46 protein-coding genes and 3 pseudogenes (1 of these 49 only partly in view) are annotated in these 57,671 nt (G+C 60.2%); 14 read left to right on the top strand and 35 right to left on the bottom strand.

The genetic code is table 11. The annotated features are described in order from the left end of the window. Window positions 1-180, bottom strand: partial view of an aminotransferase class V-fold PLP-dependent enzyme gene (locus ACWGKN_RS02470; protein WP_452094606.1) — the 5' end (the start) only. It extends 990 nt beyond the left edge of the window; the window shows 180 of its 1,170 coding nt (coding positions 1-180); it begins with the start codon at window positions 178-180; its stop codon lies beyond the left edge, outside the window. A gap of 188 nt (window positions 181-368) precedes the next feature. On the opposite strand from ACWGKN_RS02470, the gene ACWGKN_RS02465 reads away from it, so the two are divergent. Together ACWGKN_RS02465 and rocF are read left to right on the top strand one after the other, a co-directional pair. After that, on the top strand, window positions 369-1,463 hold the full coding sequence (locus tag ACWGKN_RS02465) for an ornithine cyclodeaminase family domain (protein ID WP_035227753.1): 1,095 nt from the start codon (window positions 369-371) through the stop codon (window positions 1,461-1,463). Then, window positions 1,460-2,359, top strand: a complete 900-nt coding sequence (gene rocF / locus ACWGKN_RS02460; RefSeq protein WP_035227755.1) for an arginase — start codon at window positions 1,460-1,462, stop codon at window positions 2,357-2,359. The genes ACWGKN_RS02465 and rocF overlap by 4 nt, the downstream gene beginning before the upstream one ends. A gap of 170 nt (window positions 2,360-2,529) precedes the next feature. On the opposite strand, the gene ACWGKN_RS02455 is transcribed toward rocF, so the two are convergent. Continuing rightward, complete coding sequence (locus ACWGKN_RS02455; protein WP_424254262.1) at window positions 2,530-3,231, bottom strand: FadR/GntR family transcriptional regulator; 702 nt, start codon at window positions 3,229-3,231, stop codon at window positions 2,530-2,532. 421 nt (window positions 3,232-3,652) lie between these two features. Here ACWGKN_RS02455 and ACWGKN_RS02450 point away from each other — a divergent pair, with 421 nt between their 5' ends. From ACWGKN_RS02450 to cimA, 3 genes are all read left to right on the top strand, one after another. Next, the gene (locus ACWGKN_RS02450) at window positions 3,653-5,764 is read left to right on the top strand and encodes an acetate--CoA ligase family protein (protein ID WP_452094605.1); all 2,112 of its coding nucleotides are present in this window, start codon (window positions 3,653-3,655) and stop codon (window positions 5,762-5,764) included. Window positions 5,765-5,817: 53 nt separating this feature from the next. Continuing rightward, window positions 5,818-7,698 (top strand): bifunctional acetyl-CoA hydrolase/transferase family protein/GNAT family N-acetyltransferase, encoded by a 1,881-nt coding sequence (locus ACWGKN_RS02445; protein WP_035227760.1) that lies wholly within the window; start codon window positions 5,818-5,820, stop codon window positions 7,696-7,698. A gap of 260 nt (window positions 7,699-7,958) precedes the next feature. Beyond that, window positions 7,959-9,551, top strand: a complete 1,593-nt coding sequence (gene cimA, locus ACWGKN_RS02440; protein ID WP_452094604.1) for a citramalate synthase — start codon at window positions 7,959-7,961, stop codon at window positions 9,549-9,551. A gap of 77 nt (window positions 9,552-9,628) precedes the next feature. Here the strand turns inward: cimA and ACWGKN_RS02435 are convergent, their stop codons facing one another. The 5 genes from ACWGKN_RS02435 to ACWGKN_RS02415 all read right to left on the bottom strand — a co-directional run bounded on the left by ACWGKN_RS02435 (window position 9,629) and on the right by ACWGKN_RS02415 (window position 14,784). Continuing rightward, window positions 9,629-10,588 carry a response regulator gene (locus ACWGKN_RS02435; protein ID WP_452094603.1) on the bottom strand — a complete coding sequence of 320 codons (960 nt, stop codon included), beginning with the start codon at window positions 10,586-10,588 and terminating at the stop codon, window positions 9,629-9,631. Then, the gene (locus tag ACWGKN_RS02430) at window positions 10,563-12,011 is read right to left on the bottom strand and encodes a histidine kinase dimerization/phospho-acceptor domain-containing protein (protein WP_424254268.1); all 1,449 of its coding nucleotides are present in this window, start codon (window positions 12,009-12,011) and stop codon (window positions 10,563-10,565) included. The genes ACWGKN_RS02435 and ACWGKN_RS02430 overlap by 26 nt, the downstream gene beginning before the upstream one ends. Continuing rightward, entirely contained in the window at window positions 11,918-13,069 is a 1,152-nt protein-coding gene (locus ACWGKN_RS02425) for a hypothetical protein (RefSeq protein ID WP_052159759.1), read from the bottom strand. Before ACWGKN_RS02425 ends, ACWGKN_RS02430 begins: the two co-directional genes overlap by 94 nt. Window positions 13,070-13,376: 307 nt before the next feature. Beyond that, on the bottom strand, window positions 13,377-14,408 hold the full coding sequence (locus tag ACWGKN_RS02420) for an FAD:protein FMN transferase (RefSeq protein WP_052159760.1): 1,032 nt from the start codon (window positions 14,406-14,408) through the stop codon (window positions 13,377-13,379). 43 nt (window positions 14,409-14,451) lie between these two features. Continuing rightward, window positions 14,452-14,784, bottom strand: coding sequence for a hypothetical protein (locus ACWGKN_RS02415; RefSeq protein ID WP_035227766.1), 333 nt, complete (start codon window positions 14,782-14,784; stop codon window positions 14,452-14,454). Window positions 14,785-15,098: 314 nt separating this feature from the next. Here ACWGKN_RS02415 and ACWGKN_RS02410 point away from each other — a divergent pair, with 314 nt between their 5' ends. Further along, on the top strand, window positions 15,099-16,076 hold the full coding sequence (locus ACWGKN_RS02410; RefSeq protein WP_035227768.1) for a malate dehydrogenase: 978 nt from the start codon (window positions 15,099-15,101) through the stop codon (window positions 16,074-16,076). A gap of 108 nt (window positions 16,077-16,184) precedes the next feature. On the opposite strand, the gene ACWGKN_RS02405 is transcribed toward ACWGKN_RS02410, so the two are convergent. Then, window positions 16,185-17,966, bottom strand: coding sequence for an aldehyde ferredoxin oxidoreductase N-terminal domain-containing protein (locus ACWGKN_RS02405; protein ID WP_035227770.1), 1,782 nt, complete (start codon window positions 17,964-17,966; stop codon window positions 16,185-16,187). Next, on the bottom strand, window positions 17,963-18,385 hold the full coding sequence (locus tag ACWGKN_RS02400; RefSeq protein ID WP_035227774.1) for a 4Fe-4S binding protein: 423 nt from the start codon (window positions 18,383-18,385) through the stop codon (window positions 17,963-17,965). The genes ACWGKN_RS02405 and ACWGKN_RS02400 overlap by 4 nt, the downstream gene beginning before the upstream one ends. 271 nt (window positions 18,386-18,656) lie before the next feature. On the opposite strand from ACWGKN_RS02400, the gene ACWGKN_RS02395 reads away from it, so the two are divergent. Continuing rightward, window positions 18,657-20,612 (top strand): lytic transglycosylase domain-containing protein, encoded by a 1,956-nt coding sequence (locus ACWGKN_RS02395; protein ID WP_424254274.1) that lies wholly within the window; start codon window positions 18,657-18,659, stop codon window positions 20,610-20,612. 40 nt (window positions 20,613-20,652) lie between these two features. Here the strand turns inward: ACWGKN_RS02395 and ACWGKN_RS02390 are convergent, their stop codons facing one another. The 4 genes and pseudogenes from ACWGKN_RS02390 to ACWGKN_RS02375 all read right to left on the bottom strand — a co-directional run bounded on the left by ACWGKN_RS02390 (window position 20,653) and on the right by ACWGKN_RS02375 (window position 23,928). Further along, complete coding sequence (locus ACWGKN_RS02390) at window positions 20,653-22,149, bottom strand: ABC transporter ATP-binding protein (RefSeq protein WP_035227781.1); 1,497 nt, start codon at window positions 22,147-22,149, stop codon at window positions 20,653-20,655. Continuing rightward, window positions 22,146-22,640 carry a xanthine phosphoribosyltransferase gene (gene gpt / locus ACWGKN_RS02385; protein ID WP_035227784.1) on the bottom strand — a complete coding sequence of 165 codons (495 nt, stop codon included), beginning with the start codon at window positions 22,638-22,640 and terminating at the stop codon, window positions 22,146-22,148. Before gpt ends, ACWGKN_RS02390 begins: the two co-directional genes overlap by 4 nt. Window positions 22,641-22,718: 78 nt before the next feature. Beyond that, a pseudogene (locus ACWGKN_RS02380) lies at window positions 22,719-23,420 on the bottom strand (IS630 family transposase); the annotation flags it as partial. A 184-nt stretch (window positions 23,421-23,604) separates the two neighbouring features. Further along, window positions 23,605-23,928 (bottom strand): group II intron maturase-specific domain-containing protein, encoded by a 324-nt coding sequence (locus ACWGKN_RS02375; protein ID WP_052159763.1) that lies wholly within the window; start codon window positions 23,926-23,928, stop codon window positions 23,605-23,607. Window positions 23,929-23,964: 36 nt separating this feature from the next. On the opposite strand from ACWGKN_RS02375, the gene tnpC reads away from it, so the two are divergent. Further along, window positions 23,965-24,822, top strand: coding sequence for an IS66 family transposase (tnpC, locus tag ACWGKN_RS02370; RefSeq protein ID WP_452094602.1), 858 nt, complete (start codon window positions 23,965-23,967; stop codon window positions 24,820-24,822). Window positions 24,823-24,835: 13 nt separating this feature from the next. Here tnpC and ACWGKN_RS02365 read toward each other — a convergent pair whose 3' ends face one another. The 19 genes and pseudogenes from ACWGKN_RS02365 to ACWGKN_RS02275 all read right to left on the bottom strand — a co-directional run bounded on the left by ACWGKN_RS02365 (window position 24,836) and on the right by ACWGKN_RS02275 (window position 47,717). Next, window positions 24,836-26,005, bottom strand: coding sequence for an ABC transporter permease (locus ACWGKN_RS02365; protein WP_035227793.1), 1,170 nt, complete (start codon window positions 26,003-26,005; stop codon window positions 24,836-24,838). Further along, window positions 26,002-27,156 carry an ABC transporter permease gene (locus tag ACWGKN_RS02360; protein ID WP_035227796.1) on the bottom strand — a complete coding sequence of 385 codons (1,155 nt, stop codon included), beginning with the start codon at window positions 27,154-27,156 and terminating at the stop codon, window positions 26,002-26,004. Before ACWGKN_RS02360 ends, ACWGKN_RS02365 begins: the two co-directional genes overlap by 4 nt. After that, window positions 27,153-29,126, bottom strand: coding sequence for an ATP-binding cassette domain-containing protein (locus ACWGKN_RS02355; protein ID WP_424252627.1), 1,974 nt, complete (start codon window positions 29,124-29,126; stop codon window positions 27,153-27,155). The genes ACWGKN_RS02360 and ACWGKN_RS02355 overlap by 4 nt, the downstream gene beginning before the upstream one ends. Then, on the bottom strand, window positions 29,105-30,214 hold the full coding sequence (locus ACWGKN_RS02350) for an HlyD family secretion protein (protein WP_424252626.1): 1,110 nt from the start codon (window positions 30,212-30,214) through the stop codon (window positions 29,105-29,107). Before ACWGKN_RS02350 ends, ACWGKN_RS02355 begins: the two co-directional genes overlap by 22 nt. Window positions 30,215-30,234: 20 nt before the next feature. Further along, complete coding sequence (locus ACWGKN_RS02345) at window positions 30,235-31,920, bottom strand: ABC1 kinase family protein (RefSeq protein WP_452094614.1); 1,686 nt, start codon at window positions 31,918-31,920, stop codon at window positions 30,235-30,237. Window positions 31,921-31,928: 8 nt separating this feature from the next. Beyond that, window positions 31,929-32,600: a DUF6781 family protein gene (locus ACWGKN_RS02340; RefSeq protein ID WP_424252625.1), complete on the bottom strand. Its 672-nt coding sequence runs from the start codon at window positions 32,598-32,600 to the stop codon at window positions 31,929-31,931. Window positions 32,601-32,794: 194 nt separating this feature from the next. Next, complete coding sequence (locus ACWGKN_RS02335; protein WP_452094601.1) at window positions 32,795-37,249, bottom strand: acyl-CoA dehydratase activase-related protein; 4,455 nt, start codon at window positions 37,247-37,249, stop codon at window positions 32,795-32,797. Continuing rightward, the gene (locus ACWGKN_RS02330; protein ID WP_052159762.1) at window positions 37,246-38,274 is read right to left on the bottom strand and encodes a putative ABC transporter permease; all 1,029 of its coding nucleotides are present in this window, start codon (window positions 38,272-38,274) and stop codon (window positions 37,246-37,248) included. The genes ACWGKN_RS02335 and ACWGKN_RS02330 overlap by 4 nt, the downstream gene beginning before the upstream one ends. Before the next feature lie 18 nt (window positions 38,275-38,292). Further along, entirely contained in the window at window positions 38,293-39,285 is a 993-nt protein-coding gene (locus tag ACWGKN_RS02325) for a patatin-like phospholipase family protein (RefSeq protein WP_052159765.1), read from the bottom strand. A 248-nt stretch (window positions 39,286-39,533) separates the two neighbouring features. Then, on the bottom strand, window positions 39,534-39,797 hold the full coding sequence (locus tag ACWGKN_RS02320; protein WP_424252622.1) for a hypothetical protein: 264 nt from the start codon (window positions 39,795-39,797) through the stop codon (window positions 39,534-39,536). 61 nt (window positions 39,798-39,858) lie between these two features. Further along, window positions 39,859-41,075 (bottom strand): annotated as a pseudogene (locus tag ACWGKN_RS02315) (ISNCY family transposase). Window positions 41,076-41,299: 224 nt separating this feature from the next. Beyond that, a pseudogene (locus ACWGKN_RS02310) lies at window positions 41,300-41,743 on the bottom strand (helix-turn-helix domain-containing protein); the annotation flags it as partial. Between the two features lie 62 nt (window positions 41,744-41,805). Next, window positions 41,806-42,726: an ABC transporter permease gene (locus ACWGKN_RS02305; protein ID WP_035226558.1), complete on the bottom strand. Its 921-nt coding sequence runs from the start codon at window positions 42,724-42,726 to the stop codon at window positions 41,806-41,808. Continuing rightward, on the bottom strand, window positions 42,726-43,787 hold the full coding sequence (locus tag ACWGKN_RS02300; RefSeq protein ID WP_035226556.1) for an ABC transporter permease: 1,062 nt from the start codon (window positions 43,785-43,787) through the stop codon (window positions 42,726-42,728). The genes ACWGKN_RS02305 and ACWGKN_RS02300 overlap by 1 nt, the downstream gene beginning before the upstream one ends. A gap of 35 nt (window positions 43,788-43,822) precedes the next feature. Beyond that, entirely contained in the window at window positions 43,823-44,854 is a 1,032-nt protein-coding gene (locus tag ACWGKN_RS02295) for a BMP family ABC transporter substrate-binding protein (protein ID WP_452094613.1), read from the bottom strand. A 128-nt stretch (window positions 44,855-44,982) separates the two neighbouring features. Next, window positions 44,983-45,717 carry an amino acid ABC transporter ATP-binding protein gene (locus tag ACWGKN_RS02290; RefSeq protein ID WP_035226553.1) on the bottom strand — a complete coding sequence of 245 codons (735 nt, stop codon included), beginning with the start codon at window positions 45,715-45,717 and terminating at the stop codon, window positions 44,983-44,985. After that, the gene (locus ACWGKN_RS02285) at window positions 45,710-46,672 is read right to left on the bottom strand and encodes an amino acid ABC transporter permease (RefSeq protein WP_052159644.1); all 963 of its coding nucleotides are present in this window, start codon (window positions 46,670-46,672) and stop codon (window positions 45,710-45,712) included. The genes ACWGKN_RS02290 and ACWGKN_RS02285 overlap by 8 nt, the downstream gene beginning before the upstream one ends. Before the next feature lie 12 nt (window positions 46,673-46,684). Then, the gene (locus tag ACWGKN_RS02280; protein WP_035226616.1) at window positions 46,685-47,479 is read right to left on the bottom strand and encodes a transporter substrate-binding domain-containing protein; all 795 of its coding nucleotides are present in this window, start codon (window positions 47,477-47,479) and stop codon (window positions 46,685-46,687) included. 70 nt (window positions 47,480-47,549) lie between these two features. Then, a complete protein-coding gene (locus tag ACWGKN_RS02275) occupies window positions 47,550-47,717 on the bottom strand; it encodes a hypothetical protein (RefSeq protein ID WP_424256193.1) in 168 nt (55 codons plus the stop codon). Between the two features lie 485 nt (window positions 47,718-48,202). Between ACWGKN_RS02275 and pdhA the strand changes: the two genes are divergently transcribed. The 6 genes from pdhA (at window position 48,203) to ACWGKN_RS02245 (ending at window position 55,085) form a co-directional block, all read left to right on the top strand. After that, complete coding sequence (gene pdhA / locus ACWGKN_RS02270) at window positions 48,203-49,309, top strand: pyruvate dehydrogenase (acetyl-transferring) E1 component subunit alpha (RefSeq protein ID WP_035226613.1); 1,107 nt, start codon at window positions 48,203-48,205, stop codon at window positions 49,307-49,309. Beyond that, window positions 49,302-50,282, top strand: coding sequence for an alpha-ketoacid dehydrogenase subunit beta (locus tag ACWGKN_RS02265; protein ID WP_035226547.1), 981 nt, complete (start codon window positions 49,302-49,304; stop codon window positions 50,280-50,282). Before pdhA ends, ACWGKN_RS02265 begins: the two co-directional genes overlap by 8 nt. Window positions 50,283-50,294: 12 nt before the next feature. Further along, window positions 50,295-51,656, top strand: coding sequence for a dihydrolipoamide acetyltransferase family protein (locus ACWGKN_RS02260; RefSeq protein WP_452094600.1), 1,362 nt, complete (start codon window positions 50,295-50,297; stop codon window positions 51,654-51,656). A gap of 20 nt (window positions 51,657-51,676) precedes the next feature. After that, on the top strand, window positions 51,677-53,113 hold the full coding sequence (gene lpdA / locus ACWGKN_RS02255) for a dihydrolipoyl dehydrogenase (RefSeq protein WP_052159643.1): 1,437 nt from the start codon (window positions 51,677-51,679) through the stop codon (window positions 53,111-53,113). A 368-nt stretch (window positions 53,114-53,481) separates the two neighbouring features. Then, window positions 53,482-54,015 carry a helix-turn-helix domain-containing protein gene (locus ACWGKN_RS02250; protein WP_452094599.1) on the top strand — a complete coding sequence of 178 codons (534 nt, stop codon included), beginning with the start codon at window positions 53,482-53,484 and terminating at the stop codon, window positions 54,013-54,015. A 143-nt stretch (window positions 54,016-54,158) separates the two neighbouring features. Then, on the top strand, window positions 54,159-55,085 hold the full coding sequence (locus ACWGKN_RS02245; protein ID WP_452094598.1) for a DMT family transporter: 927 nt from the start codon (window positions 54,159-54,161) through the stop codon (window positions 55,083-55,085). A 42-nt stretch (window positions 55,086-55,127) separates the two neighbouring features. Here ACWGKN_RS02245 and ACWGKN_RS02240 read toward each other — a convergent pair whose 3' ends face one another. From ACWGKN_RS02240 to ACWGKN_RS02230, 3 genes are all read right to left on the bottom strand, one after another. Beyond that, complete coding sequence (locus tag ACWGKN_RS02240) at window positions 55,128-56,207, bottom strand: SLC13 family permease (protein ID WP_452094597.1); 1,080 nt, start codon at window positions 56,205-56,207, stop codon at window positions 55,128-55,130. Beyond that, the gene (locus ACWGKN_RS02235; RefSeq protein ID WP_452094596.1) at window positions 56,198-56,788 is read right to left on the bottom strand and encodes an SLC13 family permease; all 591 of its coding nucleotides are present in this window, start codon (window positions 56,786-56,788) and stop codon (window positions 56,198-56,200) included. The genes ACWGKN_RS02240 and ACWGKN_RS02235 overlap by 10 nt, the downstream gene beginning before the upstream one ends. A 195-nt stretch (window positions 56,789-56,983) precedes the next feature. After that, on the bottom strand, window positions 56,984-57,610 hold the full coding sequence (locus tag ACWGKN_RS02230) for a LysE family translocator (protein ID WP_035226540.1): 627 nt from the start codon (window positions 57,608-57,610) through the stop codon (window positions 56,984-56,986). Window positions 57,611-57,671: the final 61 nt, after the last annotated feature.

Below are 57,671 nucleotides of genomic sequence, written 5' to 3'. Positions count from 1 at the left end.
GTGCAGGCGCGGCAGGATGTCGAAATGGTTCTTCAGGCCGCCCACCCCGCGGGCGGCGATATCGTCGGTAAAATCGCGGATGGCCCGGGCCGCCGTGCGATACAGGGGGGAGACGGAACAGTGGCCGAGAAATATCGGCCCGTCCGCATCGGGGAACAGATCTGTCGTACCGGGCAACATGGGCACCTCCCCCGCGGCGTGCTTGGGAACCTTGAGTACTGCTTCAGAATTGCAGCGATTTTCGACGATATCTGCACTATAGAATTGGCATCCCGGTTGGTCAAGCCCTCTTTCGACTGCCCCCGGTTTGCCTTTCGAGGTCTTCTCCCCTATAGTTGAGGATATCCCGCCGCACAAGGAGGCCGCCGATGGAGCCGACATTGACCTACACCCCTCCCGATTTCACCCAGCCGCAATTGCGCAACAGTCCGCCGGCCACGACCTCGGCGGCCCCGGCCGACGGCATCGCCCCGGACGGCTTCCACGCCACCTCGAACTTCCCGGAGTATATCCGTCTCGCCGACGGCACCTGGGTGCTGGTCCCCGAAAACCGGATGGATGCAGTGCTGGTGGTGCGGGGCAAGGCGATCGAGGCCGTCGAGGCCCGCCGGCTGCGCCGGGGTGAAATGGTGGTGCTCGGCCGCAGCGAAAACGGCGAGGAAGGGATCCTGGTCCATGCGGAGGGTTTTACCACTCCCGAAGAACGACAAGCCGACAAATTTTCCTTCCGCTCGCGCGGTACCCGCGAGACCCCTTTCTCCCGCTCTTACGATGAACTCTACCGGATACTGGCGCATGACCGCCGCCGGGGTTACATCGTCTGGGTCCTCGGACCGGCCGTGGCCTTCGACAAGGACAGCCGGCAGGCGATGGAGGGCCTGATCCGGGCCGGCTTCTGCCACGCCCTGATGGCCGGCAACGCCCTGGCCACCCACGACCTCGAGGCCGCCCGGTTCGGCACCGGCCTCGGCCAGGACATCTACAGCCAGGAACACCAGCCGTCCGGCCACTACAACCATCTCGACATCCTCAACACCGTCCGCCGCGCCGGGTCCATCCCGGCGGCCCTGCGGGAAATGGGGGCCACAGGCGGCATCATCCACGCCTGCGAGGAATGCCGGATCCCCTATGTCCTGGCCGGCTCGATCCGCGACGATGGACCGCTGCCGGAGGTCATCGCCGACGTCTACGCGTCCCAGGACCGGATGCGGCGGCACGCCCGCCGCGCCACCACGGTGATCGCCATGGCGACCCAGCTTCACGCCATCGCCTTCGGCAATATGACCCCGAGCTACCGCATCATGGAGGACGGCACGGTGCGGCCGGTCTTTTTCTATATCGTCGACATGTCCGAGTTCGGCGCCGACAAGCTGGCCAATCGCGGCTCGGCCCAGGCCCGGGCAATCCTGACCAACGTCCAGGACTTCATCGTCAACCTGTGGAACCACCTGTCGAAGCCATGAGCTGCCGATCGCAGAAAATCCGAATCATCGGGGTGCCGATGGATCTCGGCCAGAGCCGCCGGGGGGTGGACATGGGGCCGAGCGCCCTCCGCTATGCCGGGCTGACCGAGAAGCTGCAGCAGCTCGGCTACGCCACCGTCGACAGCGGCAATCTCGACATCCCCGGTCACTTCACCCTGGCCGGCACCAGCCTGGCGGAGCGCCTGGTGCCGATCCGCGAAGGTCTCGAAAGAACCTATGCCATGGCCAGGCAAGCGGTCAACCGGGGCGAGATCCCGATCTTCCTCGGCGGCGATCACTCGATCGCCATCGGTACGGTCGGCGGTATCACCCACGACAGGGAGGTCGGTCTGTTGTGGATTGACGCCCACGGCGACTTCAATACCCCTGCCAGTTCGCCGAGCCAGAATGTCCACGGCATGGCCCTGGCAACCCTGCTCGGCTACGGTGCCGGGGAGCTGATCGACATCGGCCGGCCGGGGCGCAAAATCCGGCCCGAGAATGTGGTGCTGATCGGCACCCGTGATCTCGATCGGCAGGAACGGGAGATGCTGAGAATCTCCGGTTGTGCGGTCTACACGATGCGGGAGATCGACGAGATCGGCATCGGCGCCGTGCTGGGACGGGCCCTCGCTGTGCTCGAGCGCTTCGACACGATCCACGTCAGTCTCGATCTCGATGTCATGGACCCGATCGAGGCCCCCGGCGTCGGCACCCCGTCGACCGGCGGCCTGACCTATCGCGAGGGACAGCTGATCATGGAGGTGCTTGCCGACACCAAAACGCTGGGGTCCGTCGATATCGTCGAGATCAACCCGATCCTCGACATCCACAACCGTACCGCCCAAGTGGCGGTCGACCTGGCGGCTTCCCTCTTCGGCAAGAAGATCCTCTGACCGCTCCAGGCGAGATGCCGCCTGAACCTTTCCGAAACCGGGGCAACAAGAAGTTCCTGGCTGAGGCAGCCCGACGCGGCCGTCAGACCTGGGTTCTTCAGGTAACAAGGAACAGGATTGAGAATTGCCGGAGAGACGCCGCGGAAACGCGGCAATCGGCGCCAGGCAGGTCAGCGGCTGTGAAAATATTCCTTCACATAGATGATGTGTTCGCGCATGGCCTCAAAGGCCTTTTCCGGTTCCCGGTTGCGGATACACTCGAAGACCGACCGATGATGATTGAGGATATCGTTCAGGGTCCCGGGGTCGTCATACATATGGGTCAGGTTTTTTTTGATACCAACAAAGAGAAAATCATAAAAATTGCGCATCAGGTGGATGAGGACGGGATTCTTGGTGGCGAAGGTCACCGCCATGTGGAAGGCGGTATCCGAACCGATGCCGATCCTCTCGGTCTCCTGCAGATCCGTCTCCATCTCGATAAGACACTTCTCCATCGCCAGCAGATCGGTCTGGCCGGCCCGTTTCGCCGCCAGAAAGGCGGAATTGCATTCAAGCCCCATGCGGACCTCGAGGAGGTCGTCGATGCTCGCCTCCTCGATCGCCATCGAGATCCCGAGAGAGCCGCTGCGCTGGCCGTCCGGCAGGCTGACGAAGGTCCCCTGTCCCTGCCGGTGTTCGAGCAGGCCCATCCCCACCATCTTTTCTATGGCGTTCCTGACGGACGTCCGACTGACCGACATCGAATCGGCCAGCTCCCGTTCCGGCGGGATCTGCTGGCCCGGTTTGAACTCTCCCTTATAGATGAGTTCCCGTATCTGTTCGAAGACCTGGTCGGATATCCGTTTGGGTTTGATCGGTTTGAGCATCATAGACAGAGGAGGTGGAGGATGCCGTCCGGCCTCGGGAGGAAGAACGGTTTGACAGGGTTTCCCGGATTTGAACCGGTGTTTTTACCATAATGATACGGAAAATTGATATTCAAACTGCTTAATGGTACGGAAATTTGGTAAAAGGTGCAATAAAAAACCATCAGTATTCAACACGATTTCTCACCTGGTCGCGTTCGGGCGGCAATTCGGGCCTAACCATTCCTCTTCGTGCAGAGCATGCCGATAAAAAACCGCCTGGAACCGCGAACGGCAATGACGCGTCGGCTTTTCTCGGGAGCCGGTCTTGCCAGGCCGCGGGACATGCTATAGACTGTTTTTGTGCTCGTCCACACCAAAAAACCGGGGTATTCCGCATCCCTGCTGAACTTTATCCGCACGTCACGAGAGGACCGACTCCGTCATGCTAGAACATCTCTTTTTCCCTGAAAGCGTCGCCGTCATCGGTGCCTCCAGGCAACCGGGCAAGGTAGGCCACGACATTCTCGCCAATCTGGTCAAGGGCGGCTTTGCCGGCGAAATCATTCCCGTCAACCCCTCCGGCGGCACCCTCTTCGACCTCAAGGTCTACCCGAGCCTCAGGGAATACCCCGGCACCGTCGACCAGGCGATCGTCGCGGTCCCCAAGCCGCACGTGCTGGCGACGGTCAGGGACGCCCTGGCCAAGGGTGCCGGGAACATCATCATGATCACCGCCGGCTTCAAGGAGACCGGCAGCGAAGGAGCCGAACTCGAGGCCGAGCTGACCGATCTCTGCCGCCGCAACGGCGCCCGGCTGGTCGGGCCGAACTGCCTGGGCCTGCTCAACACCAAAAACCACCTCAACAGTTCCTTCGCCGGCTCCCTGCCCAGGCCGGGACGGATCGGCGTGTTCTCGCAGTCCGGGGCCCTCTGCACCTCGATCCTCGACCTCGCCGAAGGCCGCAACCTCGGGCTGTCGAAGCTGATCAGCATCGGCAACAAGGCCGATATCAACGAGGATCACATGCTGGAATATTTCGCGGCCGATCCCGACACCGACGTCATCGTCGGCTACCTCGAGAACATCGTCGCCGGCGACTCCTTCATCAAGACCGCCACCGACACCTGTTCGGTCAAACCGGTGGTCATCCTCAAGTCGGGCACCAGCCAGGCCGGGCAGAAGGCGGCCGCCAGCCACACCGGCGTCCTGGCCGGGGCCGACACCGCCTATGGCGCCGCCTTCAAGCGCTCCGGGGTCATCCGCGCCGACACCTTCGAGTCCCTGTTCGACTACGCCACCGCCCTGTCGATGCAGCCCCTGCCCAAGGGCGACCGGGTGCTGATCATCACCAATGCCGGCGGTCCGGGGACCATGGCGGCGGATGCGGTCGAACATGCCGGCATGACCGTCGCCGAACTGGAGACCAACACCGCCACCTCGCTCAGGGAAAAGCTGCCGGCCGCCGCCTCCGTCGGCAACCCGGTCGACGTGCTCGGCGACGCCCCGCCCGAGCGCTACGCCGATGCGCTGCTGGCGGCCCAGAGCGACGATTCGGTCGACGCCATCATCGTCATCCTCACCCCCCAGGCGATGACCGACCCCCGGGAGACGGCCCGGCGCATCGCCCGTTCGATCGACGGCAGCAAGCCGGTCCTCGCCTCGTTCATGGGCGGCAAGGAGGTCCTGCCGGGCCGCCAGGAACTGACCGCCGCCAGCCTCCCCGATTACGAGTCGCCGGAGCGGGCGGTGGCCGCCTTGAAGGTCATGTACCAGTACGCCACCTGGAAGAACCGGCCGCCCCGCGTCGTCACCCGTTTCCGGGTCAACCGCCGCCGCGCCTCCCGGATCGTCAGCCGCAACATCAGCAACGGCATCTTCCAGCTCAACGAGAGCAAGGCCAAGAAGATCCTCGACGCCTACGGCTTCAACATCCTGCCGGGCCGGCTCATCACCTCGGCCGAGGAGGCGATGGAATACGCCCGGGGCATCGGCTTCCCGGTGGCGATGAAGATCGTGTCCCAGGACATCATCCACAAGAGCGACATGGGCGGGGTCAAGCTCCACCTCGCGACGGTGCAGCAGGTGCGCGACGCCTTCGACCTGATGATGATGCGCATCCTCCAGCAGGTGCCGAACGCCAGGATCGAAGGGGTCTATCTCGAAAAGATGGCCGACCCCGGCCTGGAGATCATCCTCGGCATGAGCCGCGATCCCCAGTTCGGACCGATGCTGATGTTCGGCCTGGGCGGGATCTTCGTGGAGGTGATGAAGGACGTCACCTTCCACCTGGCCCCGATCACCCAGGAAGAGGCGATCCAGATGCTCAAATCGACCCGTTCCTACGGCATCCTCGAGGGCAAGCGGGGGCAGAAGGGAGTCGACATCCCGGCGATCGCCACCGGCCTGCAGCGGATCAGCCAGCTGACCACCGATTTTCCCCAGATCATGGAACTCGACATCAACCCCTTCATCGTCGGCGATATCGGTACCGATCCAATCGTCGCCGACGCCAGGATCACCCTGGCCCGACCGATTGAAGGCAAGCGCAACTGAGCCGCGACAACGGGATCGAACGGCAGAAAAATCATCTATCAAGGTGCAAGAATATGGAGTTTGACAGCAACTGGCAGGAACAGTACGCAGGGATGGTGCGCAGTCCGGAGAAGGCCCTCAAGGAGGTCCGCTCCGGACAGCGGGTCTTCATCGGCACCGGCTGCGGCGAGCCGACCGAGCTGGTCAAGGCGCTGACCGCCAGGGCGGGCGAGCTCTCCGACGTCGAGATCATCCAGCTCTTCACCAAGGGCGACGCCTCCTATGCCCAGAGGAAATACGCCGACTGTTTCCGGCTCAATTCCTTCTTCATCGGCCAGAACGTCCGCAACATGATCCAGGAGGGCCTGGGCAGCTATACCCCCATCCTCCTGTCGAATATCCCCCACCTGTTCAACACCGGCCTGCTGCCGATCGACGTGGCCCTGATCCAGACCACCCCGCCGAACAGGCACGGCAAGGTCAGTCTCGGCATCTCCGTCGATATCGTCAAGAGCGCCACCGAGAACGCCTCGCTGATCATCGCCCAGGTCAACCCGCAGATGCCCTGGACCCAGGGCGACAGCGTCATCGACATCTACGATATCGACATCCTGGTGCCGGCCGATGTGCCGCTGATCGAGAGGGAGGATGAATCGACGCATGAGATCAGCCGGATGATCGGCCGCAATATCGCCACCCTCGTCCCCGACGGGGCGACGATCCAGTTCGGTCTCGGCCGGATGCAGGGTCTCGGCCGCCTCCCCCACGCGACGATGGAATTCCTCGCGGACAAGAAGGACCTCGGCATCCACAGCGAGATGATCACCAACTCGATCCTCGCCCTGATCCGCTCCGGCGCCGTCAACGGCTCCCGCAAGTCGAGCGACCGCGGCCGGATCGTCACCAGTTTCTGCATGGGGACCAAGGAGCTGTACGATGCCGTCAACGACAACCCCCTGTTCTGCTTCCGCCCGACCGAATACGTCAACGACTTCCGGGTGATCAGCCAGCAGACGCGGATGGTGGCGATCAACATGGCCCAGGAGATCGACCTCACCGGCCAGATCTGCTCCGATTCCCAGGCCGGCATGCTCTACTCGGGCATCGGCGGCCTGGTCGATTTCAACCGCGGCGCCACCGTCAGCAAGGAAGGCAAGAGCATCGTCGCCCTGCCCTCGACCAACCTCGAAGGCACCCGCTCCAACATCATGACCCAGCTCAGTCCCGGCTCCGGCGTCTCGATCACCCGCGGCGCCGTCTCCTACGTCGTCACCGAATACGGCGTGGCCTATCTCTACGGCAAGAGCGTGCAGGAGCGAGTCATGGCCCTGATCGCCATCGCCCACCCGAATTTCCGCGAACAGCTGTTCCGCGAGGCCATCGAGGCCCATTATATCCGTCCGGATATGGCCAGGGTCGGTGACAAGATCGTCCTGCCGACCGACGAGACGATGCGCACCGTCCTCCTGCTCGAGGACGGCACCCAGATGACCATCCGCTCGATCCAGCCGACCGACGAGCCGCTGATGCGCGACCTGGTCTATACCCTGTCGCGGGAGACCATCTACTACCGCTTCATGAGCAGCCAGGTGGCCTTCAGCCATCGCCAGATCCAGGATTTCGTCTACGTCGACCACCGCAAGGACGTGGCCATCGTCGGCACCGTCCCCGAGGCCCACGGCGAGGATATCATCGCCGTCGGCCGCTATTACCTCGACGAGAAGACCAACCGGGCCGAGGTCGCCTTCGTCGTCCGCGACGACTGGCAGGGCAAGCGCATCGGCACCTTCCTGTTCAAGCACCTGACCGACCTGGCCAAGCGCAACGGCATCGCCGGCTTCACCGCCGAGGTCCTGCGCGACAATATCCGCATGCAGACGATCTTCAACCACTCCGGCCACAGGGTCCAGACCCGGCTGCAGGAAGGCGTCTACAGCTTCGTCATCGATTTCTGACCGCCCGATGCCGCATCTCCGCACCTCGCCGGGGATGCGGCACTCCACCCCGGGCGCCATCGTCCCGGACCTTCCCCTCGGGCCGGGCAGCACCGCAGCCCCGGGGCTGACAGCAGGGAATTGACGGGGAGAAAAGAGAACTGTTTGCTTTTCCGCAAATCCTTCTTACTATTGTTGGCTTCACCGGCGATGAGACGGGGAGCGGCCGGATTGCGCCCTGCGCTCAGGTTTTGAGACGAGCACCGAACAACGAGGAAGCCATGGGCAGAACGATAGAAATCTACGACACAACGCTGCGGGACGGCACCCAGGCCGAAAATTTCAACATCTCGGTCGAGGACAAGATCCGGATCGCCCAGGCCCTCGACCGCCTGGGCATCGATTTCATCGAGGGGGGATGGCCGGGGGCAAATCCCGTCTCGGTCGATTATTTCCAGAAGATCAAAGGGGTAAGCCTGAAGCACGCCAAGGTCGCAGCCTTTGGTTCGACCCGCCATTTCCGCCACAAGGCCGACAAGGACCCCAATCTCCTCGCCCTGCTCGACGCCCGCACCCCGGTGATCACGATCTTCGGCAAGAGCTGGGATGTCCACGTCCGCGATGCGCTCCATATCGGCCTCGAGGACAACCTCCAGATCATCGAAGACTCGCTGGCATTCCTCCGCCCCAGGGTCGAGCACCTGTTCTACGATGCCGAGCACTTCTTCGACGGCTTCAAAGACAATCCCGACTACGCCCTGGCGACCCTCGGCAAGGCGATCGACGGCGGTGCCGAAACCATCATCCTCTGCGACACCAACGGCGGCACCCTGCCGCAGGAGCTGCCGCCGATCATCGACCGGGTCAAACAGCATCTCGACGGCTGCAGCCGCAAGGTCAGGCTCGGCATCCACTCCCACAACGATTCGGAAACCGCCGTCGCCAACTCCCTGCTCGCCGTATCCCTGGGCATCGATCAGATCCAGGGCACGATCAACGGCTTCGGCGAGCGCTGCGGCAACGCCAATCTGACCTCGATCATCCCCGCCATCGTCTTCAAGATGGGCCTGGCCTGCGAGGTGCGCAAACACATCGACCGGCTCTACACCACCTCGCGCCTGGTCAACGAACTGGCCAACCTGCCGAACAACCGCTACCAGCCCTACGTCGGCGAATCGGCCTTTGCCCACAAGGGCGGCATCCATGTCAGCGCCGTCAAGCGCAACCCGCTGACCTATGAGCACATCGAACCCGACAAGGTCGGCAATATCCGCCGCATCCTGATCTCCGACCAGGCGGGCAGCGCCAACGTCCTCCACAAGGCCAAAAAGTGGGGGCTGAAGCTGAGCCCCGCCGACCCGCTTCTGGCTACCATCACCAGCGAACTGAAGGAACTGGAGAACCAGGGCTACCAGTACGAGGGCGCCGAGGCCAGCTTCGAACTGCTGATGCGGCGGGCCCTCGGCCTGCAGCGCAACTACTTCAAGTTCGAGAGCTGGCGGGTGATCATCCACAAGGTCGACGTGGAGCGGGCGCCAATCACCGAGGCCACCATCCGGCTGTTCGTCGGCGGCGACGAGGTCCATACCGCCTCGATGGGCGACGGCCCGGTCAACGCCCTCGACTGTGCGATGCGCAAGGCCCTGACCCGGTTCTACCCCTGCCTCGAGGAAATGGTGCTGACCGACTACAAGGTCCGGGTCCTGTCCGGGGAACACGGTACCGAGGCCAAGGTCCGGGTCCTGATCGAAAGCCGGGACCATACCTGCAGCTGGAGCACCGTTGGGGTCTCGGTCAATATCCTCGAGGCGAGCTGGCAGGCCCTGGTGGACAGCATCAATTACAAACTGATGAAGGAAGACAACAGGAAGTAGCGTCATGGACGCGGGAACAACGGATCGGCGATCCTTCCTGCCGACGGGTCAGGAAGAAATCAGGCAGCAGGCCCGGTTCAGGTATCTATCAGGTCACTGAGATCGCGACGCAAACGTTCCAGTCCCAGCATGCTCGCCTTGCCGTTGCCGTCGCGGCAGCACTGTTCGATTTTCCTCGCCTGTCCGGCGAGTTCACCCAATCCGAGATTGAGCAACGAGCCTTTCATCGAGTGCGCGGCATTTCCCGCCGACTTCAGGTCTGCCGCCGCCAGGGCATCTGCTCCCCTGGCCAGATCCTGACACAGGGTCGTCGCGGAGGTGGTCAGCAGGGCCTCCGCCTTGTCCTCATCAAGGCTGTACGTCCGCATCACATGGCTGACGACCTCCTGTCGCAACCCTTTTCTCCCCTCGTCGCAGCCGACCGGCCCCTTCCCCTCGACACAGACTCCGTTTCCTTCACCGTCGACTGCCCCGGCAAGGGCAGCGGCCACCTGCTCCGGGTTGAAGGGTTTGGTCAGGTAGTCGTCCATACCGGCATCGAGACATCTTTCCCGGTCGCCACTCATGGCATGGGCCGTCAGGGCGATGATCTGCACATGGCCGCCGGCAAGCCGGTGCCGCAGCCGTTGGAGCAGATCGGCAGACAGGCCGGTCGGGACGTCGCCACCGCCTTCGACCATCCGGATCAGCCGGGTGGCGGCACAGCCGTCCATCCCCGGCATCTGGACATCCATCAGCACGACATCGACATCCTGGTCCGCCAGCGCGTGGAGGGCCCGCATGCCATCGGTCGCGATCAGAACCTCGTGCCCCATGTTGCCAAGGACCATCCGCCCCAGACCCCGATTGGTCTCGTTATCCTCCACCAGCAGGATCCGCAGCGATCGCGAAGCCCCCCCGGCGGGCAAGGTTTGCCTGCTGCCTGACGAAGGATTTTTCGTGTCGATTGGTGCAAACAGGAGCGAGAAGCGAAAGGTGCTGCCCTTCCCGGGATCGCTTTCCACCGAGATGTCACCGTCCATCAGCTGGCAGAGCATGCGGCCGATCGACAGTCCGAGCCCGGTATCCCTGATAACGGCGGCCGATGGTGTTGTCCCCCTGGGTGAAACTGTCGAAGATCATTCCCTGGAGTTGTCGATCGATACCGATCCCGGTATCCCTGATGACGAAGCGGATCTCAATCTTCCCGCTCTTTTTCCCGCCGCAGGTCACAGCCACCCTGATCCGGCCCTTCTCGGTGAACTTGATGGCATTGCCGAGCAGATTGATCAGAATCTGCCGCAGCCGTGACGCATCGCCCCGCACCAGATGCGGAACATCCTGGGCGATCTCGACCTCCATCGCCAGGTGCTTTTCCTTCGCCAGGCCCCGCATCACCTCGACCGTGGAGCGAACCAGTTCCCACAGATGAAAGGGCTGCTGATCCAGGGTCAGCTGGCCGGCCTCGATCTTCGAAAAATCGAGGATATCGTTGATGACGGAGAGGAGCGAGTCCGCCGAGACGCTGACCGACTGCAGGAGGCGACGCTGCTGTTCATTTTCGCACGAATCGAGTGCCAGCCGGCTCATGCCGATAATGGCGTTCATCGATGTCCTGATTTCATGCGACATGTTGGCGAGGAAGGCGCTTTTCGACCGGTCCGAACCTTCCGCCCGGTCGCGGGCCTCCCGGATCTCCTGCATCCCGGTGTCGATCGTGTCGGCCATCTCATTCAAGGCACAGGTCAGCTCTCCCATCTCGTCACGGCTGCCAACCGCCAGCCTGGTCTGCAGATACCCTTCCTGGAACCGCCGGATTCCCCGGATCATGTCCTTGATCCTGCCGGTGAGGGTCGATGCCATCCACACGGCGATGCACAGCACGACCAGAATCATCACGAAGGTGGAGAGGGTCAGATTCCGGGTAGTGGCGGTGACCAGCCGGCCCATTTGGGCATGGGTCTCATCATGGTCGCGATCCAGCCGGTCGACATACTCCTCGGCCAGCGCTTCGATCTGTTTTGCCGTTGCCGTGGCCGAGCCGTGGAATTCATCGACATTGGCGCCGATCGTGACATAGCCGAAGCCCCGCCGGCTCTTGCCGTACATCCCGGTATAGTAGGGGATGGCGGCGGCGGTGTTCAGTTTCCACAGTCTGCTCCAGAAGATGACGAAGGATCCGGAACCGCCGTACTGGGTGAGATTGTGCCAACCGACGCACTGCGGTGCGAAATTGAGAAAACGGCAGTCGAGACCAAGCATGCCGGCGGCGGTCAGCTCCTTCGCCGGCTTTTTCTTCTGCGACTGGTCGAGGAACCGGGGGGCGACGGTTTCGAATTCCCGGTAGGAGCCCCCCTTGTCCCGCCACATCGCGTACAGCTCTTCACTCAGCCAGGGAACGGCCGGATCGCCGGTCGCCGGGTCGTAGCCGGTGATAAAGTAATCCCGGGGATGGGAGATGTGCGACTCTGGTGATCCCACATGAAGGCGTAGTTGCCGGTGCCGGCGTCCGAGATCGGCGAATACCGCTCCTCGGTCGGAACGAGATGGTCGGTGAACTCCATCACGTGGGTATGATCGAGGGCCAGGGTCAGGTAGCCGATCTTCCCGCCATCTCTGAAGACCGGCGTGGCCCAGCGGATGATCCCCTCGAATCGCTTCCCGACCGGGTTTTCCTTGCCGGCGTATCCGGCCTGTTCCGGCTCGAAGGGAATGCCCCTGGCCTCGGCGCTCTTCTTCGTGTAGGGCCCGTCCAGCGGCGAGGGAATATAGGGCCCGATCACCTCGGAGACATAGATCTCGCCCTGCCGGAGCCGCTCCAGTTCCGAAAAGTACTTCTCGGCCCGGCACCAGGTGTTTTCCCTCCGCGAGACATCGCTTAAAGTCTTCGGCAGGAGGTCGGTGGCCGAGACCTTGACCCTTTCCTGCCCTTTCAGGTCGACAAAGGTCATCTCATGGTAGAGCGGGCGGATATCCACCCTGCCCTGCCGCTCCGGCCGCCGGTAGTGAAAATCTTTGCTGTTGTCGGGATTGTCGGAGGCGACCTCGGGGGTATTGTCGGGGGCCTCGTCCGGCGGCTCCCAGGCATCGCCCTTGTCGTTGAGGTGCCACGGCGGATGGAGGATGACCTTGCCGCTCCGGCCGGCAAGAAAAGTGGCAAAGGACTCCGCATCGATCGGCAGTCGGGCCGCCAGGAGGGTGTCCCGGTCCCGTTCATGGAGAAAGGCGGCGACCGCCCGTGCCGTATCCGTCGTCAGCCGCTCGATGTTTTCCCTGGATTTGATATCGAGGGCCGCGATCGAGCTCTCCGCCGCCATACCGCCGACGGTGCCGATAATGCCGCGGGTCGCCCCGACCATCTCCTCGTATTTCTGCTGAACGGTGCCGCCCAGATCCCTGATCTGACCGACGGCGAACAAGGCGAGAACCACGAGCGGAATGACCTTGATGAGGACAAAGATGACGATCAGCTTGCCACGGATGCCCAGGCGAATGCGTTGCTGCCCGATTCCTGCTGCTTGTCGTCGCTCTTCAGCCATCTTGCAGACCTTGACCCATCGATGCTCGCATGACCATGGAATGAGATTCGCACTGCCTGGACAACCCTCTCCGGCTCCGGTTGTCTCCAGGCGCTTACGGCACCGTATCGGGTGACGACCGGAGGAGAGCCTTTCCTGCGTTACATATCAACTTCCCGCCGGGAATTCTGCCGATTTCTGCATGACCGGCCTTGTTCCCGGATTCTGATCGGCAACCTCGAAAACGGGGAGATGGGGAAGCAACGCCGTGCCGGTTCAACATGCCCGACTGGACAACACCTGTGCCGGCGCAGGGTCGCAGTGTCCTTCAGGGGGCGGCGACGACGAGTTTCACCTTGTCTCTGATCCCCTTGGTCATCAGCACCGCACCATCCTTGTCGACGATCACCCCATCCATGCCGAGCCGTTCGAGGGCAGCGATGCCCTTCTGCGGCCCCAGGATGAAAATGCCGGTGGCGAAGGCATCGGTTGCGGCCGCCGACGGGGCGACGACCGTGACGCTGCGGCAGAGGTCCTGCGGAAATCCGGTCTTCGGGTTGAGGAGATGGTGATAGCGGACGCCGTCGGCAAAAAAGTAGCGCTGATAATCTCCCGAGGTCGAGATCGCCCCGCCGTCTAGATGCAGTGTCGCCAGCAGCGCGGTGTCATCGTCGGCCGATCGTGGGTGCTGGATGCCGATGTTCCAGGGTCGGCCGTCCGGCTGGCGGCCGAAGAGCCGGATGTCGCCGGCGACGGCGACGATCCCGTCCCTGATACCGTATTCCTCCAGGACGGCGGCGGCCCGGTCGGCCGCGTAGCCCTTGATGATCCCTCCCAGATCGATCTGCACGCCCTTTTTGTCGAGATAGACGGTGGAGGCCCCGACGTTGATGACGATATGCCGAAAGCCGATCAGCCCCCTGACCGCATCGATCGATTCCCGGGAGGGGACCTTCTTCTCCTTGAAATCCCAGAGCCGGACCAGGGGACCGACCGTCACGTCGAACCCGCCCTCGGTCTCTTCGGCGGCATCGACCGCCTTCTGGATGACACCAAGGGTTTCGGTCGAGACCTTGACCGGGGCGACCCCGGCGTTCCTGTTGATCCGGCTCAGTTCGCTGTCCGGTGCATAGAAGTTGAGCAGCCGGCCGACCCTCTCGAGTTCGTCGTAGGCGGCATCCATCGCCTCCCTGGCCTTGGTCTCCGAAGGCGAAACCACCGTGATCGTGACCAGGGTGTAGAGGGATGTCCGGCTCTCCCGGAACAGGCGCTTCCGCTGCCCGACAAAAAAGAAGAGGGCAATCAGCAGGAGGCCGACGACAACGACGGTCAGAGTCCGGAGGAGGGTAGTGCGCGGCATTGGTGCAATCGGTGCCATAGCCAACCGGCGGCGGGGCCCGCCGCTAAGGTTTCTCAAAGAAGATATAGGAAGTCGAATAGTCGCTGAACTCGAAATAGACCTTCTTTTCGTCAGGGTCCACCATGCCGTTGAGATTGGCATCCAGGATGCCATATCCGAAACGGTACGGCCTCTCAGCCTTGCCGTCGGTGGCTGTCGCCGTCGACAGCTTGTCGATCTTCAGGAATCGCTTGACCAGCTTGTCGCCGGCATAGACCTCCAGTACTCCGTTCGTGCCGGTCCAGTTCTGGACGGCCCTGCCGAACCTGTTCTGGGTTTCCTGGGTGCAGGAGGCACAGCCCAGGATCACCACGGCGATGATACAGAAATATTTCATTGCACTCCTAACTCGTGTTCGTTCATTCATCACGACACTGGTCCATTCATCCCGGGGTTGCCAGCATCCACTTCACCTGCGACATCCTATCCCACAACCAGCAACACAACAAGCAGTTTCATGCCGCCGGTCAGCCTGGACGACCGGGATAACCACTGTTCGTCTTCTTGCCTCTTTATTCATTTTCATCTCTGTGGTATCTTACCGCCATTGCCCGCGAACAGAGATATCTCCATTCACAGGAATCCGGGATATGGACGGGCAACCGGTGTAACATCATTATTCAACCATTCCTAAATCACATGGAGGACTCGATGAAATCCCCAGTACGCGTGGCCATAACCGGCGCCGCCGGCCAGATCAGCTATTCCCTCATCTTCCGCATCGCCGCCGGCGATATGCTCGGCCCCGACCAGCCGGTCATCCTGCAACTCCTTGAGATCACCCCGGCCATGGGCGCCCTGAATGGGGTCGTGATGGAACTCAACGACTGCGCCTTTCCGCTGGTCGCCGGCATTGTCGCCACCGACGATGCGAATGTCGCCTTCAAGGACGCCGACTTCGCCATCCTGGTCGGGGCCCGTCCCCGTGGTCCGGGCATGGAACGGTCCGACCTGCTCCAGGCCAATGCGGCGATCTTCTCGGTCCAGGGCAAGGCCCTCAACGCCCATGCCAGCCGCAATGTCAAGGTCCTCATCGTCGGCAATCCGGCCAATACCAATGCCCTGATTACCCTGAAGAACGCGCCGGATCTCAATCCCCGCAACATCACCTCGATGATGCGCCTCGACCACAACCGTTCGCTGTCGCAGATCGCCGAAAAGGTCGGCAGCCACTGCACCAAGGTCGAGAAGATGGTCGTCTGGGGCAACCATTCGGCCACCCAGTTCCCGGACATCAGCTATGCCACCGTCGATGGCAAGCCGGTTGTCGGCCAGGTGGACAACGACTGGTACGTCAAAACCTTCATTCCCGTCGTCCAGCAGCGCGGCGCCGCCATCATCAAGGCCCGCGGCGCCTCCAGCGCCGCCTCGGCCGCCTCCTCCGCCATCGACCACATGCGCAGCTGGGCCATGGGCAGCAACGGCCAGTGGGTCAGCATGGGCGTGTACAGTGCCGGCAATTCCTACGGCATCGACGAGGACATCATGTATGCCTTCCCCATCACCTGCGACAACGGGGAGTGGAAAGAGGTCAAGGGGCTTGCCGTCAGCGAGTTCAGCCGCAGCATGATGACCGCCACCGAGAAGGAACTGGTCTCGGAGCGCGACGCCATCGCCCATCTGCTGTAAAAATCCTGTCGCAACCGGTATCGGCGGGAACCGCGTGTTTCCCGCCGACCAGTCGCCACCGCCCGTGGGGAACGGCAGCCGGCCCCTCCCCGCTGCATCCGCTGTCCTCTAATTTCCTTCTTTCCCGAGTGGTGCGTCCGATCCGGACCTGTCCGCCGCCAGCCGCAGGATCCGCCGGCCGTATTCCTGTTTCAGGGCATCGAGATACTCCCTGCTGACCGGTCCTTTCCAGGTCCTGACATCATAGAACCGTTTCGGGATGGTCAGGGCATCGGGATCGAAACCGGTGGCGATGCGGGTCTGCCAGCGCAGACGGCGGACATGTTCTGCAACCTCGGGGACCGACCCGGCCAGGGTATCGAGGCCGACAGCGGCGAGGCACTCCGCCAGACGGGTGTCGGTATAGACCGAACGGGCAAAGAGGCACGCAACCATCGAGGTGAGGATAACCCGCCCAGGCTCGTCGGCGATCAGAAAATCGACAGCCTGCCCCACATCACGACCGGCATTTTTCTGCTCGCGGCTGTAGGCCCCGGTATCGAGATGCGAGTGGCGGAAGCCGAGGGTCTGGGCGGCAAAGAACAGCTCGCCGGTGGCATAGCCGGCCATCTCCTGGCCAAGCACGCAGGCGAATTCGCCGCCACCGTATGCCGCGGCCGCCCGCAGGGTTCCCATCCCGAGGAGACGGTAGAAATCATTGATCCCCCGACCGAGGAATTCGGCGGCCTGCTGGTAGGCAGCGGCATCGCCGAAACGCAGCGGCACGACGGTCTGTTCCCTGGAGATCAGCCCCCGCTGGGTCGCCTCGGTGGCCCAGGCCAGCGCCACGCCGCCGGACATCGCGTCGATGCCGACCTTTTCCATGGTCTCGAGGATCCGCAGGACAGCAAAGGGGTCGGTGACCCCGAGCATCGTCCCGGCGGCAAAGATCGGCTCGTAATCGTAGGCCACCTGGTGGTAGCTGTAGCGGTTGTCGCCGGTGATTTTCTCGCGGATATAGCCGATATGGATACAACCGACCGGACAGCCCGAGCAGGCGCCGTTACGCAGGAGGGTCGCATCGGCGAAGGCCTGGCCGGTCATCCCGGCAATCGCCGGGTCGCTGGTCCGCTGCAGATTGCACCACGGCAGCGACTGAAGGTCGTTGAGCCCCTGCAGGTTGCCCGCCGTGCCGAGACTGTAATACTTCCGCATCATGTCGGTGGCGGTGACCTGGCGGTAGACCTCCCGGAACAGCCTGGCATAGGCGCTGCCGGCCGGCCCGGCGAAATCGCCGTCGCCCTGGACGACGATGCCCTTGAGGTTCTTCACCCCCATCACCGCTCCACCGCCCATCCTGCCGAAATGGCGATAGGAATCGACATTGATGCAGGCCATCGCCGAGCCGATCTCACCGGCCGGACCGATTCGGAGGATCGAACGATGGCCGGAGCCCTTGGCAAACATCCGCCGCAGCAGTTTTCCGGCGGCATCGGCATCCATGCTCCGCATGAACCCGACATCTTTGACCTCCAGATGCCGGTCGCCCACAACCAGACACGACAGCCTCCCGGCCCGGCCGGTGATGACAAGGGCATCGAGATCGGCGAAGCGCAGGGCATGGGCCAACCGACCACCGGCATGGCTTTCGGTATACTGGTGATGGTACGCCGACCTGAAGGCGCAGACGGTCTTGCTCATCAGCGGGAAATAGCCCGTCAGCGGTCCGATGGCAAAGATCAGCGGTTGTTCCGCGGCATCCCAGGGCAGGTCATTTTTGCCGTAGCGCCCATCGAGCAGGGCCGCCAGGCCGCTGCCGCCGGCCACCAGGTTGCGGCCATCGAGCAGCTCGATACGCCCTTTCCCTGTGCCCAGATCGACGCACAGAACCCTGAATGCTTCCCGGATCATCGGGGCGCCTCCAGGCCGCCGGCCATCTCCGCCAGTTCCAGGCAGCCCTGGGGGCAGAACTCGACACAGCGGCCGCAATGGATGCAGACGAAGACCTCGCCCAGCCGATTGACGGAGACCGCGTCCACCGGGCACGCCTCAACGCATTGGCCGCACCGGATACAGAGCTTCTTTCGCTCCACCACCCCGCCTCCCGGACGCTGGCTGAAGGCCCCGGTCGGGCAGGCGGTCACGCAAGGGGCGGGATCGCAGGCCAGGCAGTGCACCGCCATGAAACCGGTCGACAGGCCGCCGGCGGAATGAATCCGTATCCCCGCGCAACTCCACGAGATGCGCTGATGGATCAGCCTGGCGCAAGCCAGCGCGCAGGAATGGCAACCGATACACCGGTCGATGCGAGGGGCCGTAAGCTGTTTCATGACAGGTACCGGTGGCGAAGCGTTCGCCGCCGCTCATCCCTCTCCATGTTCCGAACGTAAAAAATGTTGCAAAACCCTGCCAACTCGTCATTCAGCATAGCAAAGCTGGTCAATAAAGCAAGAATGGCGCCCGCGAATCGCCCACTGAACCGTGCCCCGCCGCTAAACGTCTTGTCATTCCGATGTATTTCGATAAATCCATTTGACATCGGGATGGTCTTTCTTTATCACTTCGAGAACAGATACCCCATCATCCCGAGGAGAGCCGCCCGTGCCCCGTCATACCCGGAATCTGCCCGTAGTCCTGCTGTTCGCCCTCCTGCTGATCCTGTTCGCCGGTAATCGCCCCGTCGCCGCCGAAATCGTCAGGCTCCCGGTCACCATCGATTATCCCCTGCTGCAGAATCTCATGATCAGCAAGGCCTTCAGAGGACGGGACGAATCGGTGGTGCTGGTCAACGAAGGCAGCGGCTGTCTCTATCTTGCCCTCTCCCATCCCAGAATCATGGAGGAGAAGGGCTTTGTCCGGCTTGAAATCGGAATAACCGCCCATGCCGGCACCCCGCTCGGCAGCGAATGCCTGATGCCGCTGGCGTGGAGAGGCTTCCTCGTCCTCTACCAGCAGCCGGTCATCAACAGCCAGACCTGGCAGCTTTCCTTCCGTACTTCCCGTTCCCGCCTCTTTGACGCCGGCCACCAACCGGTCAATCTTAACGGCATCCTCTGGCAGCTGATCGAGTCCCGGGTCTTCGAGTACCTCAATTCGATCACCATCGACCTGGCGCCGCCGGTCAACAACCTCAAGGAATTTCTCTTCCCCATGTTTCCGCAGCATATGCAGCAGCAGACGCAGGCGATGCTCGACAGCCTGCGTGCCGGCGAACCGCTGATCACCCCGGAGGCCATCAAGCTGGATATCCTGGCCGATGTCAAGGAAACCTACAAACCCGAAGACGCCCGGATCACCGAGCCCCTGAGCGGCAAGGAACTGGAGGAAGTCGTCGCGGTCTGGGAAAACTGGGATGCCCTGCTCAGTTTCATGGTAGCAACCACGGCCAAGGATGTCCTCAGCCCGGAGGAACGCCAGACCTTGATGGACGTCCTGCTCGAAACCAGGTACACCTTCCTTGACAGCCTCGGCAACCAGTCAATGACCCATGATTTTGTCCGGGTCCAGTTCGCCAATTCCTGGAAACAGCTGGCTCCGATCTTCCGGAATCATATTACCGCCGATGCCTCACCCCAGAAAATCGGCTATTTTTCCTTTTTCACCGCTGCCGACGCCCTGACCGTCCTCGACGGCCTCGGACCGACCTTCGGCATCGAGGTCAGCCGCAACGGCTTGATCCGGCTGGCCCGGATGCTCGGCAGCGATCCGGCGATCCTCCACTACGGTTCCGGTGTCAACCCCAACCTCCAGCGTCTGTTCGAGATCGCTCCCGAACCGGTGCAGGCACCGGCTGCACCGGAGGAAGAACCACCGCCGGAAGGGGAAATTCTTGAACAGGACCTCCCCCCCTCGCCACCACCGGAATCGACGCCGGAATCGACGCCGGCACCGACCTTGGAACCGACTTCGGAACCGACCTCGCGTCTACTCGACTTCCTCTGCGCGCCGCTCCATGCGGCCGAGGGCCGAAACCTCGAGGAAATCCGTAAATGGATGGTCGCAGGAGACAATGTCGACAGCTATGTGCGGAAGGTCGTGAACCTGCTCAAGGCCCAGGCCCAGACCACAGCCAGGGAGAAAAACATCCCGCCCGCCTTCCGCTCGACCTACCGGCTGATGGTGCCGGCGATGGCGTGGCAGGAAAGCTGCTTCCGTCAATTTGTGATGCGCAACAACCAGTTGACCTACCTGTTGTCCTACAACAACAGTTCGGTCGGTCTGATGCAGGTCAACACCCGGGTCTGGCGCGGGGTGTACGACCTCGAACGCCTCCGGTGGGATATCCGCTACAATGCCGCCGCCGGTTGCGAGATCGCCACCCTGTACCTCAAGGATTACGCCCTGCGGGACCGGAAGGGGCAGAAGAAACCGGACAACGAGACCATCGCCCGCCTCGTCTACGCCATGTACAACGGCGGACCGGGGCAGTACCGGAAGTACCTCGAGCGGGAGCGGAGCGGCAAGCTCTATAAAAGCGACAGGCTGTTTCAGGAAAAGTTCGAATGGGTCACGACCGCCGACTGGGGCAAGATCAGCAGGTGCCTGGTCGGCGGCTGAGGCATCCGGGCGGGACACCCCGACCCCGGCGGCGACGGTCTCAGTCGGTGATCTCGAGACCTGCCATCATCTGGGGAATACGGGCGACATTTTGCCGATCGTCGATGGGAAAGGTGGCAACAATCCGGCCCTCGAACATCACCGCGATCCGGTCCGACAAGGCCAGGGCCTCGGACAGATCACCGGTCACCAGCAGGATGCCGGCCTGCTCCCGGGCCTCGAGCAGCAGTTTCCAGACGTCCTCGGTGGCGGCGATGTCCAGGCCCTGGGTCGGTTGTTCAGCCACGATCAGCCGCGGTTTACGGTAGAATTCGCGGGCCAGCACCATCTTCTGCAGGTTGCCGCCGGACAGCTGCCAGGCAAGCGACCGCAGATTCGGCGGGCGGATATCGAACTCGTGAACCAGCCGCTCCGCCTTGGCCTCGGCCTGCCGGCGCCTAAGCCAGGGCCCGCGGACGAAACCGCCCCGCGTCGTCAGCAGAAAGTTATCGACCAGATCGAGATCCCGGCAGGTGGCGAGTCCCTGCCGGTCCTCCGGAATATAGCTCAAGGCGAGGTCCCATTTCTGGTCGGCGAAAAATTTCCGCCAGTCCATGCCGAGCAGGCGGATACTGCCCGCCGGCGGCCGAGACAGGCCGCAGATCATCTCCACCAGCGGCCTCTGGCCGTTGCCCGCCACCCCGACGATGCCGAGGATCTCGCCCTGCCGCACCTCCATGTCGATCGCCTGGAGGCCGCCGCCCGAGACCTTTTCCACCTTGAGCACGATCTGACGCGGTTCGAGGGCCTGCCGGTCGACCTGCAGCAGGACCTCGCGGCCCACCATGCGCTCGGCCAGTTCGGCGGTCGAGGCGACCGCCGCCGCCGCGACCCGGTCAACGACCTCGCCCCGCCGGAGGATGACGATATGGTCGGCAATCGCCATGACCTCCTCGAGCTTGTGGCTGATGAAGACGATGGCCTTGCCCTGCCCGACCATCAGCTTCATCGTCGCGAACAGGTTGTCGGCCTCGCTCGGGGTCGGGACGGCGGTCGGTTCGTCGAAGATCAGCACCCGGCTGTGACGGTGCAGCAGCTTGAGGATCTCGACCTGCTGCTTCTCACCCATCGACAGGTCGGCGATTCTGGCCCTCGGGTCGATCTTCATGCCATAGAGAGCGCCCAGCGCCCGTACCTCGTCGTTGATCTTCGACCAGTTCAGCCACATCCCGCCGGCATGGCCCAGCTGGATATTCTCGGCGACGGTCATCGCCTCCACCAGCTTGAAGTGCTGATAGACCATGCCGATCCCGGCGGCGATGGCCTTGTCGGTCGAGGACAGCTCGATCGGAATCCCGGCGTGAAAAATGGTGCCGGCATCCGGCTGCAGCTGCCCGGCCAGGATCGACATCAGGGTCGACTTGCCGGCTCCATTCTCGCCAAGCAGGGCGAGGATCTTGCCCTCCTCGATCTCGAGACTGATATCGTGATTGGCGCGGACCTCGCCGAAGGACTTGGAGACCCCCTGCAGGCGGATGAGCGGCACCGTCTCGATCATCCGGCCGTCCTGTCCCTGCCGGCCAGCGGGGTGACGAACCGGGATTCCGAATCCCAGGGGAAGAGGATCCAGGTATCCTGGCTGACCTCGGTGATATAGGTGTCGACCTGGGGCCGACCGGCGGGCTTGGCATAGACCGTGGCGAAGTGGGCCTTCGGCACCATCTGCTTGACGATCGCGGCGGTGCGGCCGGTGTCGACGAGATCGTCGATCAAAAGCCAGCCCTCGCCGTCGCCGTCGAATTTCTTCAGCACGTCGGCCTCGCCCTTCTTGTCCTTCCAGTCATAGCTCGATACGCAGATGGTGTCGACCAGGTGGATGTCGATCTCCCGGGCGATGATCGCCGCCGGCACCAAACCGCCGCGGGTGATGGCGATGATCCCCTTGAAATAGTCGTGATGCAGCAGGCGCCAGGCCAGCGCCTTCGAATCGCGGTGCAGTTGATCCCAGGATATCGGATAGGTCTTGCGGTAGGTGCTGTTGCTCTCCATGGTGTTTCCTCTGTTGATGTGTTACGGGTCGCCGGCTGCCGGGGCTCCGGCCCCCGACGGCCTCGTCCTAGTGTCATGTCACATATCTAATGTTGGATAAAGTCGGTTCAGTTTGATCCGGGCATCTTCAGCAGTGAACTGCCAGTTAACCCCACCATTCATCCCATTTCTTGCTGACTCCCATGCCTTGACCTCATTGCGCATAACTTCAATCTTGGCAATCCGGCGGTTCAGGCATTGCCCGATCAGAACGTTCAACTCGATTTCGGCCATGTTCAACCAACTTCCATGCTTCGGTGTGTAAACAAACTCGAAACGATCCCAAAGGGCCTTAGCCTTTTCCGGCGCGAACGCCTCGTATAGCGAACCGGGCGCATGGGTATTCAGGTTGTCCATTACCAGGGTGATTTTTTCGGCGTCTTCGTAACGGGAAGCGATTTTCTCGACGAAAAACGCCCAGTCCACCTTGGTTTTTCGGTCGGTTACCTCAACCATCCGTATTCCAGCCAGTGGTTCATTTGCCATGAAAATGTTGCATGTGCCGCACCGTTTGTATTCATAGTCATCCCGAGCCGGCTGGCCCGGCATGGCAGGAACCGGAGTCTTTACTTCATCAATCAATTGGCGGGGCGACTCGTCCATGCATACCACCGGGAACCGCGCATCATAAGGTCGTTTATAGACATCCAGCACCTGCTCCATCTGAGCTACGAAGTTGCCGTTGTGGTCTGGGGGGATTACCCAGCCGACTTTCCTCCAAGGCTTGATTTCGTTTTTTTGGTCGAGTAGGCCGGTTTCTTTGAGGTAGATAAGAGAAGTGCTACCATTGGACTTTCCTCCCTAACGCCTTGCCGCACGCGGCTACTACGTGCCATCAGGGCACCACTCCCACTTCCCCATCGGTCCCAGCCCCTCACAGAACCGTGCTTGCGCTATTTACGCACACGGCTCCTCAACAGTACATTCACGTCGTTTTGAACAGATTCACCGTTATCCGCGGCTGCGGCAGCGGAAACCTCTTCAGGAGTTTTCTGAATTTCTCCCAGTTCAGGCTTCCTCTTCTACCCCGTCGATCCAACCATTTGAAGAGCATTATTCGGACTTCGTAAGCGAATCGTCCGATGCCCTTGGCGTTGTCCGACACCCCGTAGTAGGCAAAATGTCCCCGTAGCTTCGCGGCAACCTTGGCCAGTAGTTCCGGGACGGGCAAAATGCGGTTTAGTTTCAGCCACTCCTTGAAAACGCGTAGCTTTGCCTGGAACTTCTTCCGCGCCGTGATCCGCTTCATCCGGAAGAGCTTGCCGGATGTCGACAGGCCGCAATAGTGTGTAAACCCCAGGAAATCAAAGGTCTGGGGCTTCTCGCCCCTCGCCTTCGCCCGTGCCAGAGCTTTTGGGCCAAACTCCAGGGACTCTGTCGATGCCCGAGGCGGCATCTTCCCTCAGCCTCCCAAAGCACCCGCTATTGGCTGCATAACACCTCGACCGACAGCTACAGCTATTTTTACCCGCATCAGAAACGCGGTGGAGAGGCCCTTGACGAAATCGGAATCCTCTCCGGCTCCCAGGGCATCCTCTGCCATGACCACTGGAAACCCTACTTCAACTATGGTACCGCCCACGCCTTGTGCAACGCCCATCATCTCCGGGAACTGGAAAGAGCTGCGGAGCAGGATGGACAGAAATGGGCCAAACAGATGAGCGAGCTCCTTTTAGAAATCAACCGGGCGGTGGATGAAGCCGGTGGCTCGCTCGACCCGCCTGGCGCCGAGCTGTTTCGGCAGCGATACCGGGAAGTGTTGACCGAAGCCGAAATCGAGTGCCCTGAGCCGAAGAAAAAGGCATACCACCTGAAACCGGGAAGAATTGCCAGATCAAAAGCGCGAAATCTCCTGGAGAGGCTCAAAAAATTTGAGGATGCCGTGCTCCGCTTCATGGTCGAACCACTCGTGCCCTTTTCCAACAACCAGGCGGAAAATGATCTTCGCATGATCAAGGTCCAGCAAAAGGTGTCGGGCTGTTTCCGTTCGATGGACGGTGCCAAGGTATTCTGTCGCATCCGCAGTTACTTGACAACATGCAGAAAACAGAGCCTTACTGCGACGGAAGCATTGCGACTGCTGTTCGAGGGTAAATGGCCGTCTTTCATGATTGCCTCGGATGTCCTTTCAGATGCTGAATAGTTACATTCCGCTTTCATTCAAACTGCCGCCGAAATCGCCATACTCCGAATCCAAAGATCAGGCCCCCAATCAAGGCCAAACCCAACAGCGAGTCCCACAAGATATCGAGGCCAGCGCCCTTGAGCAGTATCGCGTAGGCCATTTCGATAAAGTAATAGAGCGGCGAAATATACATGGCCTGACGCAGCCCCATGGGCATGGCCTCCGGTGGAGTCCAGGCGCCGGAAAGAAAGATCATCGGCATCAACACGAGAATTGCGAGCAGGGCCGCCTGGGCGAGATTGCGACTCAGAGTGGCGATATAGAGGCCTAGCCCCGCTGTTGTAAAAATATAGAGTGTGGTCACTGCAAAGAAAAGCACGAGGCTGCCCTTCATCGGCACGGCGAATATCCCATGCAGCACCAAGAACAGGCTCACTGCCGTACCTAGTAGGATCACCAGGGTCATGGCAATAACCTTGGACAGCAAAATCTGGATCGGAGTCAAGGGAGATACCATCAACTGCTCAATGGTGCCGCGCTCTTTTTCACGCACTGCAGCGGCGGCCGGCAGCATGATGCCCATGATGGTGATTACGACAAGGAGTTCGGAAATGGGCATAAACCAGGCGTCCTTCTGGTTCGGATTGTACCAGACGCGGTACTCGTTGCGTACCGTGGGCACGTTCTCCAGTGCCTGCTCATTCACGCCCAAGCGTGCCAGTGCCTGATCGTAACTATATTGACCGATGATCTGCGTGGTGTAACTGGAGGCGAGAAAGCCCAGCACGGTATTGCTGGCATCCACCTGAACCTGCACGTCAACCGATTTCCCTTTTGTAATGTCATGTGCAAAATCGGACGGGATGTTGAGTACGACCAGCGCCCTCCCCTGATCCAGCAGACGCTGCCCGGCATAATTGTCCAATACCTCGCCGCCCAGTTTAAAATAAGGAGGGCGAAAGCGATAAATAAGCTCACGCGATGCAGCACTATGGTCAGCGTCATGCACAGTTACGATCGCTTTGTTTAACTGCATGGTGACATTACCCGCCATATAGGTGTCGAAGACAAACAGATAGACGATGGCAAAAAGCAGCAGTATATCACGCCCGAACTGGATCAGCTCCTTGGTCGTCATTGCCATGAGGCGTGAAAACCAGAAGCTGAGACGCGCACATAGAATACTCCAATCATTATTCATGATTTCGGTCTCTTATGAAACATGAGGAAGCTCGTCATCCACAACACGAAGGCGTAGATCAGGAGTGCCAGCACCTTATCCCACAACTGCTCCAAACCAACGCCCTTAAGAAAACTGCCGAGAATGATATCGGTGTAATACATGGCAGGAAACATATGTGCCTCGAACTGTCCTCCCGGATCCATCGAGGCGATCGGTACCAAAAGCCCCGAGTAAAGAACTGAAGGGACAATGGTGACGACAACGGTCATTATCATCGCCGCCACCTGAGTGCGCACTAAAAGCGACACCAAGAGCCCGATGCCTGTGGTGCAGATCACAAAGATTACCGAGGCGAGAAAAAAGAACAACGGGTCACCCTTGAAGGGGGCACCGAAGAGCCGGGCAACCATCAGCCACAGGATCAAGATATTGAGGATGGATATACCTACATAGGGAGTGAGCTTACCGATGAGAAACTCGCTGCGCGTTACGGTCGAGGCGTAGATGTTGTAGATGGAGCCGTTTTCCTTTTCGCGCACCACGCCCAGAGCCGTCAAAAACGGGGGTGTGATCATCAGCACCAGCATCATCAGCACGGTCGCGATGGACCAGACACTTTTGACTTCCTGGTTGTACATGTAACGCAGTTCGGCCTTTACGGGTTGTGCCATTTCCCGTGCCGTTTCCAGCGGTACCCCCAACCGCTGCGAAATGTAATCCCCCAGTAATTCGCTATTAAAGGCCGCATTGATGGCAATGACATAACCCTTGCTGCTGGAAGTGCGAAAAGTGAAGGTGCCGTCGATGAGGGTCTGTATGGCTACCGAGCGGCCAGCCGTCAAATTTTCCTCGAACCGTGGCGGGATAACAATGGCCAGCCGGATCCGGCTGTCGGCAAGCATGGGTCCGATCTCACGTTCGCTGGCCAGATCGCCCAGATAGTCGAAGTAGCGCGAGTCGATATAGCGGTGGAGGTAATCGCGACTCAGGGCACTCTTGTCGTGGTCAACCACCGCGAAGGGGATGTGCTCCACATCAAGGTTGATGCCATAGCCGAAAACGAATAAGAGCGAGACCGGCACCACGAAGGCCAGGGACAGGAAGAGGCGATCACGCACGATCTCGCGCCATTCCTTGTAAACGACGGCGAGAATGCGGCGGCTGTTCATGGGGGGGCCTCCTGCCGTTCCTGTTGCAAAATTCGATGGACAAATACGTCCTCCAGACTCGGCGCGCGCGGTGTGATGTCCAGCAGAAGAATATTACGTTCACTGAGGCATGCGCCGATGCGTGATGTGGCTTCGTCCACATCCTTGATCAACAAATGGATGCGCCTGCCGAACAGAGCGGCATCGACAAAGCCTGCCTGCTCCAGCGCCTCCAATGCCGACAACACAGGCTCGGCGGCAAGGTCAAGCACCTGCCCGGCTTCTTGTTCCAGCGCGGTCTTCAGGGCGGCAGGGGTATCGTCGGCAATGACTTTCCCGGCATGCATCAACGCCAGATGATCGCAATGCTCGGCCTCACTCATGTAATGGGTGGTGAGCAGGATGGCCACGTGCTCAACCCGTGCCAAATGCACCAGAATTTTCCAGAAGCGACGTCGGCCGATGGGATCCACTCCGGAAGTCGGCTCATCGAGGAACAGCACCAGCGGACCATGCACCAGAGCGCAGGCAAGCGCCAGGCGCTGGCGGATGCCCATCGGCAATTTGCCGACCAGTTGGTTATAGACCGAGCCGAGTCCCGCAAGTTGAACCACACGATCGATCCTCTCGGAGATCTGCCTGCCCGGCACGCCATAGATACGTGCAAACAGGCGCAGATTCTCCTGTACCTTCATATCCTGATATAGGGAAAACGCCTGCGACACGTAGCCGATCCGTTCCTTGACGGACTGGCTTGCACGGCGCATATCTGCACCAGCCACGGTACCTGCACCGCCGGTAGGAGGCCGGATGCCGGTGAGCATCTTGATCACCGTAGTCTTGCCGGCGCCGTTGGCGCCAAGGAGACCGAAAATCTCGCCCTGCCGCACTTCAAAGCTGACCCGGTCCACGGCGCGAAAATGGTCGAAATCACAAGTCAGTTCCCGTGCCACGATGGCGATGCCATCTCCCAGGGGCGGCTCGCCATCGCGCCAAACCTTTCCAACTGAAGAATCCTCTTCTTTCCTGGCCAGATGGCGCCGCTGTAATAGGGCAATGAAGGCGTCTTCAAAGCTGGGCTCTTCCACCTGGATTTGCTCGATTTCCATCCCAATCAGCAACTCCTGGATTTGCGCACTGGCCGCTTGGGGCGTAACATCAGGCACGAACACCTTGATTTTCGAACCTACCGCTTCGACTTGTGTGAAACGTTTTTCCAGGCGCACCAAGGCCTCGACCTGAGCTGCGATGGTCAGCTCAACCAAGGTCCCCGGCACATCGTGCAGGATCACCTCCGGTGCGCCTTTGGCCACCACCAGGCCACCGAACATCAGAGACAGGCGCTGAAAACGTTCTGCTTCATCCATGTAGGCGGTGGAAACCAGGGCAGTCACACTCCGCTCACGCAGGAGTTGAGTGAGGATGGTCCAGAAATCCCGCCGTGATACCGGGTCAACGCCGGTGGTTGGTTCGTCGAGGATAATCAGATCCGGTTCGTGGATTAAGGTGCAGACCAGACCGAGTTTCTGCTTCATACCGCCGGAAAGCTGCTTCATGGGACGATCCAGGAACCTGTCCAGTCTCGTCATGGCCAGCAATTTGCGCTTGCGTTCGGCAAGCAATACGGGCGTCACCTCTCGCAACTCGGCAAAGAAATCAATGTTTTCCTCTACCGACAATTCGGGGTAGAGATTGAGACCTAGCCCCTGCGGCATGAAGCCGAGACGGCCCTTGACCTTCTCTGCCGCAGCCTCGGAGTCGATGGTTTGACCGAAAACCTCGACGCTGCCGCCTTCGAAGGAAAGTACGCCGGCGATGGCCTTCATAAGGCTGCTTTTACCCGCGCCGTCGGGGCCGATCAGGCCGTAGATCTCGCCGCGCCGAATATCGAGGCTGACGCCATCAGCAGCCGTGAGTTTGCTATAGCGTTTGACGAACTCACGCACCCGCACCACAGGGGGATCGTCGTCTACCAACGCGGTTTGGTCCACGGCGTCTCCTCCATCCAGCGGATTACGGCATCAGCGGGTAAACCCGGCGTCAGACGATGCTCCGGATTTGCATCCAGGTAGAGTTTGACCGCGTAGACCAGTTTGACCCGTTCATCAGGGGTCTGGACCTCTTTTGGTGTAAATTCGGCCGCAGAGGCGATATACCGTAGGCTGGCTGAAAAAGGATTATCAGGAAAGGCATCGGTATAGATCCGGGCAGGCAGCCCCAGGCGCAGTTTGCCGATCTGATTTTCAGGGACATAACATTTGAGGTAGAGCCGGTCTAGATCGACGATATCGAACATGGGGCTACCGGCAACGATAACCTCGCCGATATCCACTATCCGGGTGGTGATCATCCCTGTTGCCGGTGCATAGATGGTAAGATCGTCCAGTACGCTTTGCGCCGCGTCCAGAGCAGCCTTAGCCTGTTCCAACTGCGCCTCCATTGCGGTTATCTGGCTTTCCTTGGACTTGATCTGGTCCCAACCCAATTCAGCCTCGGCCAACTGCTTCTGTGCCTGGGTTAATGCCGCCTGGGCCACAACCTGCTCCTCTTTAACGACCCTGAGAGCAAGATCTGCAAGTTCACTTGCTTGACTGGAAACGGCATGTGTCTCGGCCAAGGTTCTATTGCGCCGAGCATCCCGGTCAGCCTGCTCCAATTTCACCGTTGTCGCCAACAAAACAGCTTTTGCATGATCCACCGCAGCCATAGCGCTGGCTATCTCGAGTGGGACCGTTTTCATCAACGTGTTCAAGTCGATTCGTGTTGCCTCGAGTTGTGCTTTTGAATAATTCACTGCCCAGTGCTTCTGTTGGACATTAGCCTTTACTTGAATATCGTCGAGTTTGAGCAGAACCTGGTCTTTTTTTACAGGATCACCTTCACGGGCCCATAATTGAACAATACGGCCAGCCACCTTGCTAGCAACGATGTAATGGTCGCCTTCGATGCGGCCATTTGCCAGGATCAGTCCATCGGGCAAGGGTTTCTGTCGTCCCCATATCCACCAGGCAAACACTGCCGATCCAACCAGCACGATCACCAAAAGAATGCCAGTTGTCCTTTGCGATTGTATTTTCAAAAATTAGCCCTCCGGTTTTATCATTCGATATTTTTTCCACTGCGTCGGATAGAAATGAGCAGCCAGACGCCGGTCACCGCCGCGCCGAGGAACCCCAGCAGGCCGATTAGGGGCAAACCAAAAAGTACGGGGCCGCGGTCGACGGTCATGACGATGGATGAACCGATGATCAGGGCGGCGATGACGACCCCCATGGTCAGGCGACTGGTGGCGCGGTCCAACTGGTTGCCGAAATACTTTAGGTGCGTTACGTCCACATGCACCTGGAGTCTGCCGCTTCGGGCTGAGCGCAGGAGATGGTGTAGGTCTTTTGGCAATTCGGTGAGGATGTCGAGACCGCCGACAACCGCCCGCCAACCCCGTTTGATAAGGGCATCAGGAGCATAACGGGCCCGGAGTGCTTGATGCAGAAAGGGAGAGAACTCGGTCACCATGTCAAACTCCGGATCGAGCTGCCGCCCCATCCCTTCCAGAGTGATCAACGATTTAATCAGCAGTGTCAAATCCGGCGGCAAGGCGAGATGATAGTCTCGGAGCAGGGTGGTCAGATCGGACAGTATGGTGCTGATGTTAAGTTCCTTTAGGGGCACGCCGTGGTAATGATCCACGAGGCCATCAATTTCCAGCTTCAGACTGTTCTGATCGATGTTGGCATCCCCGGCCCAATCGAACAGCACCTCGACAACCCTATCGGAATCCCTTTCCACCAGACCATGGAGCAGATCCACGACCTGGCCGCGGCGCTCGCTGGAAAGGTGACCGACCATACCGAAATCGATGATGGCGATGCGGTTTTCCGGCAGGTAAAAAATATTGCCCTGATGCGGGTCGGCGTGGAAAAACCCATCCTCAAGGATCATCTTTAATACGGCACTGGCACCGCGCCGGGCCAGAAGCTTCAGGTCCAGTCCGGCTCGCTCCGCACCTTCCAGGTCGTGGCCGGAGATACCGTTAACCGCTTCCTGGACGTTCACCCGCTCGCCGGTCCATGTCCAATATACCTTGGGGATAACGATATCGGAGCGAGCGCTGAAATTACGGGCAATCCGCTCCGAGTTACGGCATTCCGCGGCCAGATCCAGTTCACGGCGCAAGGATAGAGTGAACTGGCGCACCACCTCGCGCGGCCTGTATTTGGACATCTCCGGAGACTCCGCTTCGACGATTTTCGCCAGGTGCTGCAGGAGTCGCAGGTCGGCTTCGACGATCGGCCGGATGCCGGGGCGCCGCACCTTGACGATGACCTCGTCTCCATTATGCAGCCGGGCGCTATGGACCTGGGCGATGGAAGCCGCAGCCAGTGGTTCGGGAACCAGTTTGGCGAACACCTCTTCCGGAGCGGCACCCAGATCCTCCTGCAACTGCTGCCTTATCTCGGAAAAAGGTACTGACAGCGCCCGATCTTGCAGCTTCTCGAATTCAGTAATCCACTCCGGGGAAAACAGATCCATACGGGTGGCGAGGATCTGACCCAGTTTGATAAAGGTCGGTCCCATCTCCTCCAACGCCCGCCGTACTCGCGCAGGAGGCTCAAGCTGCGCCAATTCAACGGTCTCCTGCCAATGCAGCACATAGCCGACGCGCTCCAGAACATTGGCCATCCCCAACCGGCGCACCATATCGCTGAATCCATATCGGATCAGGATCGAGGCGATATTGTGGAGCCTCCCCAGATCACGGGCGGAGATCAAGGTTTCCCAAAAAATGGATCCCATTACTGTTCTTTCTTATTACTGCCGGTTTTCTTCAAAGTCTCGGCAATCCCATCGAGAAATCCGGCGGCAACCAGAGATATGGTTGTTCCAACCTGTCGGGCCGTATCGACCCCACTGCTCACGTCTTCGCGCGCTATTTTTCCCAGGCGTCCGATCAGCGTCTCCGCAGCAGCTTTCGCCGCCGCACCCACTGAGGTGCCGGTAATGCAGGCATGCTGAGCCAGGTCACCCAGCACGTCCTTTACCGTGTCATCCGAGTCCCGTGCGATATTTCTGACGGTATCCAGGAACATGTTTTCCAGTACGCTCAGATCATCCAGCCCACGCTTGAGATCCTGGGAGCCGAACTCCTTGATGTGACCGGCCGCCTCCTCAATAGCCAACCTGGAAGCCTCCGCCGACTTCGCCAGGGCTTCGTCCACACCCGCCATTGCCTCCCGCAATGTCTGCGCAGCACGGCTGGCGTCCATTTCCTGTACGCCAAGGCTTGCGCCCCGCAACACCGAATGGACAACATCCTGCATTTTTTGCATATCAAGATGGCCCGCGCTCAGCGCCTCCAAGGTGATACCCCGGACTGTTTCGTGGATGTTCTCCCCGCCTTCCACTGCGGCACGGGTTTCATCTTCTGCTTTTCGGTTTTGATTTTCCTGGGTTGTCTGATCGCTCATTGCCTTCTCCTCTGTGGATGTTGTTGTCGTAAAAGGACCGGACGGTATCACTCAATCCCTATCAACTCTTATAGCCATTCTCGATAATCTCCTCGATGCGACCGAAATCCAGGAAGCGGATTTGCTCCAGCGACGGCTGAATGAAGATGTCCGGCCGATCGAGTTCTTCGTTCTTTTGCCATTACCTCAATCGGTCACCAGCCAATTTTACGTTTAATGTTTTGCACTTTTTCCGACAATTCCAAACCCGACACCCATGCTCTCCATTTTTCGACTTCCAGGGCTGCATAATTGTTTAAATCCAGTTTACACGGCATCATGGAGGGGATGACAAAGCGCCGAAGTTCTTTAATCTCTGCCGTGATTTCCTTATTACGAGCCGCTCGTTCACGCGCACCCGAGACCAGAAAATGAAGCCGGTTCAGGATGTTGACCTCGCTGGCCCCCGCATCCATATCAAGGGAAAGCAGATTCAAATGGGGATACATCTCCTTGAGCTTCTTCTCCATCCCTCGCCCGGTTATGTGGTTTGAAATGCAGCCGAACGGCTGCAGGCAAACAATGTCGCCGATCCCTTCCCTGAGCATGGCGATCATTTCCGCTGTCAGGAGCCATCCTTCCCCGAACTGGTTGGCCAGGCTGACCACATCGCTGGTAATCTCGGAAAGTTTCCTGAGGTTGTGAGGCTTGCGGTAAAATCGAAATTCCTGCATGACCCGATCTATCTGACCAAGGTGAAATTCCATGTATATCTCAAGCAGCATGTTTTTCATCCGATCCGCAAACGATCGTTTAAAAAATGCCTTCTGGTCATACGTTTCGTTGATGAAGCGCTGGGCGAAAAAACTCTGCAACGCAGGAAGGATTACCTCTATCCCCTGGCCGGACAGCCAGTCAATGATGTCCCCGTTGGAAAAAAAATTGTATTTGACAAATATCTCACCCACAATCCCGATTTTGGGCACAGGGTTGTCATGAGTTTCCATCTCGTTGAAATCAGCCACTGCCTTTCTGAGCAGATTGAGCAGGTACTGGTAATCGCCGTTTTCGATACCGGTTTCCATGGCTGAGAGATATTCAGCGTGCAGTTTTCTGGCTGTGCCGGGCGTCTTTTCCCGCGCCATGCTGGACAGAAACATCTGAGTGAGAGGATCGGCAAAGATAACACCCAAAGCAAGCTGCTTGACCAGCCTATTGGAATCAACCGCAAATCCCACTCCGGGATCAATCCCATCGGCGAAGATCGGAATAACCTGGATATGGTCCAGACCAAAGTCCGCCAGCGCCTTCCTGACCAGCGAGAGATATGAGGACGCGCGGCATTGCCCACCGGTCTGGGTCAGGATAACCGCCGTATTTTCAGGATCGTAGCTACCCGACTGAAAGGCCTTGATAATGTCGCCGGCAACCAGGATGGCAGGATAGCACATGTCGTTGTTGATGGTTTTAAGGCCCACCTCGACCGTCTGCCTGTCCTGGGGAGGAAGTACCTCCACGTGCAAACCAAGCGGCCTGAAAGCAGCCGGTATCAAGGGGGAATAGAAGGATGAAAAGAATGGGGTAATCAGCGTTTTCTTGCGGTTTGTGGTCGTAACGGGATAATCTTTTTTCTTTCTGGTTCCATTTTTACTCCACGGGTTGCCGTTACTGCGCTGCGTCGCCGCAAGCATTGAGCGCAATCTGATCCTGACCGCGCCGAGATTGTTGATGTCGTCCATTTTGATCACGGTATGGATATTGCCGCCGCTCCGCAGGATTTCCCTTACTTCATCGGCGGAGACGGCGTCCGGGCCGCAGCCAAAGGAGGTCAACTGCACCATCCTGGCGTTTCGATGTTGGTTAACCCACATCGCAGCAGCGTACAGTCGGTTGGCATAGCTCCACTGGGTCAGGACATTGACTGTTGCCAGTGACGCGCTGTCGTTGGCTGCGATTACAGTCTGCTCACTGACAACATCCACTCCCAGGTCGGTCAGAAGGCCGGGCACACCGTGGTTGACAAGCGGGTCCAGGTGGTAAGGCCGGCCGGCAAGGACAACGATCGTCCGTCCAGCCTTCTCCGCCTTGGCGAGAAACGTTTTAGCCTGCACCCCGAGCTGGTCCCTATACACGGTTTGAGCCGCCAGCCCGTTTTTAACTCCTTGGGAGATAGTCTTGTAGGAGATGCCGAAAGACATGAAGAAGAGGTAGAGCTGATCCCGTAACAGACCGGTATCCTTAAAGCTGATCGACGGATTATCCAGAGGAATCCCAAATTTCTTCTCTGGATTGATGGCGCTTTTGATCAGATCGGGATAACCGGTCACCACCGGGCAGTTAAAGCTGTTCAGCGCATCTTCGAACTCTTTTTGTTCATACACAACGGTCGGATAGAAAATGCGGTCCACTTTCTTGTCAACAAGGTCGAATATATGGCCGTGGGCGAGCTTGGCCGGGAAACAGATGTTTTCCGACATGACGGTGGAAGCGCCTTTTGCGTAAAGTTTCTGGCTGGAGGGAGCGGAAAGCACTACACTGAAGCCGCAGGTGGTCAAAAAGGCGTTCCAGAAGGGAAAGTTTTCATACATGTTCAGGCAGCGGGGGATGCCGTAGGTGAGGCGGCGTTTGCCGACCGGTTCCATATCGCGATCAAACAGGAGATTGTTCTGTCCGTCAAACAGATTTTTTCCTTTGCATCTGGTATCCGGATTGTTGCTGAAATAGCGTTCGCAGCGGTTCCCCGTAAAAAACCGATTTTGATTGCCAAACGTCAGTTCCAGCACCGCACACATGTTCTCGCAGCCGCTACAGTGCACCTCTCTTTTAGTAAAATCGGCCTGCGTCACCAGGTTGTCGAGGACATTCATCGGAAGAGACCTGCCCCGCGTGGTGCGATGCATGGAAATGGCGGTCAAGGCCGCTCCGTAGGCCCCCATCAGTTCCGAGATATCCGGCCTGACTACTTCCTTGTTCAACAGGAGCTCTGTCGCGCGCAACACGGCCGGATTGCGAAATGTCCCTCCCTGGACAACGATTTTGTTCCCCATCTGGTCGGTGTCTTTGAGCTGGAGGACCTTGAACAGGGCGTTCTTAACGACCGAATAGGCAAGACCGGCCGAAATATCGGAGATAGAGGCCCCTTCACGAAGTGCCTGTTTGACCTTCGAATTCATGAAGACGGTGCAGCGGGTCCCCAGGTCAAAGGGGGCATTCTGCTGGCAGGCGATTGCAGCGAATTCCTGAACCGGGTAGCCGAGTGAATTGGCGAATGTTTCAATAAAGGAGCCGCATCCCGACGAGCAGGCCTCGTTGATATGAATGTCGACTACGACACCGTCAACAATACTGATCGCCTTCATATCCTGCCCGCCAATATCCAGGACAAAGGTGACGTCCGGTTCAAACTTCTGCGCCGCCCGGCAGTGCGCCATTGTCTCGACCACCCCGTCATGCAGGCCGTAGGCTGCCCTTATGAGGCTTTCCCCGTAGCCGGTGGCGGCCGACCGTATAATGCGAGGTTGGAACGAGGCTGCGGCAAAGGTCTCCCGGATCTCAGTCATCCCCTTTTTTACCGCCAGTAGAGGGTCGCCGTTATTGGCGCCGTAATGCCCAAAAGCCAACCGCCCCTCCGCATCGATAAGAACAATTTTAGTAGTGGTTGACCCGGAGTCAATGCCCAGAAAAAGCTCATTTTCTCCAACATCTAGCGGATCGACCCTGGTAATCCTAGCCTGCTCATGTTTCTTTTGCCATAGCTCAAACTCCGCCTTATCGGCGAACAGAGGCTCCAGTCTCAAGGTCTGGCCCTCTGCAATTCCGACGGATTCAATTCCCGACAGGGATAAAAGGCTGCCGATACGGGCACGGAAGGGTTTTCCGTTACGAATCATGGCTGCGCCCATTGCCGGGATCAGTTCCGAACGGTCCGGCAGCAACAGATCATCGGGATGCTCAATCTCCAGCAGATCGGCAAAGGCTTTCCGCAAGCAAGGAATAAACGTCAGCGGACCGCCGCCCACGAGAATTTTCCGTTCCATATCCCGGCCACTGGATAAGCTGACCACCTGCATGGCTACAGCGTGAAAGATGGAGGCCGCGATATTCTCACGGGAAGTATTACGGCTCAGCAGGGCCTGGATGTCGGTTTTGGCGAACACACCACATCTGGAGGCGATGGGAAAGAGTTGCGTCGATTTTTCGGCCAGACTATTCAGTTCCGACACGTCAACATTCAACAGCACGGCCATCTGATCGATGAACGCGCCGGTGCCCCCGGCGCAGCTACTGTTCATTCGGATGTTGGGACGACCGTTCTCGTCAAAAAAAATGATTTTGGAGTCTTCGCCTCCGATTTCGATAAAGGTTTTGACATCAGGAAAGAAGGTCCCGAGGTAGTGTGCCGATGCTACCACTTCCTGGACAAAAGGTACTCTGAATGCCTCGGCCACACCCATTCCCGCAGAACCGGTGAGCGCCAGATCCAGTTCCACATCACCAAGTTCCCGGAGCGCCTCCCGTAAAATACTACTGGTTGTCTCCATGGTTTTACCTTGATGACGACGATAACGAGAAAAAACCAGCTTGCCGCCTTCGTCGATGATGACTGCCTTGGCCGTTGTTGAGCCTATATCGATTCCGGCATAATGGAGCATTACTTTCTTTCGCGTCATATAAGCTTCTCTCTCCCTGACTGACCGGCAGATCCGTCAGTTCTCTTTTTTATTTTGCCCTGTCTGTCCAGGCGCAGATAATCTTTGGCCGAACAATAGGTGTCCACCAGGGAGACGACAAGCGACTCCGGATAACGTGGCGGCACAACAGTGAGCGGCCACATGTGCTTTTTGATGATGTCTTCTTCTTTTTTTGAGAGGTGGGTTATCCGGCGGGCATTGTTAAGGGCGATGGTGTGATGCCTGAACCCGTGCAGTCGCGGACCGCCTCGCAGCCAGTCATAGAAGAAGAGGTCATGAAGCAGCGCACCCCGGATGATCGCGCCACAGTCCAGAGAAAGTCGTCGGCCACAGAGGAAGCTTATGTAGGCGACCTCCTTGACATGATCCAGTCTCGTCTTTTCACGGTGATGGGGATATTCGGAAAGTCTCGCCACATCAGGAAGAGCAAGGACAGGACTTGCAGCATCCCTGAATTCCGCGTCAGCAGCGCCCTTCTCCTCCGGCGTCATGCGGAAAAAGGTCCGGATACCAGTCATCAGCAAATCCAACAGCATGAAGGAAAGCGCAGCACCGGCGAAAACGCCCTTGACAACCGGGTGGAGCTGTCCGAGCAACACCTGGTAAGGCGGAACGACTAGATACTCAAAGGCAAAAGCCATCACTATCCAGTAGAGTGAAAATTTTAAGCAGATATGCCCCTTGTAGTGGAAGCGCTGGTCCGAATAATCCCAAAGCCGGGCGTTAAAAAGACGTTTAGCGATTACCGCCGAAAACAGCTCGAGTCCTGTTGTGACCGCAAAATAGACCAAAGTTTTGACGGCCAGCCCGGCGGTGGTCGCCTGCAACAGGTCAGCAGCCTCCATGAGAATCAGGGCACCTGCGCCATAAAGAATCAGATAAGGGCCTTTCAAGAGGCCGGGGTTGATAAATCGTCGGGAAAAAGATGAACGATAGGCGACCTCCAACATCCACCCGAGAATTGCGAAACATGAAAAGGAAAAAACCAGGTCCAGCATAGCCATATTCGTCTCGAGATATTCTTACCCGCGCCGGTCTGCACGGGTAAACGCAGCCAGCTGTTCCCGTGCGCACTCATAGCCGATCCTGATGATTTCCTCGGCGCGGTCAAACTGCAGGAAGCTAATCTGCCCTAAGGGCGGCTGAATGATGATGTCAGGCCGGTCAAGGCCGAGGCGGGTTTGCGTGATGCGGGTTTCCATGATATTGATCGAGGCCAGCAGCACTTCAAAGATGCTGGGCAGTGGTTCCGTGGAAACCCAGCGCATGAACTGCGCCGCGACAGGCGATTCATGGGACAGTAATCGGGATTTGAGGCCCTGTATTGACTGCCGGTAACTGTCCATCCAGTGTGAAAAGATGCCAATCTCCTTTTTTTCTTCATCATTTACATGGTTCGCGAACGGTTTAAAATTCTTTCCTTCGACAATATCGTGGTTGAGATCAACCGCGATCACGATGTCGGCACCCATGGAGCGGGCCACGCTTACCGGGACAGGATTGACCAGCCCACCATCGACCAGGATACGGCCATTGCTGCGGACCGGCGTAAAAATTCCAGGCACCGAAATGCTGGCACGTACCGCCTCGATCACGTCGCCTGAACTAATGATTACCTCTTCGCCAGTGAAAATATCCGTTGCCAGGGAGGCAAAACGTCTAGGCAGAGCCTCAATTCTGTCGACATGGATATGGGTGCGCACAAGTCCACTGACCTTCGCGCCATCGATTAGCCCTGACCTGGGAAAGACTACGTCGAAGAACGAGGCAATCTTCATCCAATCCAGTTCCTGAAAGGTACTCTCCAGAGAATCCAGACTGTCGGAGGCGTAAACCGCCCCGATCAGTGCACCGATGCTGGTACCGGCTATGACATCAACCTTGATATCCGCTTCTTCCAACGCCTGGATTACACCGATATGCGCCAAGCCCCGCGCTGAACCGCTTCCCAGGGCTAGGCCGATACAAGCATCAGCATGCCGGAATTTGGTGGCTCGCCTCGGTTCTTCCGTCATAGTTTTCTCCTCGAAGTCGCGGTTAGCCCTACAACGGCACTTATGAACATGTGTACCACATGCTGTAGGTCGCTTCGGAGTACGAATACTGCATACTGTGTCTATATTGACATGTTGCGTTGTAGGGTTAGAAGCAAGAGCGACGACGTAGTGATTATTCATGCCGGTGATGTCGCTCGGGCTGGAAAATCAGAAAAGACCGAGTTTCCAGGGTCGGATGTATTTGACACTCCAGGTAAATATTTCTTTCAAGGTACAGCCCTGCTGAACATACCAATCAGCCGTTTCGACAAGGCCTTCCCTGTTTGAATATGATGGCGTTCCTTATACCGGTCATAGTCGCTAAAGCGCGGGTCCCGTTTGCGGAATTGATTGTCAGCTATGTAGTGCCTGGCAGAAAACCCACAATTTTCAAAAACTCCTACCATCGCAGACATCTTTAATGTGTAAGGCTTTTTCTCCGGCAGCTGATTTTGAATTTTACAGTCTTCAAAAACGATAACAATTCTCATGTGTTGCGACGACTAGGCATAGTTCGGCCATCGACCTTGCAGCCGGACCAACCCGCTTCTCTCAGGCTGCTTTCTTGTAAGATCCGCGTTTTCGTTGAGCAGCCTCTTGTTCCTGCTGACGCAACACCGCACCCAAACGCTGTATGTTACGTGCCACCACCGCCATGGCAATGTAGCGTTTAAATCCACGGAGACCGTGATCGGGACATTTATCCAGTCCATGGACTTCAAGGGCGTTGATCGCCGATTCTACTGCCGAGTGTTGTTTGCGCAGCTTGACAAACTCAGGATCGCCTTCGCGATCTTTGTCAGCTTGCGAAAGCCTACCCTTTTTGGGCAGCACCACACAATCAAGACGAGGTTTCAATACTTCCTGGTTGGCCGGGCTATAAAAACCTTTGTCCATGCTGACCGCACGTAACTTGGGGAACTTCTGCCCGGTTTCACCAACCATGGCAAAAGCCACCTGGTCATCGGTGCTCTTTACCATCACTCGATGGTGCAGAATGAAGCGGTCTTGGTCTTCCATAATACACACCCGCAGGCCCAATTCCACCGGAACGCCGGCCTTCCCTTCGCTGATCCATTCGGTATGCGGCTCGAACAGGGAAAACACCTTCTCATCGTGAGCAATACGTTCGCCCTGGAGCACCCGCCGGTCAATCTGGTCGATCTGCCGACGGGCATGCCGCATGAAGTCATTCAATACGCTGAGCCGGACCACGGAGAGAGGATCGTGCGGGGTGACCTGCTGGCGAGTTTGGTCGGCTCGTGTCAGATACCCCTCTGCCAGGTCCAGGTAGACACGATGGGCCTCTTTCATCTCCTGCTCTTTTCGCTGCTGTTTGCTTTCTTCTTTGGAGGAGTAAACAGCCGCAGATTATCTTTCAGGGTCTGCAGATCATACAGCTTCTCTGCCGCCCAATCACTGTGACCAAGCATTTTCCGGAGGGTCTTATGTTCGTTGGCCAACTCCAGGATACGATCATAATCGGCATTGAGCCCCAATCCGAGTACCCCCAGCACCAGTATCTGCCACCGGGTCATGCCGGGACGACCGTTGTTGGGATCGGCCTTGACGGTTTTTCCCTCGATTTGATGCACAGGCAAAACCTCTGCCAAAATGGCAAATACCGCTCCGCGCAGTTCAGGCGTGGTGTATATATGCTGGAGTCCGCGGAGGATTTGCGGAATATCGTCGCGTGATTTTGGGTCCAGCTTTATGTCGGCGATTGCCAGTTCACCCAACTTCATTTGTGGTTCGATTACTCTACGCATGAATTTTTCACCCGACGAAGATTTTGTTCTTGCTGACATTTGAGCCGGTCAGAGCCCTGCTGAATTATTTAGCCTGAAAAGAATATACCATAACAATCAGCATGTTACATTATCAATCGGCATCCGCCGTGCTCCCCGCGCTCATTTTCTTCGCTTGTGGGTATCGTTGGTATCAGCTTGTTTTTTCGGTTCTTTTACGGTTACCATTCAGGCACTAGTTACGTTTTTTTTAACACGCGCCGGACGGTTTCATACGAAACACTTTCAACATACCCCAACTCCACAACCTTATCCGCGAGTAGCCGCAGCGACCACTGCGCTTGTCCTGCAGGCGGCTCACTGCAACTGAGCGCCACAAGATGTGCCTCGAAATCGCCATCAGCCTTGCGCTTGTACACCCGTTCCCTCTCATGGCCGTTGAGCGCAATGTCGAGACCTTCCTCAACGAATCGTTGTTTCACCCGGTGTATCTTCATTTCGCTGACTTTCAACACGCTGGCGATCTCCTGCTCCGTTAACGTCCTCGGTTCTGGAGCATCTCCATCGTAATTTAGCAAAATCAAAGCATTGAGAACTTTTTGGGAATTATGCTTTCCCTTGGCAACAATACCTTGAAGCTCGTCACGCTCCTCTTGGCTGAGTGAAAATCGGTATTTGATTTTGGGCATAGTCAGCTCCGTTTTTTCTGACTATACCTGGTTTATACTAACATTTCAAATGTGACATGACACTAGTCCGCCGGCTCCACGTTGATGCCCAGCGCCGCCGGGGCCTCACTCATCCCTCGCCGCCATGAGGACAGGACCAGAACGATGACGGTCAGGGCATACGGCAGCATCAACAGGAGCGAGGAGGGAATCTGGGTTCCCGAGGCCTGCAGGCGCAGCTGCAGGGCCATGATGCCGCCGAAGAGATAGGCGCCGAATACCGCCCTCCCCGGACGCCAGAAGGCAAAGATGACGAGGGCCACCGCGATCCAGCCGCGGCCCCCGGTGAGATTGTTGGTCCACAGATGGGTGTAGGACAGCGACAGATAGGCCCCGCCCAGTCCCATCAGAAACCCGCCGCCGAGGACGCCGAACCAGCGATAGGCGGCGACATGAAGGCCGGCCGCCGTGGCCGCCGCCGGATGTTCCCCCGCCGCCCGCAGACACAGGCCCGGCCTGGTCCGCATCAGGCCATACCAGATGAGGGGCGGGATACCGTAGGTCAGGTAGACCAGCGGATCATGGTTGAAGAAGATCGGTCCGACGATCGGGATCTCGCTGACGAGCGGCAGGGCGATGGGGGTAAAACCGGGCGCCGTCCGACCGACATAGGCATTACCGAGATAGTCGGCCAGGCCGGTGCCGAGGATGGTCAGGGCCAGACCGGACACGACCTGGTTGCCCTTGAACCACAGACAGACCATGCCGTGAATGGCCGCCGTCAGGGTGCCGGCGATACCGGCGGCGACGAAGGCCAGCGTCGGGCTGCCGGTGGCCAGGGCGACGACGAAGGCGGTCAGGGTGCCGATGATCATCACTCCTTCGACCCCGAGGTTGAGAACGCCCGATTTCTCGGTGATGATCTCGCCGAGGGTGGCATAGAGGATCGGCGTACCGGATTGGACCGCCGCCGCCAGCAGGGGGATGATGATCGCCAGCTCCATCAGTTCCTCCTCACGGCGATACGATAGGAGGTGAACAGCCCGCCGCCGAGCACGGTCAGGAGGATCAAGCCCTCGAGGATGCCGCCGAAGGCCGCCGGCACCTGGAGGTCGAGCTGCAGATTTTCCACGCCCACCCGCAGCCCGGCGAGGAGGAAGGAGGCGAAGGCGATGCTCAGGGGATTGAGCCGGGCCAGCCAGGCCACGACGATGGCGGTATAGCCGTACCCGGCCATGATGCTCGGCTGCAGGCGGTTGATGGTGGCGGAGGCCTCGAGAAACCCGGCCCAGCCGGCCAGCGCCCCGCTGATCACCATCACCAGCACGACCAGGCGGTCATAGGGGATGCCGGCATAGCGGGCGGCCCGGACGCTGTCGCCGGCCGCCTTGAGTTCGAAACCGAGGCGGGTGAAGCGGATGAAGACCCACACCACCGTGCCGAGGACCAGGCAATGGGCCAGCCCCCAGTTGATGCTGGTCGAACCGATCCTGCCGACCACCGCCTGCGGCGAAAATTCGCGGGTCATCGGAAAACCGAAGCTGGTCGGGTCTTTCCACACGCCGTAGACCAGGTAGTCGAGGAAGAGGATGGCGATATAGTTCAGCATCAGGGTGACGATGATCTCGTTGGTCCTGAGGCGCTGGCGCAGGATGGCGGGGATCATCCCCCACAGGCCGCCGGCCAGGGCGGCCATGGCGATCATCGCCGGCAGCAGGATCGGGCCGGGCAGATCGGGAAAGCTGAGCGCCACCCAGGTCGCCCCGACGGCGCCGAGGGCGAATTGACCCTCCGCCCCGATATTCCAGACCTGGAGGCGGAAGGCCACCGCCACCCCGAGTGAACAGAGGAAGATCGGGATCGCCTTGACCAGGCAATCCTCGATGGCGAAGCGGGACCCGAAGGCCCCCTTGAACAGCACGGCGAGTCCTACGAGCGGCGGCGTCCCCCGCAGAGCAAGGAGGATCCCGCTCAAGACAAGTGAAAGGACGATTGCCGTCAATACAACAAGACAGGATCTCCAGCCGCGGCGCTCCTGTCTCTTGGTGATCCGGATCCGGAACATCCGCTGACCGTCGATGGGCGGAATCGCGGCCGTCCCTATTCGGTCGTGCCGACCACGCCCTGGACGAACCAGGTCATGCCGAGCAGATCGGTATCCGGGGCCACGACGCCGTCGGCAATCTTGACTGTCCCCTTCTGGTCCTTGATCGGGCCAACGAAGATTTTGTTCTTGCCGGCGACGATCTCGGCCTTGGCGGCCATGACCTTGTCCTGCAGGTCCTTGGGGACCATCGTCCCGAAGGGGGCGAGGTCGACGATGCCGGTCTCCATCCCCGGCCACACCGATTCGGCCTTCCAGGTCCCTTGCCGTACCTGCTCGATCACGTTCCTGTAGAACGGAGCCCAGTTCCAGATCGGCGCGGTGAGATGGGCCTTCGGGGCGAAGGCGCTCATATCGGAATTGTAGCCGATGGAGTAGACACCCTTCTCCTGGGCAGCCTCCTGCGGCCCCGGAGAATCCTGGTGCTGGGCAATGACATCGGCGCCGACATCGAGCAGCGATTTAGCGGCCTCCTTCTCGGTCGCCGGATCATACCAGGTCTTGGTCCAGACGACCCGGACGGTGGCCTCCGGATTGACGGCCTGGACTCCGAGGGTGAAGGCGTTGATGCCGCGGATAACCTCCGGAATCGGGAAGGCGGCGACGTAGCCGATGGTCTTGCTTTTGGTCATGCCGCCGGCGACCATGCCGGAGAGGTAGCGGGCCTGATACATGCGGCCGAAATAGTTGCCCATGTTGTCGGCCGTCTTGAAACCGGAGCAATGCATGAACCTGATGTTCGGGAACTGTTTGGCGACCTTCAGCATCGGATCCATATAACCGAAACTGGTGGCAAAGATGATATCGTATCCCTTGCGGGCCATGTTCTGCATGACCCGCTCGGAGTCGGGTCCTTCGGCGACCGCCTCGACATACGAGGTCTTGACGCCGGGCATGCCCTCGAGTCCCAGGCGCCCCAGGTCATGGGCGTAGGACCAACCGGCGTCACCGATCGGCGAAACGTAGATAAAACCGACATTGAGTTCCTTTTCCGCCGCCTGGACGTTGGAAAAGCTCAGGCACAGCATCAGTACAGCGAGGGCTTGCAGCACGCGCATCACACGATCCTCCATATTCTCGATAAACTGTTCATTGTCGTCTTCGACTCGGTTGCATTGCAGCCTTCTTGACACCCACGATCGCCAACAGGCTGAAATTACAGCACCTGCTTGAGAAACAGCTGGGTCCGCTCCTCCCGCGGGGCGGTGAAGAAATGCTCGGGGGTGCCGGTCTCCACCACCTTGCCCTGATCCATGAAGATCACCCGGTCGGCGACCTCGCGGGCAAACCCCATCTCATGGGTCACCACCACCATTGTCATCCCTTCACGGGCCAATTGTTTCATGACATCGAGGACCTCGCCGACCATCTCGGGGTCAAGGGCCGAGGTGGGCTCATCGAACAGCATGATCTTCGGATCCATCGCCAGGGCCCGGGCGATCGCCACCCGCTGTTGCTGGCCGCCGGAGAGGCGGGAGGGGTACTCCTGCTCCTTGTCGGCGATGCCGACCTTGACCAGCAGCTGTCGCGCCTTTTCCTCGGCGACCGTCCGGTTCCGCCGGCGCACCCGGATCTGGGCCAGGGTCACGTTTTCCAGGACGTTCTTGTGGGGAAAGAGATTGAACTGCTGGAAGACCATCCCGACCTCGGCCCGGATCTTGTTGATGTTGGTCTTGCGGTCGGCGAGATCGACCCCGTCGATATAGATATGGCCGCTGTTGAACGATTCCAGGCCGTTGATGCAACGGAGAAACGTCGATTTGCCGGAACCGGACGGGCCGATGACGACCACCACCTCGCCCTTGGCGACCTCGAGGGATACTCCATCCACGGCCCGGACGGTGATGCCGCGGCCGGTGAAGATTCTTTTGACGTCGACGGCTTTAATCACTGACGGCGAACCTCCGTTCCATATAGAAGACCAGCTGCGACAGCACCGAGGTGATGATCAGATACATCGCCGCGACCACCAGCCAGATCTCGAAGGTCGCGAAGGTGCTGGTGATGATCTCGCGGCCGGATTTGGTCAGGTCGGTGATGGCGATGACCGATACCAGCGACGAGTCCTTGATCAGGCTGATGAACTGGCCGGACAGCGGCGGCAGGATCCGTTTCAGGGCCTGGGGCAGGATGATGTCGAGCATCGCCTGGGGCATGGTCATGCCGAGCGACCGGGCGGCCTCCATCTGGCCGCGGGAGATCGACTGGATCCCGGCCCGGACGATCTCGGCGACATAGGCCCCGGCAAACAGCGCCAGGGCCCCGACCCCGGCGACGTTGCGGCTGAGGTTGAAGACGGTGCCGACAAAGAAGTAGGCGATGAAGATCTGGACCAGCAGCGGCGTCCCGCGGATGAACTCGATATACACCGCCGCCAGACCGTTGATCGTGTAGTTCTTCGAGATCCGCGCCAGGCCGGTGAGCAACCCGATGACCAGGCCCAGGACCCCGGAAACGAAGGAGATCCAGATCGTCGTCCACATCCCCATGATCAGCGGCCCCATCTTCCAACTGAAGGAAAGCCCGACCGCATCGCCGGCATATACCTCCTGCTGCGGTTCCACCTTGAGGGAGGCGCTGTCGACCTCGAGCACCGCCTTCTCCCCCGCCGGAGCGGTGATGGTCACTGCGGTCACCGCACCCTTGCTGTCGATCGCCGAAACCTGGCCATCGAAGGGGGCCTTGTGCAGGTCTTCGGCCTTATAGAAGAAATACTGGGGGACCCGGTACCAGCGCCATTCGTAATCGATCTTCTGTACGGCTCCCCAGACTGCCGCGGCCATCCCGAGAAGGATGACCGCCAGCAGAAGCCTCCAGGGCCACGTATCACCAGTGGCATTCACAATATTTCCCTTTTCTTACTGGATTTCCTTCAACCAGGCATCATCCTGGAACCATTTGTGATAGATCCGTTCGTACGTGCCGTCATTCTTGACCTGGTACATGAAATTTTCCAACCAGTTGAGAAAGTCGGCATCACCCTTACGGACACCCCAGGAGATCGGTTCGAAGGTGAACGGGGTATCGAGGTGGACGATCTTGCCCTGTCCCTTCTGGCTCATGGCGACGATGTTGTAGGGTTGGTCATAGATGAAGGCGTCGATCTTGCCGTTGACCAGTTCCATGACGCCTTCCTGCTCGGTCTCGTAGCTGTTGTACTTGGCCTTGGGGATCATCCGCTTGGTGGCCTGCTCACCGGTGGTGCCGAGCTTCGAGGCGACGGTGTACTTGGGGTCGTTGAGATCCTTGTAGGTCTTGATCGTGGCGGCGAGATCCTTTTTGACCAGGATGGTCTGGCCGATAACGACATAGGGCGGGGCGAAGTTGATGCTCATATTCCGCTCCTGGGTCAGGGTCATGCCGGACATGATGATGTCGAACTTGCCGGTCAGCAGGGCGGGAATGATGCCGTCCCAGGCGGTGCTCACCAGTTCCAGCTCGACCCCCATGGCCTTGGCCATCACGGCTCCCATATCGGCGTCGAAGCCGATGATCTCGCCTTTCTTGTTCTGCAGTTCGAACGGCATGTAGCCCGGCTCCATGCCGATGCGCAATTTGCCGCGTTTCTGTATCTCCTCGAGGGTGCCGGCCATGGCGGTTGCGGTCATCGCAAAGGCCATCAGCATGGCTAACAGCAGGGACAGTCTTTTCATGGTCTTCTCCTTTGGCATCGATTTCAGATTCACAAGGGCCTGGAAGCGGGCCCCCATACCATACGCCCTATCAGAGCGACTTGCCCTCGTCGAGCAGTTCCTCGATGATCATCCGCGTCCCCTGGCATTCCGGGTTGGGACAGCGGGGCATCTCCTCGATCGGCAGGTAGACGATCATGAGCTGCCGGCATCTGGGGCAGACCAATTGGACCGGTTCGTTTTTGCCGCGGTCATGCATGGGCAAGCACCTCCCTCTGAAAGAATTCGCTCGATTTACAATGCCTTTGCGTAACAAACTACACGGTAAAACTCAAGGAGAATCTTGCTCGCCGACAAGCTCTCGCAATCGCATGCGGCGACGTTCAAGTGGCCAATTTCATTGATGTTGCAACGAGGATTCGGATATTCCCCGACGCGGCGGCGGTATTTGCTCAATCCGCCTGCTTCAACTCGCCGGGATTGCGTCCGGCAAACCGCCCCCCGTCGTATGCATCAGCGGTGCAGTCGAGCGGGCAACGCTGCCCATCCCCGGCGGTTTATCGACAGGCGACGCACCGTGACTCCCTTCGGCGGGAGCTCGATTTCACCATCCGTTCAATTTTTCTGATGGCAATCAATTGTATTTCTCTGCCCAATAGATATAGTTGAAACAGAACCAAGCGCGATGCAGTCACCCATCCCGAACTGCCGGCGGCCAAATCAGGCTGCACCATGGAGGCGACCATGCCACGAAGTGACATTGCGGTTACCGACAGCCTCGAATATCTCTCCATCCTCGACGAACACGGCAATCTCGACCGGGAGCTGGAACCGCAGCTCTCCGCCGAGCAGCTCCTCGATCTCTATCGGGCGATGGTGCGGGGCCGCCGGTTTGACGAACGGCTGCTCGATCTCCAGCGCCAGGGCCGGATCGGCACCTTCCCGCCGATCAAGGGCCAGGAGGCCTCGCAGATGGGCGCCGTCTTCACCCTGCGACCAAGCGACTGGTTCGTCCCGGCCTTCCGCGAAACGGCGGCCGAGATCTGGCGGGGCCGGTCGCTGGAGAGCATCATCCTCTACTTCAACGGCTTCAACGAAGGCGGCCTGAGCCCCGAAGGCCGGAAGGATCTGCCGATCGCGATTCCGGTCGGCTCCCAGGTCCTGCACGCCGTCGGCCTGGCCTGGGCCGCCCGCTACCGCCGGACGGACGAGATCGCCATGGTGTTTTTCGGTGACGGGGCGACCTCGCAGGGCGACTTTCACGAGGGCCTTAATTTCGCCGCGGTCTACCAGGTGCCGGCGGTCTTTGTCTGCCAGAACAACCAGTGGGCAATCTCCGTGCCGGTCAGCCGCCAGACCCAGACCCCGACCCTGGCCCAGAAGGCCCATGCCTACGGCATGCCGGGGATCCAGGTGGACGGCAACGACGTCCTCGCCGTGTATGTCGCCGCCGCCGAGGCGGCAGAGAGGGCCCGCAACGGCGGCGGGCCGACCCTGATCGAGTGCGTCACCTACCGGCTGATGATGCACACCACCGCCGACGACCCGAAACGCTATCGCAGTGACGAGGAGGTGGACCAGTGGCGGCAGCGCGATCCCCTGCCCCGGTTTGCCGCCTACCTGCAGCAGAAGGGGACGGCGACCGAGCAGCAACTGGCGGAGATGGAGACCCGGGTCCTCGAGGAGATCCAGACCGCGGTCGAATCGGCCGAGAAGCGGATGGAGGAGCTCGGCGACCCGCTCGACATGTTCGACCACCTCTATGCCGAGTTGCCGCCGCATCTGGAGGCCCAGAAATCGGCGCTGGCCGGGGAGATCGCCGCTCTAGGCAAGGAGGTGGACAATGACTAAGATGACGATGGTCCAGGCCATCAATCTGGCCCTGCGGCAGGAGATGGCCAATGACGACCGGGTCGTCCTGCTGGGCGAGGACATCGGCCGCGACGGCGGGGTCTTCCGGGTGACCGAGGGCCTGATCGACACCTTCGGTACCGAGCGGGTGCTGGACACCCCGCTCGCCGAATCGGCGATCGCCGGCATGGCTGTCGGCATGGCGATCTATGGCCTGCGCCCGGTGTGCGAGATCCAGTTTTCCGGTTTCGCCTATCACTGTTTCCACCAGCTCGAAAACCACGCCGCCCGGCTGCGCTGGCGCTCACAGGGGCGGCTGTCGGTGCCGATGGTGCTGCGCGCCCCCTACGGCGGCGGGGTGCGAGCGCTGGAGCACCACTCCGAGAGCCGGGAGGCCTACTGGGCCCACACCCCGGGGCTGAAGATGGTGATCCCCTCCGGTCCCCGCTCCGCCCGAGCCCTGATGGTTGCCGCCATCCGCGACCCCGACCCGGTGATCTTCTACGAGGCCAAGGGACTCTACCGGGCCTTTCGCGAGGAGGTGCCGGACGAGGAGGAAACCATCCCCATCGGCCGGTCGCGGATCGTCCGCGAAGGCCGCGACCTGACGATGATCGCCTACGGGGCGATGATCCGGCCGGCGCTGGAGGCGGCGGAAGAACTGCGGGCAACCGACGGGGTCGAGGCCGAGGTCATCGATCTGCTGACGATCTCGCCGCTCGACGACACCCTGATGCTCCAGTCGGTGACCAGAACCGGGCGGGCGGTGGTGATCCACGAGGCCCCGCGCAGCTTCGGTCCCGGCGCCGAAATCACCACCCGGCTGATGGAAGGGGCCTTCTATTACCTCGAGGCGCCGATCGCCCGGGTGACCGGCTACGACCTGATCATCCCCTATTTCAGCCGGGAAAAATGGTTCATTCCCAATGTCCGGCGCATTGTCGACGCAGCGCGCCGTACCCTTGTCAGCTAATCGGGAGACGCCATGTCCAAAACGTTTCGATTGCCCGACCTGGGCGAAGGGGTCGGTGAGGCCGAAATCCTGGCCGTGCATGTCACGGTCGGCCAGTCCATCCGCGAAGGCGATCTTCTCCTCGAGGTCGAGACCGACAAGGCGGCGGTCGAGATCCCATCGCCGGTTTCCGGTACCGTCGATGAGATCCGGGTGCACAAGGGAGATATGGCCAAAGTCGGCGATATCCTGATCAGTTTCGCCGATTCCGCGACGGCCGGGCCGGCAGGCCAGCCCGCCCCCGCTGCCGAACCCGCTGCCGAACCCGCTGCCGGCGAGGGACCTGCCACGGTCCCGGATCGTCAGGCCGCAGCGGCAGGCCGGCCGGCCGCTACCCCCAGCTATCCAACCGCCGTTCCGGGGGCGCCGGTGCCGGCCTCGCCGGCGACCCGCCGCCTGGCCCGGGAACTGGGGGTCGACCTGCGGGCGCTGACCGCCGGCGGCGCCGGCGGGGTGGTGACCAGGGACGACGTCCTCGCCTTCGCCCAGGGCACTGGTAAACCCGAGGTCCCGCCGCCAGCCCCGGAACCATCACCGGCGGTCTCGGAACCCTCGCCGCCGCCCGAGGCCACGACCGAGATCGGCCCGCCGGTCCTGCCCGATTTCAGCCAATGGGGGCAGGTCAGCCGGGAGCCGTTCCACTCCATCCGCCGGGCGACTGCCGCCCGGATGACCGCCTCCTGGGCCCAGATCCCCCACGTCACCTGTCAGGATGCGGTCGATATCACCCGGCTCGAGGCCTTCCGCCAGCAGCACAAGGGCGAGATCGAACGGGGCGGCGGCCGCATGACCATGACGATCTTCGCGATGAAGGCGGTGGCCACGGCGCTGAAGCGATTCCCCCGTTTCAATGCCAGCCTCGATCCGGCGGCGCAGGAGATCGTCATCAAGCACTACTATCACATCGGCATCGCCGTCGATACCGAACACGGCCTGATGGTGCCGGTCATCCGCGATGTGGATCGCAAGAGCATCAAGGAACTGTCCGTCGAACTGCAGGGGGTCCTCGACCGGGCGCGCGAGCGCCGCACCAGCCGGGAGGAGATGGTCGGCGGCACCTTCACCATCACCAATGTCGGGGGGTTGGGGGGCAGTTATTTCACGGCGATCATCAACTATCCCGAGGTCGCCATCCTCGGGCTTGGCCAGGGACGGATGCAGCCGGTCGTCGTCACCACCGGCGAGGGCGGGCACGATATCGTCCCCCGGCTGATGATGCCGATCGTCCTCTGCTTCGATCACCGGGTGGTGGACGGGGCCGACGCCGTCCGGTTCCTGCGCCAGGTCATCGAGCTGCTCGAGGACCCCGACGAACTGTTCCTCACGATGATTTAACCCGTCAACGGAGACAAGCCATGGTCATGGGTGAAATGGAACTGACCTGCGAGGTCCTGGTCATCGGCAGCGGCCCGGCCGGCTACGCCGCCGCCTTTCGGGCCGCCGACCTGGGCCTCGATGTGACCCTGGTCGACCCCCGGCCCAAGCCGGGCGGGGTCTGCCTCTTTGAAGGCTGCATCCCCTCGAAGACCGGTCTGCACCTGGCCGAACTGATCTTCGACGCCCGCCAGGCGGCGGCGATGGGACTCCATTACGACCCGCCGCGGCTCGAACTGGCCGAGGTCCGGAGCTGGAAACAGCAGGTGATCGACACGATGGCCGACGGCCTCGTTCATCTTGGCGCCAGGCGCGGCGTCCAGCTGATCAAAGGGCGGGCCCAATTCGAAAGCTCCACCACTGTCCGCCTGGAACAGGCTGAAGTCCGCCGCATCCGCTTCCGCCACGCCATCATCGCCACCGGCTCCCAACCCCTCGCCTTCCCCGGCACCGACTTCCGCCCGGGGGGGCGGATCATCGATTCATCCCGGGCCCTGGCCCTGGCCGACATCCCGGCATCGCTCCTGGTCATCGGCGGCGGTTACGTCGGTCTCGAACTGGGCTCGCTCTATGCCGCCTTCGGCAGCCGGGTGGAGGTCGTCGAGGTCGGGGATCGCCTGCTGGCCGGGATCGACCACGATCTGGTCGAACCGCTGCAGCGCCGGCTGACCGGGTTGTTCGCCGCCATCCACCTCAACACCAGGGTCCTGGCGCTGACGGAGAAAGACGACGGGGTCGAGGTCCAGCTGCAGGGCGCGGCCGGCGGAATGGAACCGCGCGTCGTCGACCGGGTCCTGGTGGCGATCGGCCGGCAGCCGAACACCGGCGATCTCGGACTGGACAAGACGGCGGTGCACCTCGGCGGGCGGGGCAGCATCACCGTCAACACGCAGCAGCAGACGGCCGATCCGCATATCTTCGCCGCCGGCGACGTCACCGGCGGCATCCAGCTGGCCCATAAGGCCACCCGGGAAGGGCGGGTGGCCGCCGAGGTCATCGCCGGAAAAAACTCCAGTTACGACGTCAGGGCCATCCCCGCCGTGGTTTACACCGATCCCCAGATCGCCTGGTGCGGGCTGACCGAAGAACAGGCCGGAAAACAGGGGATGGCGGTGGCGGTACAGAAATTCCCCTGGAAATACTCGGGCCGGGCCCAGACCATGGCCGCCGCCGACGGGTTCACCAAACTGATCGTCAACCCCGGGGATGGCCGGATCCTCGGGGTCGGCGTCGTCGGCCGCAATGCCGAAAGTTTGATTGCCGAAGGGGTGCTGGCAATCGAGATGGGGGCATTGGCGGAGGATATGGCCCTGACCCTGCACCCCCATCCGACCCTGTCGGAGACGGAGGCCGAAGCGGCGGAGATTTTCATCGGCAATCCAATCCTTACCCTGCCGAAGCATCGCGGGGACCGTTGACGATTGTCACGGAGAGGCATTCGTCCGCCCCGGGCGGCAGGGCACGAACCGATCCCGGCCCTTGTCATCATCCCCTTCGCCTCCAGCATCGTTGCGCATCTCCATTTTCGGGACAATCCATTCCCCGAGGTTGCACGATCGTCGAGAAAGGGATAATTTCGGGCCGTCGGCATTGGGGCAATATAGGCCGGCACCCCTGCCGGTCGGGGGGACATTCTCCGCACCATATATGGAACGGCCTCGACGATCGCCGCCATCCCCGCTATCGACCGTCACGATGGGGGAACAGTGCCTGACACTGACAGGCAATCCACGGAAGGAGGGGCCTGCGTGGCCTCCATTCTCATAACACTGGACACAGCGAACACATGGACAAACAACTACCGGCCGGCATGCCCCGGTTCTGGAGAGATCCGGCCATCGCCGATGACCATATCGTCTGGGGCCATCTGCTTCACTTCAGTTCCCTGTTACAGAACAGCAGCGGCAATGCCGGCGACAGGGAAGAGGCGATGTATGCCTCCCTGTCCGCCCTGCTCATCCGTCTCGGTGAATGCCGCCCCCGAACCGATACGGCGCGGCAGCCGGCTGCCGTCCGCCTGGCCGAAGAATATCTCCGGACCAACATCGAGGAGACGGTTACCCTTGAAACCCTGGCGAACCTGACCGGCCTCAGCCCCTGGCATTTCCTCCGCCTGTTCAAGGCGGCCAAGGGGCTGCCGCCCCACGCCTTTCAGACCCAGCTCCGCATCAACCTGGCCAGGCAACTCCTCCGCGAAGGCGATGAGATCGCCGATGTCGCCTACCGCACCGGCTTCAGCGACCAGTGTCACTTCAGCCGCAAGTTCAGGCAGTTTACCGGCGCCACCTCGGGACAGTACCGGGCGGCCCAGGGTTTTTAATTCCGCCGGCTATCGCCCGGGCCCCTGAAAACCACCGCAAGAACGTGCAAGAAAAGGTTCCGCCCCTGTGTTAGACTCGGGTCTGTTTCCAGGTCGGCACCCATCCGTCGATCCTCGCACCCGATCCTCAACCAGGATACACCATGCCCCGTCACAGTCCGATTATCACCTACCTGGCCCTGGCCCTGGCCGTTGTCTTCTGGGGCTTTTCCTTTGTCGCCACCAAGATCGCCCTGCAGGGCTTCACCCCCTTCACCCTGGTCTTCCTCCGCTTCGCCGCGGCCTCGATCTTCTTCCTGCTGCTCCTCAGGCAATACCGCCTGCCCCGGCTGACGATTCGGCAGAAAGGCCAGCTGGCAGTGCTGGCGATCTTCCAGCCCGGACTCTACTTCGCCTTCGAAACCATCGGCCTGCAGTACACCTCGGCCACCACGACCTCGCTGATCATCGCCACCATCCCGGTCACCGTCCTCATCCTGTCGATGATCTTTCTCAAGGAACGCCTGCGCCCGGTCAATGCGCTGGGAGTCGCCATCTCGCTGGTCGGGGTCTCCCTGCTGATCTTCGGCGGCAATGATGCCGGCGGTCAGGGGGGCTCGCTGTTCGGCGACCTGCTGATCTTCGGGGCGGTCTTCTCCGCCGCGATCTATATGATCATCACCCGTCGCCTCGGCCAGTCCATCCCGCCGCTGCAGATCACCGCCATGCAGATCATCTTCGGCGCCGCGATCTTTTTCCCGCTTTTCCTCCGGGATCTACCGCGGATGCAGTGGCATACAATTCCCGCCGACTCCTTCATCGCCCTCGTCGCCCTCACCCTGTTCGCCACCATCGGCGCCTTTTTCTGCTACAATTACGCCCTCAGCCGGATCACGGCGGCGCGGGCGGCGGTCTGCATCAACGCCATTCCCCTGGTCACCACCTTCGGCGCGTGGCTGCTCCTCGGCGAGCAGCTCTCACCGCTGCAGGGGGCAGGCGGAATAGTCGTCCTCGGCGCGGTCTATCTCGCCAATTACCAGCCGAAACCCCCTGAACGGGTCATGGAAGCGGTCGTCCTGGAACAGGAATAACGGCGCTCGCCGGAAAGATTCCGCAGCGGCCGGAAACGGCTGCTACAGATAGATCAGCGGCAATAGAAACGAGAAGGCAAGCCACATCAGCACCACCAGCGGCAGGCCGACCCTGAGGAAATCGCTGAAGGCATATTCCCCGGCGTTCATGATCAGCAGGTTGGTCTTGTAGGCCATCGGGGTGGCGAAGCTCATGTTGGCGGCAAAGAGAACGGCAAGGACATATGCCTCCGGCGCCTGGCCGGTCTGGCCGGCGATGGAAATGGCGATGGGCGTGCCGATGACGGCCGCGGCATTGTTGGAGATGATATTGGTGAAAAAGGCCACCAGCAGCATGAGGCCGCTGATGACCAGGGCCGGCGATGCATCACCGGACACTGCCACGAACAGACTCCCGAGGTATGCCGCCCCGCCGGTGTCAACCATCGCCTTCCCCAGGGCCAGGCTCGTCACCACGATCATTACAGCCTGGGCGTTGAGCGCCCTCGTGGCGTCGCGCCAGCTCAGGCAGCCGCTGACAATCATCGGCAGCACGCCGCAGACGGCACTGACGGCGATCGGCAGGATGCCGAAGGCCGCGGTCAGGATGATGCCCTTCATGATGAACATGGCCGTTGGCGCCTTCCTGGTAAACGGCAGGTCGATGGTGGCATCGAGGACCAGCATGTCCGTGCTGCGCTTCAATTCCGCTATCTGGTCGCGCGGGCCCTGCACCAGCAGAATATCTCCGGTTACCAGTTGAATGTCTCCGATCTTCTCGTGAAAACGCTCGAGATGCCTGCCCGGGCGGTGGATAGCCAGGGTGATCAAGCCGTACCGGTCGGCGAAACGATAGCTGGCCAGCGTCGCCCCCTGCAATGGAGATCCCTGGATCACCACAACCTCGGCAATCTGCTGATCGGCAGCCTGGAGAGGATTATCCTCGTCAACCGGGCTCTGCCCCGATCCGACCGGGTACAGGGTTCCGGCCAGAATTTTCTCGTATTCTTTCAGCCGCGTCGGTGTATCGCGGAGAACAAGCCGGTCGCCGGCCCGCAGCGTCACATCCGGTAATGGCACGATCATATTGCCCTGCCCCCTTTCCACCGCCTCCACCTTCATGGCCCCGTCAGTCAGCCGCAATAGTCGAACATCCCGATCTTCGCCACTCCCATGTCCGCGGCGATGGACACGACCAGCAGGTTGGTCGAGGTCCCGATGGTAGTGGTCATCCCTCCCAGCAGCGTCGAAAAGCCCATGGGCATCAGGACCGCCGAGGCCGGAGCACCTGTCCTCGCCGAAACGCTGATCAGCACCGGCAGCAGCAGCACGACGACCGGGACATTATTGATAAAGGCACTGAGGAAGGCGCCGAAGAGCAGGGTGAGCAGAAACGAGGCCCGGGGGGATGTTTTCCACATTCGTGCGAGAATTCTTCCCACCGGTTCCAGCGCCCCGGTGCGCATCACGGCCTGACCGGCGATCATCAGCGCACAGACGGCGACCAGCGCCTCGTTGCCGAAACCGTGGAAGAAATCAACGGCATGAATGGCTCTGCCACCGGCAGAAAAGGGGAAAATCTCGAACCCCACCGCCAGGATGACCAGAATCACCAGGCTGGAAGTTTCCAGGGATATTTTGCTGCGACTGAAGAGCATCAGGGCGGTGGCGGTCAACACCAGCACTCCGGTGGCGTGCGGATTTGGGGGGAGGAGGATGTTCATCGATCCGGCTGGCTGGCCATGGTTCTTTCAGGAGAGGCTCACAGGCGACAGAAAATCTGCCGACCGGCCCGTTCGTCCACTCTGACTGCGTTCCGGCCAGGAGAAGACTCGGCTCCACCGCCCGGTGACCCTGCGGCGGATGGCGCGCGGGCGACAGCTCCCTCAGGGTGGGGCAGTGATCAATTGACCGGGTCCTTAGCGTTCGGTCAATGCCAGTTTGACCGCGAGCCCCGCGAAGACACTGCCGGCCAGCCAGTTCAGCAGCCTTTTCGCCCTCGCCGATTCGCGGAAACGGTCGCCGCAGGCCCCGGCGAACAGACTGATACCGCCGAAGATCAGGATGGTGGCGGCAATGAACAGGGCGCCGAGCACCACGATCTGCGGCACCAGCGGACCATATACAGGATCGGCGAACTGGGGCAGGAAGGCGAGGAAAAAAATCGAAACCTTGGGGTTGGTGACGTTCATGATGATCCCGCGCCGGTACAGCCTGGCAAAGGGCAGATCGACGGCCCGGGATTCGCCGCCGTCTTCGCCGCCGGCCCGGAATGCCCCCCAGGCAAGCCAGAGCAGATAGGCCGCACCGATATATTTGAGCAGGTTGAAGGCCAGGGCCGATGCGGTGAACACCGCCGCCAGACCCAATGCCACGGCGGTGGTGTGGACCAGCAGGCCGGTGCACAGCCCCAGTGTCACCGCCAGGCCGGCGATCCGGCCGCGCTGGGCGGCCTGGACCATGACGAAGAGGTTATCCGGTCCCGGAGCCAGGGCCAGCAGGATGGAGGAGGAGAAAAAGAGCAGCAGGGCGTCGACGGGCGGCATGGCGTGTATCCTGATTGCAGCAGCTCCAGGGCCATAGCCCTGGAGCTGCTGCGGATGCTGT

Source organism: Desulfoprunum sp., from assembly GCF_053613775.1.
Note: the sequence above shows the minus strand (reverse complement) of the source record. Positions and strands in the feature narration are given on the sequence as shown.

What these genes read in the sequence shown, in the direction of transcription:
- ACWGKN_RS02465 (WP_035227753.1), top strand. Translation starts at nt 369, where the DNA reads ATGGAGCCGACATTGACCTACACCCCTCCCGATTTCACCCAGCCGCAA.
- rocF (WP_035227755.1), top strand. Translation starts at nt 1,460, where the DNA reads ATGAGCTGCCGATCGCAGAAAATCCGAATCATCGGGGTGCCGATGGAT.
- ACWGKN_RS02455 (WP_424254262.1), bottom strand. Translation starts at nt 3,231, where the DNA reads ATGATGCTCAAACCGATCAAACCCAAACGGATATCCGACCAGGTCTTC.
- ACWGKN_RS02450 (WP_452094605.1), top strand. Translation starts at nt 3,653, where the DNA reads ATGCTAGAACATCTCTTTTTCCCTGAAAGCGTCGCCGTCATCGGTGCC.
- ACWGKN_RS02445 (WP_035227760.1), top strand. Translation starts at nt 5,818, where the DNA reads ATGGAGTTTGACAGCAACTGGCAGGAACAGTACGCAGGGATGGTGCGC.
- cimA (WP_452094604.1), top strand. Translation starts at nt 7,959, where the DNA reads ATGGGCAGAACGATAGAAATCTACGACACAACGCTGCGGGACGGCACC.
- ACWGKN_RS02435 (WP_452094603.1), bottom strand. Translation starts at nt 10,588, where the DNA reads ATGCTCTGCCAGCTGATGGACGGTGACATCTCGGTGGAAAGCGATCCC.
- ACWGKN_RS02425 (WP_052159759.1), bottom strand. Translation starts at nt 13,069, where the DNA reads ATGGCTGAAGAGCGACGACAAGCAGCAGGAATCGGGCAGCAACGCATT.
- ACWGKN_RS02420 (WP_052159760.1), bottom strand. Translation starts at nt 14,408, where the DNA reads ATGCCGCGCACTACCCTCCTCCGGACTCTGACCGTCGTTGTCGTCGGC.
- ACWGKN_RS02415 (WP_035227766.1), bottom strand. Translation starts at nt 14,784, where the DNA reads ATGAAATATTTCTGTATCATCGCCGTGGTGATCCTGGGCTGTGCCTCC.
- ACWGKN_RS02410 (WP_035227768.1), top strand. Translation starts at nt 15,099, where the DNA reads ATGAAATCCCCAGTACGCGTGGCCATAACCGGCGCCGCCGGCCAGATC.
- ACWGKN_RS02405 (WP_035227770.1), bottom strand. Translation starts at nt 17,966, where the DNA reads ATGATCCGGGAAGCATTCAGGGTTCTGTGCGTCGATCTGGGCACAGGG.
- ACWGKN_RS02400 (WP_035227774.1), bottom strand. Translation starts at nt 18,385, where the DNA reads ATGAAACAGCTTACGGCCCCTCGCATCGACCGGTGTATCGGTTGCCAT.
- ACWGKN_RS02390 (WP_035227781.1), bottom strand. Translation starts at nt 22,149, where the DNA reads ATGATCGAGACGGTGCCGCTCATCCGCCTGCAGGGGGTCTCCAAGTCC.
- gpt (WP_035227784.1), bottom strand. Translation starts at nt 22,640, where the DNA reads ATGGAGAGCAACAGCACCTACCGCAAGACCTATCCGATATCCTGGGAT.
- ACWGKN_RS02375 (WP_052159763.1), bottom strand. Translation starts at nt 23,928, where the DNA reads ATGAAGCGGATCACGGCGCGGAAGAAGTTCCAGGCAAAGCTACGCGTT.
- ACWGKN_RS02365 (WP_035227793.1), bottom strand. Translation starts at nt 26,005, where the DNA reads ATGAATAATGATTGGAGTATTCTATGTGCGCGTCTCAGCTTCTGGTTT.
- ACWGKN_RS02360 (WP_035227796.1), bottom strand. Translation starts at nt 27,156, where the DNA reads ATGAACAGCCGCCGCATTCTCGCCGTCGTTTACAAGGAATGGCGCGAG.
- ACWGKN_RS02340 (WP_424252625.1), bottom strand. Translation starts at nt 32,600, where the DNA reads ATGAGCGATCAGACAACCCAGGAAAATCAAAACCGAAAAGCAGAAGAT.
- ACWGKN_RS02335 (WP_452094601.1), bottom strand. Translation starts at nt 37,249, where the DNA reads ATGACGCGAAAGAAAGTAATGCTCCATTATGCCGGAATCGATATAGGC.
- ACWGKN_RS02330 (WP_052159762.1), bottom strand. Translation starts at nt 38,274, where the DNA reads ATGGCTATGCTGGACCTGGTTTTTTCCTTTTCATGTTTCGCAATTCTC.
- ACWGKN_RS02325 (WP_052159765.1), bottom strand. Translation starts at nt 39,285, where the DNA reads ATGACGGAAGAACCGAGGCGAGCCACCAAATTCCGGCATGCTGATGCT.
- ACWGKN_RS02320 (WP_424252622.1), bottom strand. Translation starts at nt 39,797, where the DNA reads ATGAGAATTGTTATCGTTTTTGAAGACTGTAAAATTCAAAATCAGCTG.
- ACWGKN_RS02305 (WP_035226558.1), bottom strand. Translation starts at nt 42,726, where the DNA reads ATGGAGCTGGCGATCATCATCCCCCTGCTGGCGGCGGCGGTCCAATCC.
- ACWGKN_RS02300 (WP_035226556.1), bottom strand. Translation starts at nt 43,787, where the DNA reads ATGTTCCGGATCCGGATCACCAAGAGACAGGAGCGCCGCGGCTGGAGA.
- ACWGKN_RS02295 (WP_452094613.1), bottom strand. Translation starts at nt 44,854, where the DNA reads ATGCTGTGCCTGAGCTTTTCCAACGTCCAGGCGGCGGAAAAGGAACTC.
- ACWGKN_RS02280 (WP_035226616.1), bottom strand. Translation starts at nt 47,479, where the DNA reads ATGAAAAGACTGTCCCTGCTGTTAGCCATGCTGATGGCCTTTGCGATG.
- ACWGKN_RS02275 (WP_424256193.1), bottom strand. Translation starts at nt 47,717, where the DNA reads ATGCATGACCGCGGCAAAAACGAACCGGTCCAATTGGTCTGCCCCAGA.
- pdhA (WP_035226613.1), top strand. Translation starts at nt 48,203, where the DNA reads ATGCCACGAAGTGACATTGCGGTTACCGACAGCCTCGAATATCTCTCC.
- ACWGKN_RS02265 (WP_035226547.1), top strand. Translation starts at nt 49,302, where the DNA reads ATGACTAAGATGACGATGGTCCAGGCCATCAATCTGGCCCTGCGGCAG.
- ACWGKN_RS02260 (WP_452094600.1), top strand. Translation starts at nt 50,295, where the DNA reads ATGTCCAAAACGTTTCGATTGCCCGACCTGGGCGAAGGGGTCGGTGAG.
- lpdA (WP_052159643.1), top strand. Translation starts at nt 51,677, where the DNA reads ATGGTCATGGGTGAAATGGAACTGACCTGCGAGGTCCTGGTCATCGGC.
- ACWGKN_RS02250 (WP_452094599.1), top strand. Translation starts at nt 53,482, where the DNA reads ATGGACAAACAACTACCGGCCGGCATGCCCCGGTTCTGGAGAGATCCG.
- ACWGKN_RS02245 (WP_452094598.1), top strand. Translation starts at nt 54,159, where the DNA reads ATGCCCCGTCACAGTCCGATTATCACCTACCTGGCCCTGGCCCTGGCC.
- ACWGKN_RS02235 (WP_452094596.1), bottom strand. Translation starts at nt 56,788, where the DNA reads ATGAACATCCTCCTCCCCCCAAATCCGCACGCCACCGGAGTGCTGGTG.
- ACWGKN_RS02230 (WP_035226540.1), bottom strand. Translation starts at nt 57,610, where the DNA reads ATGCCGCCCGTCGACGCCCTGCTGCTCTTTTTCTCCTCCTCCATCCTG.